The sequence below is a fragment of the Amycolatopsis sp. NPDC114503 genome (genome assembly GCF_055633655.1).
In genome coordinates this window covers 785,477-841,605 of sequence record NZ_JBVKDT010000003.1, presented here as the reverse complement: position 1 = coordinate 841,605, position 56,129 = coordinate 785,477, and the positions used below count along the sequence as shown (strand labels likewise).

The following is a 56,129-nucleotide window of genomic DNA, read 5'->3' as shown; positions in this document are numbered from 1 at the left end:
GAAATCGAACGAGCGGAAGGTGGAGGAGACGGCACCGGGTCTGCTGCCCAGGCCGCCGGCTCCGGCTTTCGCCTGACCTGTGCGTCCGTCCCGGGTGCACAGGTCGTAGGACTAACCGAGTTCGTCGCGAGTTCCCGGTCGCAGAGCTGGGCGGCGAGGCGCTCGGCGGAGTCGCCCAGGGGTGCGTTGCCGGTCCGCACGATGCCTCGCCGGCGCAGCTGCTGCGGGACCGCAGCGTAACGCCCCGGCAGATCGGGAACGGATGCCGTGGCCGCGCTGGCCTCTCGGCCCTCCGATCGATCCGGGTCGACCGCGGTCGTCGAATTGCATGCCGAGAGTTCCAGCTAGGACGCCGACGAGATCGGGCGCACCGTCCGAACCGAGTCGACTGATGCGTGTTAACCCGATGAGCCCGCTGGTGGGCGAGCGTTCGGTGAGCGGTTAATTCTCCTGACAGTGCGATCACCGTGTGACACGATGCTGTGCCGGGGAAGAGGGGATGACCGGGTGGTTGACGAGGACCGCAACGATCTGCGAGACCAGAAGCCGCGGCGGCTGTTCACTGCGGCCGAGCAGTTCACCGAGCGACTGCAGACCTTGATGAGAGCGCGCGGCATAACTCAGGAAGAGCTCGCCGAACGTGCGCATCTGGATCCGGGGCTGGTCAGCAAGATCGTTCGCTGGATCGTGGCGCCGAGCCACCACGCAGCTATCGCGCTGGACGTGGCTCTCGATGCGCAGGGGGCGGTGACGGTGCTGGCGATGGCCGCCAGGGCCGAGCCGTACCTGGGCCTGCCCGCGCCGCCGAGGTTCTTCGTCGGACGCGAAGCCGATCTGGACCGGCTGGACGACGAGGGCGCGAAGCTCACGGCGGCGTCCCCGCCGACGGTGATCGTGGTCACTGGAATGGCCGGGGTCGGCAAGACGGATCTGGCCCTGAAGTGGGCGAACGACATGGCCCAACATGTCGACGTGGTGCTGTGGGCGAACCTGCGCGGATATTCGGGAAACGAAGCGGAGCGGGCCCAGACCACGGAGATTCTCGAGGACTTGCTGCGCAGTTTCGGCGTTTCGCCGAGCAGCATCCCGCCCAGCGAGAAGTTGCGGCGGGACCTGCTGCGAGGGCACCTGATGCGCCGCCGGCAGCGCACCTTGATCGTGCTCGACAACGCCGCCGACCTCGCGCAGGTGCGGCCTGTGCTGCCGCAGTCGCCGGGCACGATGGTGTTGGTGACGAGCCGTCGACGGATCGTGGGGCTGGCGTTGCAAGCACGGACGGTTCATCTGCACCTCGCTCCGATGGCGGCAGCCGAAAGCAGTGAGCTCGTCGCCGCGATTGTCGGCGAGCAACGCGCGGCCCGAGAGCCGGCGGCGATCTCCAGGCTGGTGAAGCTGTGCGGGTCGCTTCCGCTCGCACTGGCGATCGCGGCGACGCTCATCGCGCAGGACACGGGCCGCAGCATTCGGGAGCACGTCGACTCGCTGACCGAACGCGGTCGCAACAGACTGCTGGCCAGCGAGCAGGAGGAGGACACCGACGACGGCGTGGTGGGTGTGCGCGCGGCCTTCGACGCGCTGTTCGACTCGCTCGACATCGAGCACCAGCGTTTGTTCAGGCTGCTGGGCGTGTTCCCCGGCCCGAGGTTCCGGTGCGCGGCCGCGGCGGCGCTGGCCGGCGTCGCCGCCGACAAGGCCCAGCGGATCCTGGACGACCTGATCGAAGCTCACTTGGTGCAGATGCTCGATCAGCATTACTACGTCCTTCACGATCTTCCTCGTTCCTATGCGGCCGAGTTGATCGCCGACGACTCGGCCGCGGAGGAACGGGACCTCGCAATCCGGCGGCTGGTCGCCTGGTATGTGCACGCGGCCAACGCCGCGGCGTGGACGCTGATGCCGGCTCGCGACCATCACGCCCGCCTCGCATCTCCTCCTGAAGGGGTGTCCCCGCCGAGTTTCGCCACGCGCCAGAAGGCCTCTGATTGGTGCACTTCCGAATTGGCAAACGTGACACCGGTGGCGCAGCTCGCCTACGACCACGGACTGTGGTTCGAGGCGTGGCGGATGCCGACCGACTTGCTCGATCATTTCGTCACCGGGCGCGGGCTGCAGGTCTGGAAGAGTTCCATGCTGGTGGCCTATCGGGCCGCGGGGGAGGCAGGCGAGATCGGCTGGATCGCGGAGGCTGCGGACAAACTCGCCGAGGCGTGCCGACGCGAGCGCAACTACAGCGATGCCGATCGCTTCGACCGGCAGGCCGTCCAACTGCTGGAGCCGCTGCCGGTCCCGCACCACCGCCTCGGGTGGGCCCTGGTCGGATTGGGCAACACCCGTCACGCGCAAGGCGATGCGGAACAGGCGGCCGCTCTCATCGCACGCGGGGTGGCTGCCTTCGTGTCGGCGGGTTCGCGCATCGGCGAACTGACCGGCCGGATCCACTGGGGCCGCGCACTGCGCGCGCTCGGCGATCATGCCGGCGCCGTAAAACAAGGGAGGCTGGCGCTCGCGGGTTTCCGGGAGGACAACGACCTGCACGGCATCGCGTCGGCGCTCGCCCCGATGGCGCGGACCGCGGTTGTCTTCGGGGAGTTGGACGAGGCGCTGGAGGCGTGTGAGGAAGCGCGCGTGCTGTACGAGGCGGTCGGCGATCCCTGGGGCCGGGCTGACGTGGCGCACATCAAAGGCCTCGCGCTGCGCGAATTGGGCAAGCCGGACCAGGCGCGGACGTCGATGATCGCTGCGGCCGAACTGTTCGACACCGTCGACGACGTGAAGGCACAACAGGTGCGCGCCGACATCGACGCGCTCAGTGCGCCGCCGACCGACGCTGCGGTGAGCGCCGAGCGGGATCACGTGTGATCAGCGAGCCGCACTCGCGCTATCTGAGCGCCCAGGAACAGTTCGCCGTTCAGCTCAAGGCGATGCGGGGCGACCTGTCGCTGCGCGAACTCGAGGCGCGGACTGCCGCGGTCGCGCAGGCGCGCGGATCTCGATCTGGCGACGGGGATCGCGTCGAGCGCGGCGTGAGCAAAACGGGGATCGCGCGGTTGGAAGGCGGGCAGATCGCGCCAAGCGAAAGAGCCGCGTCACTGCTCGACATCGCCTTGCACGCAGGCGGCGCGCTGGAGATTCTCGGCGAGCATGCGCGGCGGCCGCCGTATGTGCACCTGCCGCTCGGCCCGCCGTTCTTCATCGGGCGTGCACGGGAAATCGAGGAGCTGACGCAGTTCGCGCGACAGCGCGAACCCGATGCGGACGCGCCTGCCGTGATGGGGTTGAGCGGCCCCGCCGGGATCGGGAAGACCGCGTTGGCGCTCTACTGGGCCAACGCTGCCACCGAGCTGTTCGACATTGCGCTTTATGCCGAGCTGAAGGGGTACAGCGGCGGGGAACCGGCATCTCACACGGTGATCGTGGCCGAGCTGCTGCACGGGCTCGGCGTGGAACACGCCCGGTTGCCGACGACGCTCGCCGAACGGGAAGAGCTGCTGCGGGAGCACCTGCGCAAACGCGGTCAGCGAGTGCTGGTGGTCTTGGACAACGCCCGCGACGCGGGCCAAGTCCTGCCGGTGCTGCCGTATCTTGCCGGTGCGACCGTACTGGTGACCAGCCGACGGCAGCTCTCGGCGCTGGTGCTGGACCACGAGGCCGCCCTCCTGCGCGTGCACACGATGCAGGACGAGGAAGCCGCCGAGCTGGCTGCCGAGATCATCGGCGACGACCGGATCGAGGCTGAACCTGAGGCACTGGCCCAGCTCGTCGACCTGTGCGGGTCGTCGCCGCTGTCGGTCATCATTACCGCAGAACGCGTCGCCGCCGATCCGGAGACCAGCCTCGCACAGCACGTCGACGCGCTTGCGGACGCCCGTCGCCGGCCCCATCTGCTGGACATCGGCGAGGCTGACGAGTTCACGGCGATCCGGAAGTCCGTCGAGGCGCTCACACTCCCGTCGGCGCGGATGTTCCGCCTGCTGAGCGTCCATCCCGGAACGTACGTCGGCAGCGGATTCGCCGCGGCGGTCGGCGGAGTCTCTCCTGCGGAGGCCCAGGTGCAGCTGGACGAGTTGGTCGATGCTCGGCTCCTGGAGCGCCACGGCGAGCGGTCGCACCGTTTCCACGATCTGCTGCGGCAATTCGCCGGGCAGGACGCTGCCGCGGAATGCAGCGAACAGGAACTGCGCGATGCGCGTCGCCGGTTGATCGGGTGCTTCCTGCACACCAGCAACGCCGCGAGTTGGGCGTTGACCCCGGCTCGGGACCACCACGTGCGCATGGCCGCCGCCGCCGACGTGCCCGCATCCGCTTTCGCGTCGATCGCTGGCGCGTTCGAATGGTTTTCCGGCGAGGTCGCGAACGTGGTGCCGGTGCTCCGGCTGGCCCTGCGCGAGGGCCTGCTGTTCGACGCGTGGCGCACCGCCGTGGAATGGTTCGACTACTTCGCCAGCACCCAGTACGTCGACACGTGGACTGCTGCATTCGAAATCGCCATCGACGCGGCGCGCGCGTCCGGGGAGATCGAACAATTGGCCGAGGCACAGGAGAAACTCGCCGAAGGCTACCGGCGGCGCGGCCAGTTGGACCTGGCCCACCGCATGGATCTGGCCGCGGCGAGATCCTGCTCGACGTGCGGCCCGAGCAGGACCTTGGGATTTGCCTTGCTGGGGTTGGGCAACAACGCGCAACTCGTCGGCGATTACACCGAAGCCCTGCACCTGACGGAATCGGCGGTCGAGACCTTCAACGCGGCCGGTACGTGGATCGGCGAGGCCACCGGCCGGGTGTCGCTGGGCAGCGTGTATCGCGACCTCGGCAACCGGGATTTCTCGATCATGCACGGAGAACTCGCCGCCACGATGTTCCGTGCCCGCGGCGACCACCACGGCTCGGCGGTGGCGCTGCTGGCGCTGGCCCGGTCCAACCGCCGGTTCGGCCAGCGCCGCCGGGCACTCGAGCACGCTGAACTGGCCGCGGCGTATTTCGCGATGTCGACCGACTCGTGGGGGCGGGCCGATGCTGCGGAGCTTCAAGGCATTGTCCTGGCCGAGCTCGGGGACCGGCAGGATGCGGCGGCGCGGTTCGACATCGCGCTCCGGCTGAGCGAAGGGCGGGACGAACGGACCGTCAACCGGCTCCTCGCCGCCCGCGCCTCGATGCAGGGCGCGGGCCGGCGCTCCTGATCGCCGAGGCGAGGGACCTCCCTGCCGGCACACGGATCGCCGGGCATGGCCGACCGGACCGACGGGTGTCCTCCGGCGGCGGTCCTCATCGTCGGTCGGGCGGGCGCAGCGGGCCGAGGGTCCAGGCCGGGTGGTCAGGCGGCAATTGCGGGCCCCCTCCGGGGAAGAGCTTTTCGCGCAGGGTGCCCTGCCGGTATTCGCGCTGCATGAGCCCGGCTTTCTGCAACAACGGCGCGACTTGCGTGCCGAACTCGGCGAAACTCGTCGGAGAGATCACGTATTCGAGGTTGATCCCGTCAACTCCGGCGGCGCGCCAGGCGCGGATGTTCTCGAGGACCTGCTCCGGTGTTCCGGCGAACCGTTTGTTCTTGGCGCGCAGAATCAGTTCCCCCAGAGTCCAGTCGTCGCGGGACGTGGTGGCGAGGAGCGTCCGCACGGCATCGGACACCTCGCGCCGGCGGAGATCCCCGACCCGGGCGTGCACGTCGTCATCGCTGTAGTCGTGGTGGTCAAACACGCTGGCGCGCGCGAGGTTGCCTTCGACCGTCTGCCGTTCCAGCAGGTCCTGATCCCGTCGGCGGGCCTCGGCCTCGGTGCTGCCCAGCAGGTAGGACTGCGGAACGAAAATCTTGACGCTGCCGGGGGCCCGACCGGCCCGGCGGGCGGCGCGGCGGACGTCGGCGACGACCGGCGCGGCCGCGGCGGGATCCTGGGCGTTGATGAACAGGCATTCGGCGTGCCGTCCGGCGAAGTCCTGCCCGGCGGGCGACATCCCGGCGTTGAACAGGACGGGGACGCGCTGCGGAGAGGGCTGGCACAGGTGCGGGCCGTCGAGCTGGTAGTAGGGCCCGTCGTGGCGGATCGCGTGCACCCGCGCCGGGTCCGCGAAGATCCGGGTCTCGCGGTCGGCGAGCACGGCCTCGTCCTCCCAGCTGTGCATCCACAGCTTGCACGCGGCCGCCGTGAAGTCCTCGGCGCGGGCGTAGCGCTCGGCATGGCCGGGCAGCCCGCCGTGGCCGAGGTTGCGTCCGGCGGACGGCAGGAACGTGGTGACGATGTTCCAGCCGACCCTGCCATCGGTCAGGTGGTCCAATGTGGACATGGTCCGGGCGAAGGTGAAGGGGTGCGCGGCCAGCACGTTCTGGGTCATGACGAACCCGAGGTGCTCGGTGTTGTGGGCCAGCAGCGGGATCAGCACGGCCGGGTCGAGCGTGGGGAACTGCATGCCCTCGGCCACGGTCGCGTCGCGGCTGCCCTGATAGGTCTCGTAGGGGCCCATCACGTCGGCGAAGAACAACGCGTCGAAGCAGGATTCCTCGAGAACCCGGGCCAAGTGCAGCCAGGTGCGCGGGTCGTTGTAAGCGAGCTGCGTGCTGTCCGGTTCGGCCCACAGGCCCTGGGCGTGGTGGGAGACCGCGAACATGGTGAACGCGTTGAACAGCATCGGAGGAGGGGCGTCAGGCATCGGCGGCCCCGTTCTCAGCGAGCGCCTGGCGGCCGATGGCGTCCTGGCAGACCTCGGCGGAGTAGGCCATCAAGCCGCCGGCCTGGGCGTCGCGGAACCACCGCTGGATTGGGGAGGTTCGCAGGTAGCCGGACGCGCCGCCGACCTTCACCCCCAACGCCGCCATGTCTCGTGCGATGTCGTTGGCGAGCAGTTTCGCTCGCATCGTCGCCGGCAGGAACTGCGGGGAATTTGTGTCGGCGAGCCAGTACATGTGCCGGGCGAACATGTCGGCGGCCTCCAGCCGCGGCACGAGTGCGCCGACGTGTTCGCCGATCCACGGCAATGTCGCGAGCGGCTCGCCGGTCGGACGGCTGCGGGAACGAACGTGGTCGAGGAGCGCGGCGAGCGCTCCGGCGGCAACGCCGAGGCTCAGCGCCGCGACTCCGGCGCCGATGTGATTCGGACGCCTCCTGCGCGGCGACGGGCAGCGGCGCTCGTGGCGCAAGAGCGTGCCGTCGAAATTGATCTGCTGGGAGCGGGAAGCGCGCAGGCCCATCGTGTCCCAGATCGGCACGAACGAGATGCTGTCGTCCTTGGTGACCCCGAAGAACGTGCTCGTCCCGTCGATGCGGGCGTTGACCAGGAAGTGCGAGGCGATCTCGCAGCCGGAGGAGAACCGTTTGACTCCCTGGAGGCGGAACCCGCCGTCGACAGGCACGGCCGTCTGCAGCGACTCGAGGAAGAGATTGCCGCCGGTGGGTTCGGACAGCGCATTGGCGAATCGCGCGCCTCGGCGCAGTTCGGCAGCGAAGTAGGAGGCTGTGTCCGGAGCCGACATCTCCACCAGACCCGCGAAGGCACCGACGTGCATCACCCATATGCATGCCGTGGACGGGCAGGCCTGCGACAGCGTCCGCACGATCGCGCCGTAAGCCCGATAACTCAGGTCCTCACCGCCGTGCTCCCGGGGCAGGAGCGCCTGGTCCAGGCCGCTGGCGTGCAGGCGCCTCAGGTTGTCCTCGGGCAGTCGGGCGGATTCGTCGCGTTCGGCGGCGGTGGCGGCGAACGCCGTCGCCAGCCCGGCTGCGGTGTCCAGCCAGTGCTGTTCGTGCTCGGGCACCCCGAGAGGGTGGGGGTCGGTCATGAGTGCTCCTCTGTCGCGGTGGTGCGGAGTCCTCGCCGGGCGCGCCCGGGCGGGTACAGGCAGAGCAGCAGTCCGGCCGCCAGGTACGGCGCGGCCTGCAGCAGTTCGACGGGCAGCCCCAGATCATGGGTCTGGGCGAGCAGGGCGAGGTTGTCGAGGACGCCGAATCCCAGCGCGGCGGCGAGCACCCCGGCCGGGGTGCGGCGGGCGACGATGACGACGGCGAGGACGAGGAATCCGCGCCCGCCCGACATCGTGGGGGAAAAGGCCCCGATGGCGGCCAGGCTGAGCGCGGCGCCGGCCAGCCCCGAGAACCCGCCGGCGACGACCGCGGCGGCAGCGCGGTAGCGGCGGACCGGAATGCCGCGGGTGGCGGCGGCGGCGGGATCGTCGCCGACTGCTCGCAGCCGGAGTCCGGCCCGGGTGCAGCGCAGCGCCCATGCGGTCGCGAGGGCCAGGGCGAGCGCCAGGTAGGTCGCGATCGAGGTCCGGGTGAACAATTCGCCGGCGAGCGGGATCCGGTCGAGGGCGGGCAGCGACACGACCGGGAGGGTGTCGGCCGACAGTTCGGCACCCGTACTGCGGGTGAGCGCGCGGGAGAGGTAGTCGCTGAGCCCTGTGCCGAGCAGCGTGAGCGTGATCCCGACGAGAACCACGTTGATCCCGGCCGCCATTCCGGCGGCGTAGAGGCCGCCGAAGGCCGCGCCCGCCAGCACGGCGGCGACCAGCCCGGCCCACGGGCCGCCGCCGCGGGATCCCAGCACGGCCGCGAGCGCCGAGACGAGCATGGTTCCTTCGATCCCGAGGTTCCACCCGGCGCCCGCGCGTTCGAGTACGACCTCGCCGATCCCGGCCAGCACCAGCGGGGTGGCGGCGGCGACGGCTCCGATCAGAACGAGCACGGCGAACTCAGCCATCTCCGGCCTCCCGCTCCGCTGACCCGGCTCCAGCGTCAGCGGCGGGCACGCCGCCGGTGCGCTGCGCCGCGCGCCGCCGCACCGCGACGATCGCGAGAGCGACCCCTCCGAGCAGGAGGGCTTGGGTGACGGTGCCGATGGCAGCGGGGATCCCGGCCTCGAGCTGCAGCCCGCCCGCGCCGGTGGTCAGCGCGGCATAGAGGATCCCGGCGAGCACGATCGCGACGGGCCGGTTGCGTCCGAGGACAGCCACCACGAGCCCGGAGAACCCGAGACCACCGGCGATCGCTGGGGTCAGGCGACCGCCGGCGCCGGCCAGCTGAATCCAACCGGCTGCGCCGGCCGCTGCGCCGGACACCAGCGTCGGCGCGATCACCGCGCGCCAGGGGCCCGCGCCGAGGCGCTCGCCCAGCCATCGGCGTTGTGCAGCGATGTCCAGCACGAGCGCGGCGCGCGTGCGGTGCCACCACCAGGCAGCCGCGGCGATGCCCAGGACGCCGATGGAGGCCACGGTGAGGCGTCCGGGCACCGGCAGCAACGGCAGCAGCGCCGCGTCGGGGAGCCGGGCGCTGCGCGGCGTCGCCGCCCCGGCCGGGTCGGCCAGCGCGGTGCGCAGCAGCCATGCCAGCAGCGGCACGGCTGCCAGGTTGGCCATCAGCGCGGCGAGGATCTCGGAGGCTCCCCTGCAGACCTGGGCCAGCGCGGGCAGCAGCGACCAGGCCGCGCCGGCGAGGGCGGAGGCGACCGCTCCCAGCGGCAGCGCCAGCAGCGCGGGCCCGGACCCTGCCGGGGTTTGCAGCACGGCGGTCGCGGCGATGGCCCCGAGAATCATCTGGCCCTCGGCCCCGACCGTGATGACTCCGGCGCGCAGCGGCACCGAAGCGCCGAGGGCGATCAGCACGAGCGGAGTCGCTGCGGCCAACGTGTGGCTGAGGTTCGCGGGCAGCCCGAACGCGCCGTGCGCCCACGCTGCCGCCGCCGCGAACGGGTCGCCGCCGGTGATCGCGATCAAAGCTGCGATCAGAGCTGCGCCCGCCGCGACGCATGCGGCGACCGGAAGCGCTCCGCGGGGCGGCTTCACAGGCCTTCCTCCGGCCCGGCGAGGTCCGTGCCCGAGAGCCGCAGGGCGAGGGCGTCGTGGAGCCGGTCTGACGGCACGTTGCCGACGATCCGGCCGCCGCGCAGCACGAGCAGCCGGTGGGCGAGCTGGCGTACCTCGTCGAGATCGGCCGATATCAGCAGAACGGCGACGCCCGCATCTGCCGCGGCGAGGATTTCGCCGCGGATCGCCGTCGCGGCGAGCAGGTCCAGTCCCTGCGTGGGGCCGTGCAGCACCGCGACGGCCGGTTTCCCGTCGAGTTCGCGGCCGACGAGCAGCTTCTGCTGGTTCCCGCCGGAGAGCGCGGCCACAGGGAGGCCGGGATCGGGCGGGCGGACGTCGTGGCGCTGCAGCAGCCCGCGCACGAAGCTGGCAATCGCGGACCGGTCGAGTCTGCCGCCGCGCCCGGCGAAGCGAGGCTCGCCGATCCGTTCGGCGACGGCGGAGAGCCGTACCGGATGGTCCAGAATCAGGCCTTGGGCGCGGTCTTCCGGGACATAGCCGATCCGGCCGCCGTGGTGTACTCGGCCGGTTGTGGGTCGGATCTGTCCGGCGGCGACATCTGCGAGCGTGCGCTGCCCGTTGCCGGCCACGCCCACGAGGGCCACGATCTCGCCGGCGTTCACATGAAGGGTCACATCGCGGATCGGGCAGATATCGCCGCTGCTGGCGCTGACCCCGGTCAAGCGCAGCATCGCCGCCGCAGCGCCGGACGAGGTCGGGGACGGCGGGAGCGGGCGATCGGCGGTGTCGGGCAGCCGCCCGACCATGACCTGGACCAGGCGGGTGTCGTCGACGTCGGACAGCGGCCCGGAGAACCTGATGCGTCCGTGGGAGAGCACGGTTGCCTGGCTGGCTACTGCGCGGACCTCGGCCGCGCGGTGGGTGACGAGGACGACCGCGCAGCCGGATGCCGCGAGCGCCTGCAACCGGGCGAAGAGCGTGTCGATGTCGGCTGCTCCGAGGGCCGAGGTGGGTTCGTCCAGCAACAGGACACGCGCGTGTTGCGCGAGCGCGAGCAGGACCTCGCCGTGCTGACGCGCCGCGGCGGAGAGCCGGCGGACGGGCACGTCGACCGGCACGTTCATCTCGGTGCAGGCCACGGCCTCGCGCAGCCTCGCGGCCAGAGCGCGCCGCCGGACTCGCCGCTGCGGCTGGGTCAAGGCGAGATTCTCGACCAGGTCCAGCTCTCCGACGAGGCCGTTGACCTGAGGCACTAGGCCGATTCCGCGGCGAATCGCGTCCTCTCGTCCGGTCAGCGAGACCGGGGAGCCGTCGATCTCGACGACGCCGGCGTCCGGGCGGTCCAATCCGGCCAGGATCCGGAGCAAGGTGGACTTGCCCGCTCCGTTCTCTCCGAGTACCGCGTGCACCTCCCCGGGGCGGACGGTCAGGTCGACCTGGTCGAGTGCGCGCACCCCGGGGTACCGGCGGGTGACCGCCCGCAGCGCCACGACGGGCGCCGCAGTCACTTGATGACGACCTGGCCGGATCGGACCTGATCGGCTAAGGAGGCAGCCCGCGCCGCCGTGTCGGCGGGCAGACCGGGCGCGGCTGGGACCTTTTGCAGGTCGGCGGCGACCAGGGACCGGTTGGCCAGCGTCGAGGTTGCGCCGCGGTGGCCGAACCCGCCGTTCTTCGCCCGCTGGGCCCAGTCGCGCACGAATCCGGTCATGTCAACCCTGACCCGGCCGATGTTGACCTGTTGTGCGGCGTCGCTGACCTGCGGGGCCATGCCGAGCGTCGCGATCCCGGCCGTGCGCGCTGCGGCCGCGACGCCGGAACTGTAGGCCTCGGAATTGCAGGCCACGAGCTTCGCGCCGGCCCGTGCTTGGTCAGCGGTGGCCTGTTCCGCTTTCTGCGGATCCTCGAAGCTGCCCGTAAAGACAGGGGCGAGCATCCGGGCTGTGGGATTGGCAGCTCGGAGGCCCTGTTCGAACGCTGCCCACTGAGCCCTGAGAAACGGCGCCTGCGGGCCGTCGACCGCGGCGACCGGAGTGAGTTTCGACAGGCCTGCGAGATACCCGCTGAGGTAGCCGAGTTGATCGGCGGCATAAGTCCACGTCTCGAGGTTCTCGCCGGTTTTGGCCAGGATGTCGTGGCCGCCGGTGGCGACGAACCGGACCTTCGGGTACTCCTTCGCGACGTCGATGACCGTGTCGGATTCGGCCAGGCCCCACCCGATCACCAGGTCGTATCCGTTCTGCGCGTAGGCCTCCAGCGCTGCCCGCGGATCCGTCTCTCCGGCGGTGGGCACGTGCACGTCGCCGGAGATCGCGCCTTCGGCAGCAAGCTGACGGACCGCATCGGCACCGAATTGGTTGAACCCGTGGTCGCGATCGCTGCCCTGCAGAACGAGCCCGACCTTCGGCACCTCCGGCGACCCGGCCGGCGACGTCGACGGGCTGCACGCGGCAAGCGGCGCGAGCATCAGGACCGCCGCAAGCGCGGTGAAGCGTTTCACTCAAGACCCTCCTCGGAACATCCCAGGGGACGACCTTGCCAGAAGAACGGCTGTCCCACTGAAAAAGTCAACTTCTCCGATCTGGCCGCTGTGCTGGGGATGTCCATCCGCTTTCCGTGTCCCGCCTAGATCGTCAACTACACCTTCTGGGCAATGCGCAGCTCGCTGGCCACACTGAGAGTGATCGGTTGGGAAATCACGATCGGCGGGCAGCGAGGGGCGCGCCCGCCGGACGACCCTGGTTCGGGGAGAAACTGATGGTTGAAGTGCTGGAGCTGGGTCCGGCTCACGAGGCTGACCGGCGACGGCGGGGTGTCACGCTGCGCTCGTTCGCCAGGTCGATCCACGGCGTACCCGGCGACGCGTCGAAGGCACGGAAGGGGGCTGCATCGCCGAGCGGCGGTTTGGCAGTGGCATGCAGTCGTGTCCTGCAGGTGGACTCGCCACTGTTCGAGCGCACCGGGATCATGCCCGTGTCTGCCGACTGGGTCCGGATCGCGCGGCCGATGCGGCCTCCGGCTGCCGCCGTCGGCATCGTCGACTGTGAGGGTCTGCTTGCCGAGTTGCCTGCTGCGGTGAACCAGCGGGCAGTCCCGATCGCCGGGCCGAACGCGACGCTGGGGTGCCACGCATGCTGAACACGAGCGACTCCGGGACTCCCGATGCGAACCAGAGGCATGGCCAGGACAAGAAGACGGAGCCGGTGCCGATCGAGGCGGAGATGAGCAGCTTCGTCGGCCGCAGCGCCACGCTTGCCGAAGCGACGGGTTTGCTGAAGTCCCATCGCCTGGTGACGCTGGCAGGCACCGGCGGCGTAGGGAAGACAGCGCTGCTCTTGCGGATCGCCCACGACCTCGACGAGGCCCGCGTGTTCGAGGACGGCGTGGTGGTCGTGCGGCTGGTGGATCTCACGGCGGCCGACGACCGGCTTGAATCCACTATCGCCGTGCGGCTGGGAATTCACGACAACTCCGTCACGCCGGGGCGTGCACGGCTGGTCGAATACTTCAGGCACAAGCGGATGCTGCTGATGCTGGACAACTGCGAACATCTGGTCGGGGAGCCCGGAACGGGACAACTGCCGAAGTTGGTGGCGACGCTGCTGAAGTCGGCCCGGGGCCTGACGGTGATGGCGACCAGCCGGGGCAGGCTCGGGGTCATGGGCGAACGGGTGCTGACCGTCCCGCCGTTGTGCACCGGCCCGGCGGAGGAGCGGCCCGCCGCAACCCGGAGGTGCGGATGCGAGGGCGCGCTGCACGAGGCGCAGCAGCTGCTGCTCGAACGCGCGGCGGCCATCGACGAGCCGATTCCCGAATCCGACTATCCGACCGCGACCCGGGTATGCCGGATGCTGGACGGGATCCCGCTGGCCATAGAACTGGCCGCGGTGCAGCTGGAGAAGATGACGCTGACCGAATTCGCCGAGCACCACGCCCCACTGCCGCTGCTGGTCGACGGGCCTTCCGACCAAGGCAACCACGCCACCATGCGATTGAACCTGGACTGGTCCTACGCGCCGCTCGCCGAGGCAGAACGGCGCGTGTGGGCACTGGCCTGGGTGTTCGAAGGCGGATTCGACCTGGAAGCCGCCGAGGCGGTCTTCGGCCGCTTTCGCGTCGAGACGTCCGAAGTCCGGGCTGTGCTCGCGCGCCTGGTGAAAGTCAAGGTGCTCGAGCGCGAACGCCGGGACGGGCGCACCCGCTGGACGATGCGGAACCTGATGCGCCAGTACGGCCAGGAGATCGCCGCGGCCGCAGGGGATTGCGCGGAGCTCAAGCGCGCGCACGCGGACTACTACCTCGGGCTTGTCGAGTCCTGTTCCTCGAGCTGGTTCGGGCCCGACGAGGTCGCATGGATGCACCGGCTCGCCGAGGAGGTGCCGAACCTGCGCGCCGCGCAGGACCACTATCTCTCGGACGCCGACCCCGCCGGCGCCGAGCGGGGAATCCTGCTGCCGGTGACGGCCGTCCCCACTCGATTTCTGATCTTCCGCGGCATGCTCAACGAGGGACGGCGCATGCTGACGGCAGGCATCGACGCCCATCGGGGCGACCCCACCTATTCGCTGCTGGCCGCGCTGTCGCTGACCTGCTGGGTCGCGTTGATCCAGGGCAAGCAGGAGCGGGCGGCACCGCTGCTGGACCGGGCGATGCAGATTGCGGAGCAGCTTGGCGTCGAGGAGTTCGCGCCGCTGCTGTTCGCTCGCGGCACGAGAATATGGCTGACCGAGCCCGACCCAGTGCGCGCCAGGGACGAGGCCTCGGATCTGCTCGGACGGGCGGCGAAAGCGTTCGCCGCCCAAGGCCAGCGCGGCAACCAGCACATGGCCGAACTCTTCGAGGCCATGACCCTGGTCTTCTACGGCAAGCCCGACCCGGCACGGGCCTTCGCCGCGGCCGATCGCCTGCTTTCCTCTGCGCGCCGGGCGAGGGCCCGGTGGTGCGAGTCCTGGGCGCTGTGGACCCGCGCGCTGGCCGAGTTGCTGTACGGCGACCCGCATGCCGCCGGGAGGATGGCGCAGGAAGCGCTGGACCTGCAGCTCCAGATCGGGGACACGTGGGGCCCTGCCTGGAGCGTGTGGCTGCTCGCGATCATCGCCGCCTGGTGCGGCGACCACGAGCGGGCCGCCCAATTAGTGGGCGGGGCCAACCTGTTGCAGCGCAACACCGACACTACCGTCCTGGGCCTTCTCGCATTCTTGCTCGTGCAGCAACAAGCCGAAGCCAAGGCGCGGGCCGCGCTGGGCGACGACGATTACGACACCGAGGTGGCCGTCGGCGAATCGGCGAAGACCGTCCAGGATGTCTACGACCTGGCACTGATCAAGTTGCCCCGCCCCGAAACCGCCGCCCGCGACCTGCCGGGCGGACTGACCGACCGGGAATACGAAGTCGCGGGGCTGCTGGCATCGGGGCTGACCCACAAAGAGATCTCGGATCAGCTGACCCTGTCGGTGCGCACGGCCGAGTCCCACTCTCAGAACATCCGCCGCAAGCTGGGGTTGGCGCGCAAGACGGATGTCGCGAACTGGTGGAACTCGCACCACCGGGTGTGACGCCGGCCCGGGATTGCCCCGGAGGAGGAGAGCTGTCCCGGACCGAGCGCCGCGCTCAACCGGACAGCCGCACCGGGAGGCTGATCACGCCGTCCATGATGGAGCTCGGCCGGTGCCGCAGTTCAGTGTCGTCGGCGGCGAGGGACGCATCTGGGAATCGCCGGGCGAGTGCGCTGACCGCGACCTCAGCCTCCATCCGGGCGAGCTGGGCGCCCAGGCAGTAGTGGATGCCGAACCCGAACGACAGGTGTCCCTGGCTCGCGTCGCGGTCGAGCAGCAGACGCGTGGCCTGAGGAAACCGCTGCTCGTCGCGGTTGGCGCTCTGCAGCCACACCAGCACGATCTCCCCGGCCGGGATGACGCTCCCGGCGATCTCCACGTCCTCGGCGGTGAACCGGTGCGTCGCCAGCCGCACCGGGGAGCGGAAACGCAGGATCTCCTCCACTGCGGCCGGGATCGCCGCCGGGTCGCGGCCGAACGCGCGCCAGCGGTCCGGCACGCCGAGCAGGTACCGGACGGTGTGGCCGAGGAGGTTCGTGATGGTCTCGTGTCCGGCCACGAACAACAGGAACAAGGTCGACATCAGCTCGGAGTCGGTGAGCCCGCCGTCCTCCCGGGGATGCCGCACGAGCGCGGAGAGCAGGTCGTCGCCCGGGGTAGCTCGCTTGGAGGCGATCAGCGCGGAAAAACACTGTTCCATCGCGGCCGAGGCCGGCAGCGACCGCTCTTGGCGGTCCTCCATCAGGTCCGCGGTCCATCCGCGCAGAGACGTCCTCACCTCCTCCGGCACGCCGAGCAGTTCGCAGATGGCGGACAGCGGAAACGGGAACGCGAACGCTTCGATCAAATCGACCGGCTCTGCGACGGGCAGCCGGTCGAGCAGGTCCTCGGCCAGCCGCTGCAGCTGCGGCCGCATGCCCGCGACGCGCTGCCGGCTGAACTCGGCCGCGACCGCGGACCGCAGCCGGGCATGGTCGGCTGCGTCGGAGAACAGCATGTTCTGACCAAACATTTCCGACAAGCCGTCCGGCTGGCCGGCCGCGGCGAGGCGGGCTCGCATGATGCCGGACAGCGCGGCGCTGTCCTTGCTCAGCCTCGGATCGGCGAGCGCGGCGCGGGCCGCGTCGTACCGGCCGACCACCCAGACCTCGACCCCGTTGGGCAGCCTCGCGCGGTGCACGGGCCCGCGTGCGCGCAGGCAATCGGCCACTTCCGGCGAACGGTCCCAGAAATCCCTGCCGAACAGCGCCTCGCTGAACGGCGCCGTGTTGCTCGGCGTCATCCGATGCCCCCTTCCCGCAGCGGGCGCCGCGTGCTCGCGGACCGGCGGCACGGACGCCCCTGGTGCCCGGCCCGGTGGTTCCGGACCCGGTACCAGGGTCGGCAATCCGCCGGACTCGCACATCAGGACAAATACGCAAACGGTGCGCATGCGACTACGGAGTCGCCCCCGGGGACTACGGAGACGGGCCCGCCCTGCTACGCAGCCGGGCGGGCCGAACATCGTGGCACCCGGATCCGAGGGGCTTCGTCCCCGGGCGCGCTGATCCTCCGGCGCTTCGCGGGGCCTGTTGCCCGGCGCGCATCGTGCTGGAGAGCTCGCCGGCGCACGGCAGTGGCCTGACGACGTCTCGTCGGCAACCGGACGACGCGCCCGCCGAGTGCGGCAAAACGGGCGCAAACGGCCGCATTCCGTAGTTCGCGACGTCGTGCTGCGTGGCGGCGTGCGGGTCCATTGCGTATTTCCCGCATGCTTCCCCGAGTGATTTCCTAAGTCAGGGCAGTGGTCGGCCTATTGTTTTCCGTATTGACATCGATGGATTCTCTCGTAGTGTCTGCTGTGTCGAAGGAATACTGCGGGACGACATCGAATGAATGTCGGAACAAATCCTCCGCGGAGATCATCCTGTCGGCAATCCCAAGTTTTACGTCCGATGCTGGAAACCGGTCGATGCAAAGGCGATAAAGGTGCAGTTTTTCCTGGTGCGCGTACTCGCGCCGAGGACGAGGCGTGGTGTTCTGTCCCGGCTGGTCCGCCGGCTTTCGACACAGGAAGGCGTCGCTGTGCACGGCAATCGCGGTGAATCCCCGGCGCTCGCGGTGCGCGGCCGCTGTCCGGCGGTTGTCCTGGGGGCCAGCGCCCTTGCCGTGGCGACAGCGGCCGGCTGCTCGATCGCTCCGAGCCACGAGCCTGCGCGCCCGACCGCGGTGGAGACTCCGGCGCCCGGCTTTGCTGGCGACACCGTGACCGTCGACGGACGCGCCCGGTGGAATGACGGCCACGTCGGCTGCGCCCAGATGCTGACCTCGACAGGACAGCGACTCCGGCTGGTCGGCCAAATCGCCACCGACCGCGAGCACGCGGCCCTGCACGGCGGCCCCATCGACGAGCAGGTGCGGGTCAGCGGGCATGTGCCTCCGGGGCCTTTGTACTCGGTGTGCAGCGGAGGTCTTCCGTTCGACGTCGCCAGCGTGCAAGCCGTTCCCCGGTGACGAAACACAAATAGCCGTCTCCCGGCACCTGGCTCTGCGAATCAGGGCCATGCCTGGTGCGCCCGAAAACGCGCCTCGCGCGCATGAAGTTGTCCGATGAGGTCAATCCGAAGGGAATACCCATGTCATTACGACCATCCCGCGCCGTCAGCGTGATCGCAGGCTGTGCGGCGCTCGCCGGCGTCGCCGCAGCCGCGCCCGCTGTGGCCGCGGGTGACGGAGGCGACACGGTCTCCGTTGCGGGCAGTACGCCGTCCTGGGCGAGGCCCGCCGCGCGGGTCGGCGGCGTCGACGGCCAGGCGCACCGGCATATCCAGATCGCGCTGGCGGGGCGTGATCCGGCGGGAGCCGAAGCCCTGGCGCGCGCGGTGAGCACACCTGGTTCCGCGCAATTCCGCAAGAAGCTCTCGAGCGAGCAATTCGCGGCGAGGTTCGGGCCGTCGCGGGAGACTGTGGACGCCGTGACCGAGTGGCTGCAGGACCAAGGCCTGCGCGTCACAGGGGTGAGCAACGGTCGCCAGCTGATCGAGGCGGACGCCCCGGTCGAGAAGCTGGAAGCCGCGTTCGGCACGACCCTGGAACAGTTCCGCACCACGGTCGACGGCGTCGCACACACGCTCGTCGCTCCCGCACACGACATCAGCCTGCCCAACCGGCTGCGCACCGCGGTGACCGCCGTGTCCGGTTTGGACGATGCGGGCAAGCTGATGCACCCCCAGCGGGCCGCGAACGCCCGGCCGGCCGCGACCTCAGGCGGCGACTCCTGCGCCCGGACGTGGGGCGAAACGGTCAACACCTCGGTGCCGCAACGGTATCCGGCCCCCAACCAATCCAACATCCTCTGCGGCTACACGACCGCACAAGTCCGTCAAATCTACGGACTCGGCGCGAGCGCGACCGGTGCAGGGGCGACCATCGGCATTGTGGGCGCCTACGGCGCGGACACGGTCGCGTCGGACACGAACCGGGCCGCGGCGAAATTCGGCGGCCCGGCCCTGCGGCCAGGCCAGTTCCGGGTCGTGGACCCGGCGGGCGGATACAACCCGGATCCCGCCTGCGAGCCGGACAGCTGGTCGACCGAGGCGGATCTCGACGCGCAGATGGCGCACAAGAACGCACCGGCCGCGAACCTGGTGTACTACGGAGCGCAAGACTGCCGGACCTTGATCCCGACACTGGCCAAAGCGGTCAGCGACAACAAGGCCGACGTGATCTCGGCGAGCTGGGGCAACAGCGGAGGCGAGACGTCGGAAGCCCCGACGACGCTGAAGCTGATGGATTCGCTGGGCATTCAGGCCGCGATCCAGGGGATTTCGCTGTTCGTGTCCTCCGGGGACACCGGCGACAGCTCGGGAGTGCCAGGCCACAACGGCCGTCGGACCGCGTCGTTCCCTGCCTCTCACCCCTGGATCACGGCGGTGGGCGGCACGAGCGTCGGCCTTGACGCACAGGGACGCCGGGTCGTCGAGACCGGCTGGGCGAACACCGCGAATGTCCTGTCCGGAAACACATGGACCCCGGCGAGCCCCGGTCCGTTCGCGGGCGGCGCGGGCGGCGGCGTCTCGACCGCCTACGCGCGTCCGGACTACCAGGCAGGTGCGGTCGGCGGAGCGAAGCGGGCGGTGCCCGACATCTCCGGCCTGGCCGATGCGAACACCGGCATCGCGGTGGGCGTGACGCTGAAGGACGTCGGCTACGTGGAGCTCAGCGGCGGCGGCACCAGCGCCTCGTCGCCAGGCGTCGCCGCCGCCGTCGCCGACGCGGTGCAGGCCGCGGGCGGACGGATCGGGTTCGCGAACCCGGCCATCTACGACCTCGCGAAGACCGACGCGATCCGCGACGTCACGCACCAGTCCGCCGGTGTGTGGACTCCGCAGGTCATCGGCTACGGCGGAGTCCAGACCCCGCCGGGCCGCGGGAACTACGAGATCGACTTCGACGCGAAACCCCAGTCCTTGCAGTCGTCCGACGGCTACGACGACGTGACCGGCGTCGGCGTCATGACCGACAAGGCAATCGCCGCACTGGCCAAATAGCAGCAGAAGAGGCGGAACAGGGAGCGCCTTGGAGCGTTCTCCTCGCACCGCTTCCCGTTCCTCCCACCGGATCCACGAAAGAAGGCTGTCTGCCATGGACGAGGACCAGACTTGCGCCCCGGAGCCGCATGCGGATGCCTGCGCAACCGATTCCGTTGCGCCCCAGCCCGTACGTCCGTTGCGGGGACGCGGGGGAGTGCTGGCCGTGGCGAGCCTGGCCGTGGTACTCGGTCTCGGCACGGTGCTGGCGTCGGCGCGGCCGGCATCGTCCGCCTCGCCCGCGCCGTCGGCGGCCGCCGAGGTTTCCGAGGACGTCGTGCCGACTGTGGCGGCTCCGACCGCGGTGCCGGAGCACGTCGCCGCTCGGCTGCCGCAAGCGACGACCGACGGAACTGTGCCCGGGGCGCCGCGCGACGGCGCGCCGGGCGCACAGACCGCAGGCCGGACGCTGCACCCGACAACGGCGGTGCCGGTGTACGCCGCGCCGGGCGGCGCGGCGATCGCGATGCTGCCGCCCAAACAGAAATTCGGCGACGCCACGACCGACACCGCGGTCCCCGTCGTCGAGGAGGTTCCCGGCTGGGTGAGAGTGCTGCTTCCCGTACGGCCCAACGGATCCACGGGCTGGGTGTACCTCGTGGACTCTGCGGTGACCACCGAGCACAGCGCTTGGCGGATCGACGTCGACCGGGCTGCGTTCACCGTGACCGTGTGGAACGGCGACGCCGAGATGGGGCGCTGGCGCGCCGGGGTCGGAAAACCGGCCTCGCCGACACCGGCCGGCAGGACGTTCCTGCTGAGCGCGTTCCGGGAGAAACACCCGACGTTCAGCCCGGTGATCCTGCCGCTCGGTTTGCACTCCGACACGTTCACCTCCTACGGGGGCGGCCCGGGAACGACCGGCATCCACGGCTGGCCCAATCCGTCGGTCTTCGGACGCCCGGCCAGCGACGGCTGCGTCCGCATCCCGGCCGACGCGCTCGACCTGATCTCCACGCGAGTGCCGATCGGCAGCATCGTGCGGATCTTCTGACCCAACCACGTTCACGCAGTTCCTGTACTCAAGGGGAAAACATGGAATCCACCAACGCTTCCGGCGCCGCTTGGACCACGCGCCGCGTGCTCGCAGCCGCGGGCCTCGGCGGGCTCGTCGCCGCGGGCGCGGCCGCGGCGATGCTGAGCGGCTCGCCGAACGAGGCCGCGGCCTCGGCGGGACCGGCGTCGTCCGCGCAAGGCGTACGCGCCTCGGGCACCGGGGTCGAGGCGCGCAGCGCCGACTCCGGATCGATCTCAGGCACCGGATGGTCGGCCGCGGGCATCTCCACCGAGACCCGCCCAGGTTACGCCCGCGCCTCGGTCGCGTCGATCACGGTGGGCGGCCAGTCGATCGGCTCGGTGACTGCCACCTGCAAAAACGGCGTCACCACCGTTGAGCATTCCGGCAAAGCCCAGGACACGCCTTACTTCCACGTCGCTTTCGGCAAGGACGGCGGCCCGTCTGCGACCGGAGCCACTGTGCGCATCACCGATCGCAGCGACCCCAATCGCAAGGCCCACACCTCATTCACGCTGACCGCCGCGTCCGTCGCGTGCGGAAAAGACACGCCGCCGCCGACGAACCCGCCCACGTCCCAGCCGCCCACCGGCACACCCGCACCGCCCACCGGGCCCCCGACCGGAAAGCCCGCCCCGCAGCCCACCCACCGGCCCGGGCACACCCCGACGCCGAAGCCCGGCCGCACCGCGCCGGGCACGCACAGCGCGCCCGATCGCGAGGCGACGCCCGCGCCGCTTCAGCACGGTCACGGTTCGGTGACCGGCTGATCCCCGTGCGGGGGCGGTGCACACCCCCCTCGGCCCGCCCCCGCACCTCTATCTCCGTCCTCATATGCGCCCCACAGTCCACCGCGGACAGACCTGTCCGGTGGGAAACCCCGCACGAAAGGGAAAAGAATGTCCAACACCAAGAAGATCATGGCCAGTGCTCTGCTCGTCGCCGCCGCGTCCGGCACGGCGGCCCTGGCGATGACGGCGACGGCGAGCGCAGCCCCGGCCGACAGCGGCCCGGCCGCCGTGCACGCCGACGGCGGGCACGAGCCCCTCACCCGCGAGGGCGTCGTGAGCCCGAACGGGACGCGGATCTGGGCGCTGCCGGACGGCACGCGCATCAACTTCTGACCGTTGCTCCCGTGCGCGCGGGCCGCGCACGGGAGCACAGCCTTCCCGACACAACTGAATAAGGACCAGCTATGAAATCGCCCACCGCTCCGGTCGTGCAGATCCTGGACCGGGATTTGTCCCTGTTCGAGCCAGGCATCCAGAATCAGCAGCTGGCCGTCGCCGTGCACTCCGGCATCGCCCGGATCGGACGCCTCGCCTCCGGGGTGGTGCGGATGCCCGGCGGGCACCAGGCCTCCGCGCACGCGCACCGGGACTCGGAGATCACCGTGTTCGTGCAACGCGGGCTCGCCGCTTCGCTGGTCGGCGAGGACATGCAGCCGGTGCTCCACGCTCCTGGCGGCGTGTGCTACATCGCTCCCGGCATTCCGCACGCAGCAGTGAATCTGCAGCCTCGGAGCATTGATCCCCGGGACGCGGACAGGAGAGCGGTCATCGCCTTCGAGGCGCGCACCGACCCGAAATTCAACGACGATGTGGTCCTGCTTCCGGAGTTGGACGGCCTGGTCGCAGAGCGGGCCGTCCGCCTGCGCCAGATGTACCGCGACGGAGAGCTCGACGCGCAAATCCTCGCACCGCACGTGCATGTGGTGACGCGATGAGCCGGACACCTCTGAGTGGCGCACATCCGCGGCATTTCGGCGACCCGCGCACGAATCGGAGCGATTCGTGCGCGGGGCAGAGGAAGCGGCAGCCGCACGACACATGGCGCGAACTGCCTGCCGCACCGCGACTGAACTTCACGAAGGGACGCCATTGTGAGCAAAACCCGAGAACCAACGCATTACCCGGATCTCGTCTTGGTGCGCGACGGGAGAACCGGGTGGGCGCAGCTCTCCTGCCGGCCCCACTGGAGCTCGCGCGTGATCTCCGTAGGTTTCCTGCACACGGCGACCATTCCGGAGTTGGCGGCCGTGATGAGGGGGCTCGGATACGTCGAACTCGCCCGCTACCGGCTGGATGCGCTGCTGACGACGTTCTGGTTCGTCAACCGCCTCGATCCGAACCCGCCGTCGGTCGACGCCGGGACCACGACCAGCCGCGAGCCCGCGGCGCTGGCCGCATGAGCGGGACGACCGGTCGCCCGCCTGTGTGGTGGGGAGCGAGGGTGGGGATCGACGGAATGACACTGCACGCCGAGGATCGGACGGCCGCCATACCCGAGCGCCTGGCGGCAGTGCTGCTCGGTGCGCAAGGCCCGGGGGTATCGGCGGAACCGGACCACGACCTGCTGCGGCTGGAAGCGTTGCTGCGGGGGTGGGTGCTGGACGCCGGGACGACAGTCCGGCGGTGTTCGCGTGCGCTGACCGCAGCCGCGCGCCGCGAGCGAGAACTGGACGGGCGCTGGTGGCACGGAGACTGGTGGCAGGCGCGCCGTGCGCGCGAGGACTGCCAGGAATTGCTGGCCGAGGCGCTTTCCTGGCACCAGTGCGGGGCGACCTACCTGACGCAGCTGCGGCACTTGGTGATCGGTCTGGCTCCGCAGGAGGGCCTGCTGGCCGAGGCCGCGGCCGGATGGAACCGTCCGTCCCGCGTTCCAGCCGGTGTATCGGTCTACGCCGACGAGGACACCTTCCTGACGGATCTCCGGCGGGGCGATCCGCGCATGCCCGCGCTGGTGATCGGCGGGACGGAACTCGGCCAGATGTGGCGACGGGACCCCGACGATCCAGTCGATCAGCCGCTGGAGCGCCCGGGATGCTGGACGGTCGGCCACATCGCGCGGACGGGCGAGATCTACGCGGTCCGCCGCAGCCACCGGGACACGCGTGCGGTGTGGCTGCTCGGCCGCGGGTTCAGCGCGTCACGGGCGCGCGCAGTGCTGGAGCCCTTGCTTGATCGCCAACCGGAACCGAATTCGCTGCTGCTGGTCGCCGACGCGGTGGCCGCGGCGCAGCGCACACGCCAGGCACCTGCCACCGCCCCTGGCGCCGAGGAATCAGCCGACGAGGCCGTCGACGACTCCATTGCCGGTCCGGGACCGTGAGCGGACGCGCTCGCGCGGACGGCTCGGGCGACGACCGTCGCCGGATGCCCGCCCGAGACCCGGCACGCGCCCGACTCCGCGCATCCGCCCAATCGGCAGGGCGTACGCGTCGTGACGGAAACACCGTGAAGCTGCGGTCAACGCAGGGCAGAACCGGTCGGTGAGGGGCTGGTTCTGCCCTGCGTTGACCGCAGCTTCGGATCCGTGCTGCCGGAACGACCGTCCGCTGCACAACCCCGAGGACGCCGAACCGGAGCCCGGGCAGCCGGACTGCTCGGCCTTCGAACCCCTCGAATCCCCAGCGGGCGCGCAGGCGGCGATCGCAGCCTGCGCTCGGTACGGGGGGCGGACGCGCCCCGCATCCCACAGCGCTCTTTCACGTCATCCGAACGTCCATTGCGGACGTACGAAGCCGAACGAGGACGACCATGCTCACGACCGGCCGCATCCGCGGCGGCGGACGCCACCGCCGCCGCCCGAAACCCCGCCGCAGCGGAACCGTGCTCGGTGCGGCGCTTGCCATCAGCGCCGCTTCGCTCCTGCTGCCCGGCGGAACTCCGACCACGGCGGCACCCGGCCCGGACCGCGCAGGCGCGGCGTGCCGCGAGGTGGTCGCGCCCGTCAGACCGGGTGCGCTCGCCGCGACCGTGCGCGCCTCGTTGTGCCTCCCGCGCGGCGTGCGCCCGGAACTGTTCCACTCCACAGGCGACGCAGACCCGGTCATCACCGGCGCGGAGGAGTCCCGCAAGGACGCCGGCTCGAGCGCCGAACTGGCGCTCGCCGCGACCGTCGGCACCGCCGCGGCCACGTCCCGAGCGATCAGCGTGCCAGTCTTGGAGGCCAACGGCGGACAGGACTCCTGGGCATGCCCCGAAGCCCTTGACTGCAGCAGCTCGGAATCCTTCCTCGCAGCCGAACAGGCCAATTTCTCCCGGCCGCTCGCCGCTTACATTCAGCCCGCCGCGGGACACGCCGTGACCCTGGCCGCCGATCGCGCGCACACCCTGGACACGATCATCGGCTGGATCGACGCCGCGCTGACACACCGCGGCCGCGCCGACGCCGCTCCCGCCGGGCACATCGCCGGCAACAGCACCGGCGCGTGACCCGCACCCGTCATTCGCCACCAACAGGGAGGAACCGGCATGGACGCCGCGCAGCGCGATACCCCCGGCAGGACCACGGAAAAACACAGCGAATCCGAAAGGGGCGACCCGACCCGTCCGCCGGTGCCACAGCCAGGCGGGGCCGGCGATGCTCGCCAGCCCCGTAGCGGCGGCGTTGCCCGGCTGGACGCCAACGAACTTCCCTTCCCGCCGCCGCCGGAGGTCGCGGCCGCGCTGTCATCCCGGCGAACGCTGCATCGCTACAGCGATCCCGAATGCACAGCGCTGGTGTCCGCCCTGGCCGAGCAGTTGCGGGTTCCCCGCGACGCCGTGGTGCTCGGACCCGGCTCGTCGGCCCTGCTGTACCGGCTGATCGCGCTCGCGTGCACCCGCCCCGGCGACGCCGTGATGTGGTCGACGCCGGGATTCTCGGCCCTCGAGGGGTTCGCCCGGCGGGCCGGAGCCCGCGCGCAGCGCATTCCGCTGACGCCGTCGGGCACCAGCGACCTGGACGCGATGGCCGCCGCGATCACGCCGGAGACCCGCGCGATCATCCTGGTCAATCCGCACAACCCTACGGGCACGATCGTGGCCGGGGACCGGCTCCGCGCCTTCCTGGCCCGCATCCGGCACGACATCACTGTCGTCGTCGACGAGGCATATCGGGAATTCTGTCGCGACCCGGCGACAGCGGACGGCATCGAACTCGCGACGCGAGGCTGGGACACGGGCCAGCGCGTCGCGGTGGTGCGCACGTTCTCGAAAGCGTACGGGCTGGCGGATCTCCGTGTCGGATACGGCATCGCCCCGCCGCCGCTCGCGCGGGCGGTCCGGGCTTCCGCCGTGCCGCGGGAAATCGGCGGACTGGCCGCCGACGCCGCTCTCGCCGCGCTCAGGGCCCAGACAGCGATGCGCGACAACGCGGCCGCGGTCGTCCGCGAGCGCGAACGGGTCGTCGCCGATCTGCGGCGGCTCGGATACGTACCCTGCGACAGCCGCGCGAACTTCGTGTTCCTCCCGCTCGGCGACGCCGCAGGGGATTTCGTCTGCCACTGCCGCGACGCCGGCGTGCTCGTCTCGGAGGTCGCCGATCACGGTGTGCGGGTGACCATTGGCTCCCTCATCGAGAACCACGCCTTCGCCCAGGCCGCGTCGTCGTGGGCTCCAATCCGGCAGCCGCCGCCGGACACGACGGCGTGAGAGGCGGAGTGTCGCTCCGGGTTCGACCGGCAACGGCGAGGCCCTCCTGCGCGGCGTCGCCGACGACCGTCGTTCACGACCGGTGGGCCGGCCGGACTGCACTCCGCGCGAAAACCAGGACGTCCTGGCACCGGCCGGTGCCGTTCAGACCGCCGCCACAGCGAATGAGGCGTACGTGCCGGCGGCGGCCAGGACGATCGCGCAGACGCTCGCCGCCATCGTGAGGAGCCGACTGCCCAAGAACTCGACGTCCCCGTGCGCGTCACCGAATCGGACGGCCGTCTCGGTCGCGCTCGATCTGCGCCAGGCTGTCGGTGTCGTCCCTCGCTTTGTCGCGGAGGAACACGGCGTGCTTGTGCGTGATCGGCGCTTCGCGGAGATCATGGGATCCGCGCAGGAAATTCTCCGTACGGTCGGCGACGACGTAGGCGAGCATTTGCTCGACCACCGCCGCGATCCGGTGGACGTCGTCGACAGCGTGGTGCAGATCCTGCAGCGCGACCGTGTGCTCGGCGGCCCGTCGTTCCAGGTCGTCCAGCCGGGCCGCCACGCTGCCCAGCAACGGGTCTCGGGACCGGAACAGTGCGGTCGCACGGGCTGTCGCCGGATCGGCCTCGAGACGCAGGTCCAGCTGCGCCGCAAGGAACGCCGTCACGAGCGTGCCCTGGCCGAGCCGGTCGCTGAACCGGCGCGCTTGCCCGTCGTCGACGCCCAGTTCACGGACGGCTGCCGCGCGCAGCTGCTCGCGCATCGCGCCGACGATCGCGTCGGGGAGCGACTTGATGTGCGGCTGGCTCGTCACCCCCCGCAGCCGGAAGCCGGACTGGGGGAGCGCGACCGTGTCGTCGGCCCCGCCGGAACCGCCCTTCATCGGAACAGCGGTGCCGTTCTGCACCGCATCCTGATGGTCGGTGAGCCGCAGCGACTGCGGCGTCGCGTCCTCAGACGCCCGGCGGGGAGCCCGAGCCGGCACGGGAACATCGTTGTCCGGCTCGCGCCGCGCGATGCCCGCCGAAGCGCCTGGCGCAGCGGAAACCGGCCGCGAGACCGCGACCGGGGAATCGCCCGTGCTCGCCGCACCGCTGTGCCTGCGCGGCGAGCCGGAGCGTTCGACGGCCGAGCGCGCGGATTCCGGGTCCGGCAACGATGCGGGATCGTGCGCAGGATCCAGGTCTTTCCCTGGCCCGGCACCAAGACGTGACGACGGCCCAGGAAGGCCGACACCGGTCCGCGAATCCTCCCGGACACTGGGCAGCGCAGCCGCGGCAGCACGCGCGGCCCCGACCGGCTGGTGCGGCGAATCGCGTTCCTTCGCCGGCGTGCGCCGTTCGCCGCTTCCACGCCGGTAGGAGTCGAGGAACGACGTGTCGACGTCCATGAGATCCTCGGTCGTCGGCACCGGATCCCACGACCCGTCGAAGCCCTGGTTCATCGGAGGTCGCCGTTCCCTTCGTCCAGCAGGTAGTTGTCGCCGCGGGTGAGAACGACGAAGGAGTCGACTGCCTGGGTGACCACGTGCTCGAGATTCGCGACATTCGTCGACAGCGCCCTCATCTCGTCGACGAGCTGGTTGAGACGGGCGATCTCCAGCGTCGGCAAGTCGTAATCGCCGTTCTCACGACGGATCTGCCCGGACACCGCCTCGGCCACGTATTCGTTGACCGAGGAAAAGCCGCGTTTCTCGGCCCAGTAACCAGCACGCTGTTTGTCTTGCGGCGACAGTCTGACGACGAGGCGTTGAGGGCCATCGCTGTTGCCGCGGTCTGCCGCGGAATCCTCGCGGCGCGGGCTGCGCGCGCCCCGCCGCGCCGACGCCTTCCCGGAATCGCCTGCGACAGTCATGTCCGGCCTTTCTCGCGTATTCCATTCCCTGCCGACGATTCTATCTATTTTCCGTTGCTTTGTCGGGCTAGTCCATGCGCCAGTCGACTACCAGCAGACGCGACAAGGGCACAGCAGCCGACATGGCCCGTCTGTTCCGCGCCGCCGACCGACTCGTTCCCTGCGAACGTGGACAGTCCGCACGCGAACAGTCCTTCAGCCGAGACGGATCGGAGCGGAGCCATACGGCACCGGCGGGATGCCCGCCCGTAACGCGCGCGGCGGCCGGTCCCGGGCCCGGCCGGGACCGCGGCGCGGCGGCCGGGCCGGCGGGCGGGGGATCAACAGAGTTGATCCGGATGGGTTCCCGGCGCGAAGACCGTCGCGGCCGCTGGACGTCCGCCAAGCCCCGGAATCGTCGGCGCGATGCCGTCGTCCCGGGGCGGCCGCGCCGGAGGCGGCAGGTGCGGCCACGCGCGAAGCGCACCGCATCGTCATCCGAACAAGGAAGGGCACCCCGCTATGACTGTTGCCGAATCCATCCCCGGTCTCCGGGGCTCCGAGCGCGAACCGCCTCCGGCCGAACTTCCCGGCCCGGCCGAACTGATCGCGATCGCCGATCGCCTCCCGGAACAAGAATGGTGCACGAAGTGCGCCCTCGACGAGACCTCCGAGCCCGGTGTTCCCCGGGACATCGTGACGCAGTCGGACGAACCGGAGTCTCGCCTGCCCTACACCCGCAACTGCGGCGGGGATGCCGGATCTCTCTACGAGGTGACGCGGTTGTCGTGTGGCCACGCGATCGTCGGGATCCCGGCGCCGCGCTGGCCCGGCCCGCTGTCCTGACCCACCGCGCGCGCACCACGACGGCATGCGACGCGGCACAGCCGCGTCCGGGAATCTCCGCGACGAGAACAGGCGAAGGCCATGGCCTGCAAAAACACGGCAGTCACAGAAATCCCGTCGTCTCGACCGGCGATCGGGTGCCAGCGGTCCGGCCAAGCAAGGGCTGAGGCGGGTCCCGACGGAGACCCCGAGCAGACCCCGGTCTCAGTCGGCCTTTCCCCGGACCATGACCAGCCTCGCCGGGGCCCGGCGGCGGACCTTCCTGGAGGCAGGTCCCGCGGACGACGCGGCGCATCGAATGCAACCGCACCACCACCTCACTCACCGAGGCAGCAGGACCGACAGAACGTCGCGGCAGCCGGTGCCGCCGAGACCACCGCCCGGAATCCAGATCGGAAGGAGCAGCCATGTCCCGACGCGCCAAGCCCGACCGTGCCGACCTCGTCACCGTCGCTGTCGGTTCTGTCGACGTCACCGGGTCGATCATCCACGACGACACGCGTCGACTCCTGATGCTGCAGACCGACGAGGGGAGCGTGCGTCTTTCGATCAACCTGACGGAGCACGGCCTGACGCCGCGGCCCGGCCACGTCTTCGTCAAGAACTGGTCCGAACATCGCGGACTCGCGGTCCGGCTGGAAGCCGCAGGTCTGGTCAAACCTGTGCGCATCTTCAGTATCGGACAGTTCGCCTCGACGGCATTTGAAGTAGAAGTGACGCTCTGATCGGCGTCCAGCGCGGGGTCCGAGAATCGGGTCCTCGTCGGCGACGCACCAGCCGAAGTGCGCGATCCGGGGGGAGCGGTCGCCGTGTCCCGCAATCCGCGCGCGTCGCCGCAGCCCCAGCGAACCCAGTGCAGACCAAAGACTTTCACCGGGAGTACGTCGATGACCTCGCACACCAGAACGGAAACGGTCACACCGGAGAACTACGGCATCCACGTTGCCTGTTCCACAGGGCGTCTGAGGAGCGTGAACGGCCAGCCCGCGGCGATCGCCTACTGGAACGGGAACTCGTGGACCGCGCGGCCGATGAGCGACTTCCGGCCCGAACAATCCGGCCCGCATGGGCGCTGGACCGTCCCCTGCCGTGAGGCCCGCGCCGACACCTACGAGGATGCCTTCACCAAGCTCGGTTTTCCCTGCGACTCCGACACGTCGCCTGACCCGCAGCGCGGACCGCAGCCGTAGGGGAGCACGCCGTTGCGCTCGGCCCCGAGTCCCGGGCCTACACCGGCGAGACACAAGCTGGCTGGCTGCGCCGTGCGCGTGTACTGCAACGCAGTTGCCCCGCAGGTGCGCAAAGACCGTGATCAGCGGAGCTGACACGGGATTCGGGGCAGAGGAACACGCGATCAGCAGAGCTGATTCGGGGCTCGACACAGAAGAACGCCGTCCGGCCAGCGAGGTCCGACTCAGGCCGGGCCTGGCGCATACCACCGCCTGCGCCACCCAACCCGCACGCGCAGAAACCCACCCTGTCGCGTGCCTTGCACACGAGGAGACTTCATCATGACGAACCCCCGCAACAACGGAACTCTCGTCGGCCGCCTGGCCGGAGACCCCATGGTCTTCAACAACTCCGACGGCTCCAGGAAAGTCCTGTTCAGCGTTTACGCGGACCGCGACTACAAAGACAGCCAGAACAACCGCCCGTCCGATTCCATCCCGGTCGAAGCCTTCGTCCGTGCGAAGACCGAGGGCCTGGGCCCCTTCGGACACATCCACAGTGGCGACCTGGTCGCCCTGAGCTTCCGCCTGCGCCTCGACCATTACAGGAAGGACGCCAAAGAGCACTACGCCCTCAAGGTCGAGGTCGAGGACCTCACCTTCCTCGAGTCCCGCGCGGTGACGCAGGCGCGGCTGGCGGGCCGAGTGAAGGCCGCCGAGACTGCGAATCAGGAGGCGCAGGCGCGGGTTCCCGCTCCCCGCGAGCCGGTCTCCGCCGTCGCCGCCGAGGCGCAGCCGTTCGGCTGACGGCCGCATCCCCGAACGAACCCGCACCATCGATCGGGGCTGTGCCGGGTACGCCCTCCGTTCCGATCCCCTGAAGCGCACGAGATCCCCGCCGGAAAGCCTTGCCAGACAGGGCCGTCCTCCGGCGGGGATCTCCTTTTCCCGGCCGTCGCGCGTGCCGACACGCGAATGACCCGGTCGCCGAACGGCATGCGAACCGCACCATCTCGACAGACACACAAGGCCGCCGACGGTCCTTGCACTCCGGAAGGGAGACACGCAGTGCTTGATCCCAACGCGATTCTCGACGAGATGCGCACCCTGCGAGCGCAAAGCACGGCGGTCGCAGCGAAGGCGGCGGAACTGGACACCGGTGAACGCGCGTCCGACCTTCGCGAAGAGGCCGAGAATCTTCTCGTCACAGTGGCGGGGAAATTCGCCGAGCTGGACAGCTGGCTCTCCCACGGCGGCTGCCTGCCCGACGAGTGGTCGGCCCCGAAGGATGCAGCATGACGGACCCCGCGGCCGCTGCACGACGCACGGGCAGCAAGCCGCGCTCCGTGCTGTCGTGGACGCCGCTGCGACACCGTCTGCTCTCCGAGATCGCAGACTCCGCGGTGCGGTACCAGGCCTTCCTCGACAAGCCGGACGGCAACCCCGTCGGGTGGCGGATCGACGACGCGAAGGTGCACGGCTCGGTCACCCAGGCGCTGAACCACCTGCGGAGGACCGGGCTGATCGTCGAATCCGCACCGAAACCGTTTCGGTACCTCCAACCTCGCGACGTGTCGCTCACCGACCAGGGACGCGCCGTCCTCGACCAGTGGGCGCGCGAGGGCCGGCGACCCGCCCGCGCAGTGCGGCCGCAGTGACGCGACTGCTCGTCGTGCCGTGCGGCCGGACTAAGCTCGACCGCCCGGCGACAGCACGGTTGCTCTACACCGGCGGGCATTTCCGGTTCGTCCTGGCCGCTGTCGAAAGAGCCGCCGCCGGCGCTCCGGTGCGGGTCTTGTCGGCGTTGCACGGCCTCGTCCGCCCGGACACGGTGTTGACGCCCTACGACGTCACCATGGACAGCCCGGCCAGCGTGGACGCCGAGCGGCTCGCAGGACAGTTGGCCGCCGAGCGCGCGAGCGACGTGGTGGCCTACCTGCCGCGTGCCTACTTCGCACGCCTGGCCGCGGCCGCCGCGCTGACCGCCGGGTGCGTAGTGCGCAATGCGTACGCCGGATGCCGCGGCATCGGCGACCAGCGTGCTGTGATCGCCCGCCTCGACTCGCCGGAAAAGCCGTGACGGCACAAGCAAAGCGCGTGCCGCCGAATCGTGTTCGCGCCGCACCTCGCACAGGCGCAGGTACCGAGTGCGTCGCCGCACGGACCCGCGCCTGCGCGCGCGTGGAGCCCGGAGCCTCCGCCGGCCTGCGCGCCGTTGAACGGGAAGAGGAGCCGGGCCCCGATCCCCGTGGAAAGGAGTTTTCTGTGCCCGGAGCAGATCAGCACAGCTGATCCGAGTCGTGAGCGGACAGAACATCCGCACGGCAGGGAAAGCAGGTCGGTCATGCACAGCCGAGAAAGCTGGGACGAACTGGACAAGGATCCCGTTCAGGCATTCGTCGTCCAGAACAACGCTGACTGCGTCGGGAAGCCCATGCACCACGTCTGGCACCGGCGGGACATCGACGCCGCGCACTGGGAGCGACTGCTCGAGATCGCCGAGAAGGACGGACCTTTGGGATCCAGCACCGTGCTCGCCTGGCAAGACGAGCACGACACCTGGCATCCGCTGACCGACATCGAACCCTGCGCGCTCGCCAGGTTCGTTCGGGCGAGCTGATCGCATTCACTGCCGTGAGGAGGCCCGTGCTGTGACGAACAGTCCGAAATTGCAAACCCCTGCCGGCGTCGGCCGCGGCGGCACAATGTCCAGTGCGGACGACGCAGGTCGGGTGGCCGCGGCGTACCGGCTCGCCTGCGCCGCTCAGACACATCCGCGGCTTCGCCGCGCCGAGGCGGCCGCGCGCGTCGAGCTGGCCGCCGCGATCGTCGCGATGGACGCCGCCGAAGACCGGATCGACGCCGGAGAACACATCCACAGCGCAAACGAGCAGGCCTCGGTCGTGCAGGCGGGCGAGTACTACGTGCGCCGGCTGGCCGATCTCCTCCGCGGGACGGCCGGAAGCTGCGTCGGAGACGAAAGACGTCCGTCCGGCCATCCGGACAGCCCGCCGAGGCGGCCTGCGGAGGACGCGCCCGCGCATCGCGACACGAAAGGCACAGCGCCATGACCGACATCGACCGCAGCGTGCCCGCGGACATGGCGGAACTCGCACGACTCGCCCTGGTCACTGGCCTCGACGAGGTTTACCTGGGGCACGAAGGGCTCGGCTTCGAGTTCCCGGCGCCGATCGGGTGGTACCTGGGCATGACCCGTGTCGAGCCTTTCCACTTGTTTTGGCTGGAGAAGCACGGTCGCGGCACGGAAACCGACGCTCTGCGCCCGGAGCCCGAGCATCTGCGCGTGACCGCTCACATCGGAAGCCGGGCGAGTGCGTACCGCGGCAAGACAGCGAGTGCGCTCTACTGGCATTTGGACGAAATCGCAGCCTGGATCCAGGCGCCACGCCCCGGCCTTTCCCCGTTGACCGACCCGGAACTGGCCGCGCTCGGACAGGACGCCGACCACATGATCGCGGCGTGGTCAGCCGGATGGTCTGCCCAACGCAGTCTCGGCCGCAGCAACAAAGCCGTGGCCGACCGTCTCCGGCCGGACGAGACCGGCCCGCTCGGGGCCAGCTTCCAGTACTCGGCGCTGAACAACTTCTACAATGTCGACGGGCATCCGGCCCACCGGAGCACCGGCACCGACCTCTCGGTCGATATCTTTCTGAGCCGCCATGACCTGAGCGGAGACGACTGGATCTATTCAGCCGTCGGCCGTGAACGTGTACCTGTCCAGGACGCGCTTGCTCGCGTGGCACGGCGGGCGCCGTGGCACGCGGACGTCGCCTATTTCGACGACGACACCGAGGAATGGGTGCGGTGAGCCTACGGCGGCGACCACGTGCCCACCGAGCCGGTGCGGAACGAAAGCACCCCGGTTTCGCGCCGGTTCCGTCGCGTCGCTGAGCCGAAGGTGCGGACACAACCAGGCACATGCCGCCGGGACAGCCGGCAGCCGCGGGAGTCGGCGATGGTGCGGCAGGACATTGACCACGCAAGGACGAAATACATGCAGAAAATCGATCCGGCGCCGAATCCGACGTACCCATTCCGCGGCCAGTGCCGGTACTGCCGGGAGGTTCTCCGGCAGGACGACGGAAACGCCGCGTGGGCTGACCCGCACGGAGAGGCCGAATGCGCTTCCGCACCTGCGATCCCCGCGCTCCGAGAACGCGACGAGCCTGACCCCGGGCACCACGAACCGTTGCACGTCCTGAGCGCGGAATACCCCGTTCCTCCCGGTGTGCCCGACAGGTTTCTTCCCGATGACGCGCGAGTCCGGACGCGCAACACCGGCCGCGCGTGAACCTTTGGTCTCGAACCCCGGCACCAGAATTAGCACGCGGCCGGCTTTCTCAGCACCGGCCGCGCTCCCGCTGGCCCGGCCCGGCGCCGCATCGACAGCTGAGCCCCTGTCCCGTTCGCATGCAACCACCCAGCGGAGAGCACTGATGAACAGCAACGACACCCAGACCATCGCAGTTCGGGATCCCGGAACCCCGATCTACGACCAGCTCGTTGACGGCACGCCGGACGAACCCGAACCGCACGCCGCCGCGCGCGCCGCAGTCCTGCAGCTGTTCGTGCGGATCAAGCGCATCGACGGTGGCTCCGACCGGCCGGGCGGCGACACCGGCGAGGTCCTCGACGAATGGTTCCTCGAGTACGGCATCGACCCGACCGACGGGGTCGCCGCCGCTGCGAGTGCGCTGCGCTTGCCTGTGCCGCCGGACACGACCGCCCTGACGGCCGCAGAGACCGAGAGTGGCTCCCAGCAGCAGGCGCACGTCGGTTGAGCGGAAAAGCCGCGTGCTGATCGGCCGCGTCCACCGTCCGGACGCCGCTCTGCAGCAAGAACCATCACCGTCGGATCGAGGGGCCGGCTGGCCCGGCGACGTTCCTCCGACCCGGCACGAGCCGCACGAAGCACAGCGGGCGAGAAACGGCAGCGGCGACTCCGCCGCGCCGTGAGCGCCGCCCGCGGCTGGTGACAGAGCTGCCGCCACTGGGCCTGCCCCCGCGCCATCCGGTCGGGCGCCACCGCGTTCGCGAATCGCGTTGTCCGTCAAGCGGTCCCGGATGAAACGGCGGCAGGCTTTCGGACCTCCGGCGGAGACACGGTTGCTCCGGCTGCTCGACAGTGCACCACCCGAGTTGGAGAGGTCGTGCACAGGAGCTTTCATCGCCTGGCCTGACGGAGAAGTCGTCGCCCGCCCCGCAGCACTGTCACCTCGCAGGCAAGGGCCGGCATCGACACGGCCGACATCGCCCGCGTGCGCCGCCGCGGTCCGCGAGCTCCCGCCGCCATCGCCGGAAAGCACCAGGAAAAGGCGGGCAGCCACCGGCAGAGTGATCCTCCGCCGCACCCCGCCCGCATGGCCGCGCATCCTTCACCTGCCACGCCGGACAGGCCTGCACCGTTCCCTCGCGCGAGGCATGCGGGCGTGCCCGGCGTGCACTGCCGAGACGGGGAAGACGTTGTCGCGCAATGCAGAACCCGCAACTGCCGTGCACTCGTCGCACGTCCTTCGCACGGACTACACCAACAAATCCGCTCAGGTCCTCGATCCTGCGGGGAACTGCGTCGCGATCTACAGCGGTATAGGCGGTCGCGCCGACGCCGTGCGGCGCGTTGCCGCGGACGGCTGGTTCTTGTCGCCTGGTTGCGAGTGGACCTACACCAGTCCGCCCGACGGGCGCCAGCACCCCGTTGAGCCCGCAGCAACGCGGTGCCCAGCCGCGTCGACCAGGACCGCTACTGAGGCCCGATCACCTGGTGTGAGCGCAAAAAGCGAACCTGACCCGCCGCCCTGAGCCGCAGGCTGAGGGGACGACATGCCGATCGCGCGGGAGATCAGCACAGCTGATCCGGATCGGCTGCGAAAGAACATCCGCAACGACCTGTCGGCGTCTTTCTCGACGCCGTCGCGAAGGAGCGCCGACGGACATGTCGTTTCTCGAAGACATCGGGTTCATCGAAACCGAACAGCAGGAACGGGCGCGGCTGGCGCAAGCCCCCGAGGGATCGCTCCTTCATTACCTGTCGACGCTGCCGATCACGATGCAGGGGTGGCCGAAGGACCGGCTCGTGCGGCTCCCTCGGAACAGCGGGAACGCGGCGTCGTCCCGCACCGTCGTGGTGGTGCCCATCGACTACAGCCCGGCCAGGAGCCCCGAGGAGGAGGAGCCCCTGCCGCGCGAGCGCAACTCCGGATGGTGGGGCTGTGCGGTGGTCCACTCCGACGACCCGCACTATCCCGCAGCCACCTGCCGTCTCAGCATCCACGCCGCCGAGATCGCCCGGGGCACCGAGGTATGCCTGGCGGATGTTCTGGGACAGGACCGGTGACGCCTGTGCTCTGCCGAGCACGACCGCAGCGAACTCGTTTCCGGTTGGCGGCCACGCCCTGGGCTCGTGGCCGACGACCCGGACCGCGCCGCCGGCGCCCGTCGCACGGTCGTCGCGACGGCTGACGCCGCGACTGGACAGCTGTTTCGATCACGACTGTGCGCACCGCCGGAAGCCGACTGCCTGTTTCGGGCCGAACGGAGACGCCGCTGTCGCACCTGATGCGTCCGGCCACGGCCCTGCGGGAACGGACCGGAATCACTTACCAGGCACTAAAACAGGAGATCCGCCAGCAGATCCCGGAGGCTCGCCATGACTGTCGTCGTTCAGCTTTGCCTCAACGATCGCATCGACCAGACGGTGGGATCGGACCACCGCATCCCGATGGCGGCGTCCGCGGCCACCCCTGACACCGACCTCGCGCGCTATCGCCCTTACGGCCGGCCGGACACCACGCTGTCGGGCGTGGTCTGCGGCCACTGCACGGACGCCGGAGCCGTCGTGCGTCACGCCAGCGCGGGCCATGTCCGCGCCTGCTTCGAGGCCGAGCAAGCCGAACTCGATGCGGCGGAGAGCGAGCTGGCTGCCGAACGAGCCGCCGAACGTGCGCTCGAGGACGCTGGCTATCGGGAAGCGCGTGCTCAGGAGGACTACGAACTGTCCCATGGCATCCCGCCTTGCTGACTGGCCCGAGCGAGGGCAGGTCCGGACAACCAGGGCAGCGGCCTTGACCGTCCCGGGAAAGCCAATGGGTCCGTCGACGCACGCGCCGCGATCCCGGCACCGCGCAGCCGGACGACCACCCCGGTCACGTCTCGGGCGAGATCGCGCGCCGACGACCGCTCTCGACAGGCATCGCCGTATCCGCATCTGCCTCAGACGCACCTTTTCGAGCCACCACAGGGATCCGGACAGGAGAATTCATGAACTATCAGGCCGAGGTCGAAGCCGACGGCGCAGAGATCGACCGGCTCATCCGCCTGCACAACGGATGCGGCGCCAACGTCGCATTGCCGCCAGACGAGCGTGGTGTCCGCGACGTACTCAGCGGGCGCATCGCCGCGCTGATCGCCCGCCGGGATGCCATGCTTGCCAGCATTCCCGCGCTGGAGGAACTGGACAGCAGCATCGCGGCGGCGGCCGAACGCCGCACAGCGACGGCGAAATCCCTGCGCGGCTGTGCGGCGGAGGTTGCGCGGGACGAATGGCCTGCGGTCGTGCTCACCGGCGCGGCGGTCACAGGCCTCGTGTGCGACATGCCGATATTCCCCGAGTCCGCATGGGGATTCGCAGCGCTGCTCGGCACTGAGTGGGTCGTCATCGGCTTCGCGATTCGGGTCGGGGAGATCTTCGGGTTCGTTCGCGCGGCGCTGCGCGCACGCCGCGAACACACTGCGCTGCGCGCCCGGCGCCGTCGCACGATGGACGGCATCGAGGCCGGACACGCCGCGGACGCAGAAGGCCGGTGACCATCGCGGCACGACGACGGCAACGCGGACCACGAAGAACGCTGCGTGCGCGGCTGTCGTGCGACAGCACCGAACTCCTTACCTGGGACGACAACTACGCACGGTGCCGCGGTAAAAGCACTGATCCGTGTCCGGCAGTTCACCTCGGCCGACGAGGCTATCGCCGACCGGGTCCCCGGTGAGATCGGCAGTGCCGCCGGATCCGACGACGAGCAGGCGGCGGTCACCGGGTCGCGGCAGCCAACACCCCGCGCAGCGTGCCCAACACGGCCGCGTAGAAGGGCATTCCGCCGAGAGCCGCCCTGCGGCAAGCACTTCCGCCGATAGCGATGAAGATCGGCCTCGAACCAGGAGGGGAACCCGTTGTGGAAAGCGAAACCGGAGCCGACAGAAAGCTCACTCGAACCGAAACGACCCTGATCAAGGCCGCCCTGGTGACGGTGATCGTTATCGACGTGGTCGTCTTGCTGCCCGGCGCGATCTTCGCCATTCTCGTCGGCAGTTATACCGGCATGATCATCGCAATCCTGGGCAGCTTCGGCGTCTGGGCGGCAGGCGAGATGGTCGTCAAGGGACGCTGTGCACACCTCGAGGCGGCGTTCGCCGAGAAAGACGAACGTGACGGCGACTGACGAGTTCCGGCCGCGGGAAGGCAGCTCGACGTAGTGCCAGCAGCAGATCAGCATCGCTGATCCGGGAGAGCCTCTGACCCGACCGGGACCGCAGCGCCTGTCGAACGGCGGTGACAAAGGCCGTCGACAGATGCGGAGCTGAACGCAATCAACGGCCGTGGGCGATCTGCTGTCGCCCGGGGATCGCCGCCACCGGAGTTTCTCCGTGCCAGCGGCTCGGGCCCCTGGCACAACAACGGAAACGTGACGAGTGGAGTCCATTGTGGAAGAAACGACGGGAGCAGGCGCGCGGCGTACGCGTCGGGGAGACCGCAAACTCAGTTTCACCCTGCAACCGTGCGGACGAGACGGGCAGCCGATCAACGGCGGCCGGCATTACGCAGACGCGGACACGATAGAAGACGCGCGCACGTGGGCCCGCCAGGTGCTGGCGCAGCCCGGCGGCCGACACCTGGGCCGCGCGGTGCGGTCGGTGGTCATCTCCGGATGCGTTCACGAGTTCCGGGGACACGGATGGATTCCGCTCGCCGGCCCGGAAACGCACCACCACCACGAGGTGGTCGAATCCGGGCAGCCTGACCCCGATGACCGCAACTGACCGCGGCTGTCCTGACGCATACGCGGGAGAGACCTTGTCCGAGCCGCGAGCACACGGAGCGAGGGCAGCGGCGGAGCCCGGGCACGAACCCGGGGACACGAGCGCCCCGCACTTTCGCGCGGCACCATGCAGCCTCCTCGGTCGTCGAATCCGGTGCCGGCGGACTGCGTGGGCCCGGCCACGCAGCGGCAGGACGGCCCGGAATCCGCGCCCCATCGTGGCGCTGGGACCCGTGACAGCCGAGACGTCCACTGCGAGAGCTTCCCTGATGCCGGATCGGTCTGGGGTCCGCCCCGAGGTCGATCGGCACAGCCGAACCTGCGGCTTCTTCCCAACTGTCCGTTCCGCGTGCAGAAAGAAGGAAACTCCATGCCTGTCGTCACCGCGTGGTCCGAACTGGACGTCAGCCAGCTGCGGGCATTCGTTCTCAAGTTGCGCCCGGCGTTCGCCGACGTACCCGGGTACATACTCTGGCGACGCGAGTTCGTGAGCGAAGCAAGTTGGCTGTGGCTGGTGTCCGTCGCCGAGCACGACAGTGCGGCGGGCACCAGCACGGTGCTGGCCTGGCAGGACGTTGAGGGACGATGGCGCGCGTTGACCGACATCGAGCCGCACGCGCTGTCCGAGATGCTGGCTGCCGTGCACCGGTCGTGCGTCGCTGTGACCGCGCACCACGGCGCCGGCGCGCCTGCGCAGCCATGACCCGGACGACAGCGATGCCCACCGTCACCAGGCAGCCGAAACGTCACCCGAATCCCTTCACCTGAGACGATGCGCGCACGGGTGTTGTCCCGTGCGTTCTTCGGAATGTGCAGCGAGAGCCCGGAAAAGTCCGTCAGCCAGCGGGGTCGATGGCTTGTTCTCATCGTGCGCCCTGCCGCCGACATGCCAGAAAGGACATCGATCAGAGATGACCGACCGTGCCCCTCGCACCGCATATGCGATCCGCGGTTTCCTGATGCTCGAGCCCGGCGACGTGTCCGAGGACGAAGCGGCGGTTTCCGGAACCGTCCCGATCGACGCGGTCGCCGAACGGGTCTACGGCAGGCCCTATGACGCGAGGCGCGGCTGCCGACGCGACTATCCGCAACTGACGATCGCCGACGAACACGCGGTGCTGTATACGTTCGCCGACGACCGCGACTACCGGTTGGCGCTCGAGCACTGGGACAGAACGCCGTTCTCCCTCGGCTACGACGCCGTGCACGAGGTCATGGTGGTCAAGGACGGCATCAGCAAACTGGACTACTGGAAGAGCCTGCGCGTGGCGGAGAGTCCAGAAGAGATCACCGCGCCCGCAGGCGAGATCCCTGTCGGCACCGACCTGGAAGGCATGGTCTTCGACACCTGGGTCGACCTGGAGGTCGCCTACACTCCGTCGCTGGACGGGATCCTGGCCGATCTGATTCGTCTCGGCGAACTGCCCCGGGGCGATTACCTGTTCCCGCTGTGACCCTGGCCCGAACCGGGCGCCGCACACACCGGAGACGACACGTGTTCGACGGCATTCCTCGGTGTCGTGCGACGCCGGTGCCGCCATGCGCAGGCTCGCCGGTCTCCCGGTCGGCGTCACGGTCGCGGAAACTGCTCCCGTGTCCGGAAGCAATGCGTGCTACCTGCGCCACGTTGCTCGGCGGCCTGCCCTCGGACGACACGACGGTCGCATTCGGTCGAGCTCGGAGATCGCCCGCCGCGGCGGCACGCAGTCGTACAACCGGGGCGTCGAACTGACGGGAGTCCAGGTCGCGTCATCCCCGACGACGGGCTGCGCGACGACGAGCCGATCGAATGCTTCGCACGCCGCAGCGGCTGCGGCTACCGGGGCTGGCACAGGAATTCCGTTCCGTCGGCGGGTTCGTCGACGGCGTGCGTGGGCACCGGTTCGGCATCCCGAAGGCCGACGGCTGCCCCATTCGCGCAGGGCGACCGCGCATTTCGGGATCGGCTCGGCGGAGTGGCGGAGAGTCCGCCGCGCATTGCGCGAGCTGGGCTGGCTGCGCACAGGCCCTGACGTCCTGCTCACCAGTCGACCGCGGCCTGCGGCCGGGAACGGGCGGGCGAACACCCCCGCCGCCCTACGCCATGCAGGACGGTGACCCGACCCCAGCGTGCGGACGGCGGCCGAAGCCGGCGGGGCACGGCCGCGGCGAAGGCCGCATACCGCATTCGACAGCGGGCCGGATCGGCCCGCAGGACGGGGTTCGGCATCCGTTGCAGCCGCGCTCGCCTGGCTTCCCGTCGCTGCCACAACAACATGTCCGACACCATCGAACGAAGGGCTCTTCCGTGCTGACCCCGATTGCGACCCGTTGCCGGGATCGCCGCACGCACGCCTTTGTCACCCCGGACACCGTCGACCGTCTCGGCGCGAAGATGGTCGGGATCATCGGCACCCGGCGGATGACGAAGATGCGCCGGATTCTCGGCGACCGAGACGACGCACCGCGGCTCTACGCAGGGTTGTGGGCACCAGGCGGTGCCGATGCAGCGAAGACGGTCCGGTCCCGGTGCTCCGCGTCCGTTGCTCTCGTCAGCAGATCGCACACATACGAGGGCATCGGATTCGGCATCTCCCGTGACGAGCACACCGAGAACGAGGTCTCGGCGCGCTACCACCATCCGGAGCGGGAGTGGTTCGGCAAGCGCCGCGACATCACACTGGTCGAACTGACCGGGCGCCCGGGGTCGGCGGGGTCAGACGACCGCATCCGCGTCGAACACTGGAACAGCAACGGTGTCGGACGCGAGACGATCATCGTCTTCGACGACGTGGATCCGGTCCAGGAGATCGCGTGGATCGCCAAGGGCGACAACACACGCGTCGTCGAGTTCGACGACGGGTTCTGCACCCTGCACGGGCGTCACGTCGAACATCCCGAGCACAACGAGCGCGGCGTCAACTGCGTCCGACGCCCGGCGACGCTCGCCGAAAACCTCGCAGTACTGGCACACCTCGCCGGCGACCGGGCAGCGACGAGGTCGGCGCCGCGCCAACGGCCCGCGTACTGAGCCCAACGCAGCCGCCCCGTCGCCACCGGTCAGCGCACGACCGGATGGGGCGGTCGTGCGCGCTTCGCGAGGGCCGCGCGACCGCGTCGACTGAGCCGCGTCAGCGGTGCGCCGGTGATCAGCGAAGCTGATCCGGGACCGGCACTGGACACATCGCGTGCTCCGCGGTCGTCGCGGCAACCGCCACGGCCGGGGAAGCAATCAGCCAGGAAGGCCACTCCCCATGAACTTCAGCGTGCGCAGCAGCGACCTCGCCGCGCTCAACTCGATGACCAAGTACCCCTCGATCCCGACCTACCACGCGCTCAATCCGGAGAACGGGTGCCTCACCGAGGACGCCCTCGCGTTCGAGGGACCGGTGATCGGCACCGAGAAGATCGACGGCGCGAACGCCCGGATTATCCGGCTGCCCGACGGCAACTACCTGCTCGGCAGCCGCGAGAACCTGCTCTACGGCAAGGGCGATCTGATCGGCGACCCGATCGAGGGGATCGTGACCGCGCTCAAGCCGATCGCGGAGCGCGTGGAACCGGCCCGGCCCGGCGCGATCGAAACGCTCTATCTGGAAGTGTACGGCGGCAAAACGGGCGGCAAGGTCGCACGCAACTACAGCGGGCACCAGGCCGTCGGCGTGAAACTGTTCGACTGCACGGTCATCGAGGACTACGACGACGTGCTGGGCTGGGAACGAGCGCGGATCGCCAGTTGGCGGGAGTCGGGCGGGCAGCCGTTCGTCGACGAGGACCGTCTCCGCGCGATCGCCGCGGCATACGGCCTGGGGCTGGTGCCGCGCCTGTTCACCGTCGACGCGGCGGACCTGCCCACCGGAATCGACACGATGCACGAGTTTATCCTCGACCGGCTGCCGCGCACTCTGGTCGGACTCGACGACGACGCCGTCGGCGCGCCGGAAGGCATCGTCCTGCGTTCTCCGGACCGGGCCACGATCGCCAAGGCTCGGTTCTACAGCTACGAGCGGACCATCCGGCGGCGCGCGGCCGGTTCCCGGCCGCGGTGACCCTGCGCTCTGCCGGAGCGTTCCGCCTACCGCTTCCGATCGCGCCGGCGGCAACCGGCCGGACCTCCCTGCTGCGCAGGCTCTCATCGGCCTGACCGGTGCGCACCCCGGACGGGGACGACACGGCAGACAGGCACGCGCGCCCCACCGTCGCAGGGAACCGTGCCGCGGGGACAGCCGCGCAACGACAACCGCATCCGAGCCCCGAAGGAGCCAGAGCTGTGACGAGGAACTACAAGGTCCTGCCCTTGGTCGAACGCGAGCAGGACGACATCGTCCGAGACCTGCGGCTGCACCTGGCAGGCAACGTCAACGTCGGCATCATCGACAACGACCTGGAGAGGGCCGCGGTGTTTCAGGAGTACCTGGACGTCCTCGATCGCCTTGTCGAACAGTCCCGTTCCGGCGCTGACGGGCAAGGCAGGTCCTGACCGGACGCTGGGGAAGCCCATCAGCCCGAAGGCCCTGTCGCGCGGGAGCCGACCCAGGCGTGCGGGCGGCGGACGCGAATCCAGCCGCGTCGCCTTTCACCGAACGTTCGTGTCCAGCAGGCTCGCGCCGCGTTCGCTGCCGCCGTTCCATTCCCGCGTCAGCCGAGCTGACGTCACGATGCCGGTCGGCGGACCGGCCGATCCCCGGCAGGGATCCGTCCCTGCCGGGGTTTTCCTTTCGCTGCACCTGCCTCTCGGCACAGTCGAGATCAGCACAGCTGATCCGGCGTCAACACGGAAGAACAGCCCAAACCAGCCGGGCCGCACGCCTGGCCGGTTGCCCTCGCGAAGGAGCACCGGACGTCATGACGTTCCGCACCCGCATGGAGACCGAAGAGCAAGAGCGCGCCCGCCTGGCCGCAGCCCCCGAAGGCTCGGCCAGGAATTACCTGTCGACCCTGCCGGTCAGGATCGCGGCACGGCCCCAGGACATGCTGGTGCGGCTGCCCTGGGATCCGCCGTACACCGAGCACGCGTACACCGTCGTCGTGGTGCCGTTGACGCACTACCCGGACTCGCACCCGCAGGGCGCCGAGGCAGAACCGTTGCCGCACAAGCGCAACTCCGGGACGTGGGATTGTGTCGTCGTCGCGTCGGACCACCCGAGCTACCCGGTCGGCGGCTACCACCTCAGCATCAGCGGTGCCGAACTCGCTCGCGGCACCGTGATGGGAATCGAGGGGACCTCGTGCGCCTGAACCGACCTGATCCCTACCAATCTACAGGGAGCGCGCGATGGCCAACACCCATTTCCTGGAGGGCATCCGCTGCCCGGAATGCTTCAGCGAGACCGCCTTCGTGATCCAGATGAGCATGAACGTCGTCATGCAGGACGACGGGATCGATTTCATGGGCTGTTCGCAGCCCCGGAACGACCATTTCCCCGGCCGAGTCATTCCCGACGACGACGGATTCCGCGACGACGATCCGATCCAGTGCTTCGAACGCCGTGACGGCTGCGGCTATCGCGCGACGGTGCGGGAATTCCGTTCCGGCTGACGACCGATCGCCGTGCCAGGGCGAAGGCCGCGCATCGAAAGGCAACGCGAGCCTCGCCCTGGCACCGGGCCGGGTCGCCCTATCACGCTTCTCGGCGATCACCTGACCGGAACTGTCCGTGTCGCACGACAAGCCCGAATCCGCCGACCCGACGGGGATCCAGCGGGGCATGCCGCACCAGCAGATCCGTCGGCAACCCCGGCGGCACACCTGTGCAGGCGCGACGGCTGACGAGTGCGCATCGGCTGATACCGCAGCACGAGAAAGGGACACCGAGATGGCCACCCGCACCGACTTCTACCTCGGCACCGGAACCACTGCGGAGTGGGCCGGGTCGCTGCAGTTCGCCTGCCACCCCGACAACTTGCTGAAACACTCCCGCGGCCGCGCCGCGCTGACCGCGCGGGCCGTGCTCGACTACAGGACAGCAATGCGGGACCTGCTGCTGATGTGGGCCGTCGACGGGCTCGGCGCCGCGCACGAGCCGCGCAACGGGTGGCCGTGGGACGGGGAGACCAGCCACGGCAACGACTGGATCATCACCTGGTCCGACGGCGCGGCGCACATGACGGCGGGCGGCGGCGACCGCTGGCATCGCCTCGACCCCGACGACCCGCGCCCGCCGTTGCGCTGCGGGCCGCCGAATTTCGCGCGGTGGCTCCGCGATCCCGGCGCGGCACCAGCGGTCCCGCTGCCCGTGTTCCCCTGGCCCGACACGCCGCCCGGCGACGTGCTCCTGCGCCAACCGTGACCGACCACGAACAATGCCGACAGGAGACTGCGACGATGCCCGAGTACACGCCCGTTCCCCGCGAGCTCTACCGCCAGGCAGAACCCGAGGCAGGCGAGATCCTTCCCGCCCTGACCGGACGTCTGAAGTCCCGCCGCCCGGTCGAGGTGTTCGACCCCGACTGGGACTACGTTCTCGCCGGTCGCGCGTCGACCGTCGCCGTGGTGTCCGCCCTGTGCTGCGGAGAGCTCGAGGTGCCCGAGCACGCGTGGCCCGCTGTGATGCGGTTGTACTGCCCGCGCGCCTGGCGGATGCTCACCGGGGCAGGGATCTCGTTCGAGCAATGGAACACCGGCCGCTGCGAGGCTGTGCTGTCCAGCCGGATCGGGACGACCGCCAATACCGAACTCGGCGGCTACAACGTGTTCGCGGTCATGGACGTGCCTGCCGCCACGGCCGCCGTCGTCGGCACTCTCGGCGACGTTCCCGCCTTCGGCGACCAGTCGTCGCCGCACCGCGCCGAGAACGCCAAACCGTCCACATGAGCGACCGTCGATCTCTGCAGAACCATTCCTCGCGCGCGTCGGCTGCGCTCCGGACGGAACGATCAGCACAGCTGATCCGGGCCAGCCGCGACAACAACTTGCTGCAGTACCTCGGCCCAACGCCGGGCGACGCCGTCTTTCCCGGCACCACCAGCATCGACAGCACACAGAAAGACGACAAACGCCATGCATGGCGACGACGAGACAACGTCCACAGCGGCACCTCGGCATTCGGGTGTTCTGCGGTCCGCGGCCGTGCGACTCGAAGGAAGCCGCGTCCTGCTCGCCGACGGAACCGACGTGAGCGCCGGCGCACTGCGCGGCTGGCTGGCAGTCAATGCGGCACGCGCCGACATCGACGAGTCCCGACAGACCCGAGAACACGAGCACGACTCGAGCCCAGCCGGTCATGACAGCGGGCATCGACCGGCGCTCGCATGCGACCCTCAGGCCGTGGATTTCGCCCGTGCCGTAGCCGCGAGCGTCGCCCGGCCTGCCGATGCCGCATGAGAGCCCCACCGGCGCAACCCGGTCGGCCCTCGCCGCCAGGCACGCGTCGCAGACATCGCCCGGACCGCAAGGCCGGCGGAGGAATCATGAACGACAACGAGATCAACCTGGCCCGCTACACCGAAGCACAAGACCGGCGAAGTGTGCAGTACCGCTATCCGATCATCAGGACCATGTATCCACGGTGGCCTTTCGTGACGGCCGTCGTGATCGGGAAGCTGTGGAGCTCCGCCACGCCGACCGACGACGAACTGCGGACCGTCGCGAGCTTTCACGACGAGTACATCCACCGCACCTACGGCGACCCGACGCAGGGGCGGATCGCGCAACAACGGCAGAAGCATCCGTTCGACATCGACGACGGGGCGAACGGCCGCTACCTGATCAAGTACGACCACGGCGGGTGGGGCGTGAAGTACCGGACGCAGTGGGACGGCGCCCACCCCTCGTATGGGGACGCGCCGATGGACCTGGTCGCCGTGCTCGACGCGCATCACAGCCTCGGCACAACGACACCGTGCGAACAGTGGGTCCGGTGGAAGGCCGGTCACCCCGAGATATTTGCCCCGCAATCGGCATACTGAACGAGCCGCGATCGGTCGAAGCAGGGCAAACAGTATCTGGCTCGGTCTTCGCCCGGGGGTACGTATGTTCACGAGCGTTGCCGCGGTTCGCAGTCGCCACGGCTCGGTCGGTCGTACCCGCGGTCCAGGTTCGACGCGTGTAGTCCGGCACAATCCGGAAGCCGCCCTCGCCGAGAGCCCTCCGTGAGCGGAGGGAAGACTCGGACCCGCCCTGACGATGTCGCCGACCCAGAGAGCCGAGCATGAGCGACAGCACGATTCCTGTCGATATACAAGACCTTCACAAAGCCAGGAGCAGCCGTGGTCCACGCTATTTCGTGTCGTACCGCGTAGGTCACGGCCGATACTGCTACGCCTACTGCGACACGGCCGAACAGGCCGACGAGACAGCTGAACGACGCCGTGAGGACCACGGCCAGATCATGATCACACTGCCCGTCGACCTCATGCCGCTGGCCGAGCAGACGCGGACGCTCGGGAACTATCGCCGCGCGAGAATCGCGGCGGAGCGCGAAACCACTGACAAACTGAAAGCAGCGGTCCTACGGCTGCTCGCCCTGAAGGTGAGCGAAGAGCAAGCGGCTGACCTCGCGGGCGTGGACCCCGCGACTGTCCACAGTTGGAGCAGCGCCCGACCCTCCACAGCCTGAGCAGCGGGCCCGGGCCCAGTCCGGCGCAGCATGGATCCCCGAGAACAGCATACGGCGAGTTCTCCGACGCGTTGCCTATTGCGCGCACGGAAGGATCAGCAGCGCTGATCCGGAGGAGGCCCTGTACCGGATTTCAGGTTTCACGACCGCCGAGGTGATCACTGTGTTGCACCAGGAGCCGATGTTCCGCGGACAGCTGGCCTTTCTGTCCAATTACGACAGGACGCCGTTCTTCATGCCGTTGTTCGGCAAAGAGGTCGCGAGCGGCGAACATGGATTCAACGCCCTGAAAACACTCGACCCAGACGAGCAGCGAGCCGTACTCGACGCCGCGACACCTGGGCAGAGCAAGAGCATCGGCCGACGGGTCACGCTGCGTCCAGACTGGGACACCGGTGCCCGGGTCTGGGCGATGCGGCACGTGCTGGCAGCGAAATTCGCCCTTTACGACCTGGCCGCAAGGCTGAACGACACCGGGCACGTCACGCTCGTCGAGACCAACCACTGGCACGACCAGTTTTGTGCACGTTCGGTCAGTGACCACGTAGGTACAGGAGGGCACCTGTGAAGTTCGAATTGGACGAGCCGCGGGTATTGGTCTGTGGAAGTCGCCGGTGGCCGTGGCCGAGAACGGTGGAGACTGTCTTGGATCGGCTTGCGACCCGCCACGGTGACCGTCTGGTGGTGACCGAGGGCGCCGCGACGGGCGCGGATGAGGCAGCTCACCAGTGGTGCGAGCGGCACGACCTGCCAGACGCCCGGCACAGGTGCCATCCGGTCGACTGGCGTGCCGAACGCCGAGCCCGACCGAAGGACTGGCGGATGGCCGGACCAGAACGCAACACGCGAATGCTGTTGCAGGAGCGGCCACGACTCATCGTCGCCTTCCACGATCACTTCGACCCAGCCTCGGGCGGCACCTCGGACATGGCGCTGCGCGGTTTGCTGCGCGATGTTCCGGTCTGGCTGGTGCCGGGCGACGACCCGCTCTTGGGGCGGTGGCTCACACTCGATCTCTTTCCACAGCAGCGAAGTAGCCGGGTCCGTCGGGAACTCGACGCCATCGGCGACGCCTGAGTTGTACTCACCTGGTCACTGACCGTTAGAGCCCGTGTAACGTGCCCGAGTGCGTTGTGGATCAAGGTGGCAGGTGTTCTACACGGCTCGGGATCTCCCGTCCGTCGACGAGCCGATGCCGTTTCTGGCCAGCAGGTCTAGCGACTCGGCCGCTACCTCCAGGGCCGCACGAAACTGACGGTCGAATCCGGCCCGCTCTTCCTCCAGCACAGCATCCCGAATTGCCCGCAGCAGCAGGCCCGACAACGCGAAAGGCGGCTCGACCGCATCTTCGGTCACGGCCAAGCAGCTTAGCTGAGTCCACCGACACCCAGCCCAGACATCAACTTGGCTGAGTGGACACCTGCTGGGCCGAAAGATGCGGGCTCACAAGTGGTCAATGGTCACGCTGAAACCCTATCTACAACCAGTTCTGGGGCTCGTGCTATTGCCCTCGTCACGACCAGACCCCCGGCCTGAACATGCTGGGTGAACTGCTCATGGAGCGGCGAACCGTGCTGCGCCAGAATGGCATCGCCAGGAAACCATGAGCACACGCCGTGTTCTGGAGGGCCGGAGCCGTCAGCAGAAGAGACCTCCCCGGCGCGCTGCTGCGCCGGGGAGGTCTCTTCTGCCTAGGCCGCGCGTGTCTGCGGCGTCTCCGGCGGTGTCGCCGCCCGACTGGCGGTGTCCGCACGATGTGCCTGCCGCATCCGCTCGACCGTCCGCACGGTGACCCCGGCGCGCCGGGCCAGTTCCGGTCCCGCCACCCGGTATCCGGTCTCCTCGAACACGGCGAACCACTCGGCCCGCGTCGGCTTCGAGTCAGGCGGTGCGTATCCGCCCCGCACAATGTTCTCGACCACGGACTTGTCCACTTCGCTGCGTCGCTCGCGCAGCGTCTTGCCAGCGGATCGTGCTGTCATCTCCTACCGTTCCTCGTCTGTGGTACGGGAATTCCGGGAACGTCCGCAGGGACTGAGCGGCGCTCCAACCGCAGCCGGCGGCAGGGGAGCTGTGGCCGGAGGCGGTCCGGAGCGCCGCGATCACACTGCGACCGGCCGTTTCCCGGCTTTCTCCGACTCGCCCTGTACCTCTTCCGTGTACCGCGCTGCCAGGTACAGCCCTTCGCGATTCAGGTGCCGCGAGTAGCTCGCGTCGAGGTACAGCACCGGGATGTCCCCGGCGGCCTTGAGCAACGCGGGATGCAGGATCTCCTTGATCGGGCCCGAGCCGCCGCCGTAGACGTACACCGCCTCCGTCGTCGCCCCGGCCTGGGCGAGAACGTCGCCGAACGCGGAGACGATCGCGTCCACGAGATAGCCGGCTTCGTCGTCGACGTAGCCCCGGGCCTTGCCGTGCCTGCCCCGCAGCATCGGAGAGGGAGCGCTCAGCAGGAAGTCGGCCAGTTGCTTGCGGCTGGAAAACTGCAGATTCCGGTCCGATTCGGCCATCCGTTCCATCGCGTTCATCAGAGCCGTGCCGTAGCCCTCGTCGAGCGTCGCCGCGGCTTCCGCATTGAATCGTCCGTCGGTGAACACCGGGAAGTTCACGGTGCCCTCGCCGACGTCGACGCCGACGGTGTTCCGCGCGGCAACCAGGTCGGATGCGGTGACGTTCGCGAGAGCTCCCGGTTCGCGCCCGCGCAGATCGGCGAGCAGGAGCTCCGCCAGCCGCTCTCCCTTGTCCGCGATGGCGAATTGCGCGGACGCGCCTTCGGCGATGACCTGGACGTCGGTGAACGTGAGGCGCACCGACACCGGGGTCGAAAAATTCTTGATCGTCACCAAGTGCACCTCTGTTGCACCGGAAGAACCGGTGAACTCCGCGGCGTACGCGTGCCGTCGCGCGACGAACTCGCGGATCGGGAGGGCCAGACCCGCGCGGATCGTCACGCTCAGCTCCTCGGTCGGCAGCGCGCCGTGCGCGGCGACATGGTCGCGCAGGGCCTTCGCGGCGAAGACGCCCAGAACGAGCACTTTGGCCAGTTCCTGATCGACTTTGGAGTGCTGGCCCAGCACTTCGAACTCGGTGAACCTCGAGCCGCGCACCGACAGGGCCGCGCGGCCGAAGATCCGGCGATCGCTGACGGCGACCAACGGGCTGGTCAGCGAGCAGTCGAGTTGGTTGTAGAAATCGTCCGTCCCGCCGGCTTTGCCGACGACCGCGGCCGCCTCGCTGTCCGGGACTGGGACCTTCGGGCTGCTGCGCGAGATCGACACCACCGCGCTGGGCAGGTCGATCTCGTCGAACACGTCAGTGTCCGCGTTGCGGACGACGCCCTTGACATAGCCGTTGCCGACGTCGATGCCGCCGACGAGGCGAATGGTCTGGGTGCTCATCGTTGTGAATGACCCCTTGGTCTCGTAAGCATGTGCGTTGTCGTTCTCGTCGTGCTGTGCGTCCGGGTCAGCGCTGGTTCAGCATCGCTTGGATACCGGCCCTGACAGCCGGATTCCCCGCGGGCGGCGCGGTCTTTCGGTCTGTCACCGTCCCGGACACAGGCTCAGCAGTGGTGTCCGGTGCGGCGTCGGCGGGGAGCTCCGGCATCGGATCGCCCTGTCGGCGCGTCGTGGCATGGACAGCCTTCCGGCCGGTGCCCGGCGCATGGACGCCGGCGTCCGGCGGACGCACGTCACGGGAATCGCCGGTCCGGGCTGCCGTGTCCTCCCCGGACGCCGCCTGCGTCGCGCGGGCGCAGGTCCGGGGGAGCGGTTCGACAGGCCGGTTGACGACGTCGATGTATCCGTCCTGCCGGATGGAGTCGCGAATGAGCATTTGCAGCGAGCGCGAGATGTTCTCTTGTAGGTTAAGCCATTCGTTCGTCGAGACGTCTGCTCTCGGGACGCTCCAGCGCAGCCGGCGCGGCTCATCGGATCCCGTTGTCGGGCTCTCGTCCCCGGACGGCTGTGCGGATGATCGTTTCCCGGCCATGGCGACCGACCCCTCTCCCCGTCCGCTCTTGTCCTTTATGCTCGACGGGCTTGTTCCGGTCTTCTCGTGGTCTTGTCGTGTCTTTATCGTATTGCTTATCAATGGTGCATTCAAGGTGATTGCATGGTTCGTCGGCGGGCATGCGAAAGCCTTGGATGGACCCGAACCCGAGGTGCGCGGTCTGCGACCGTTCGCCGCCGGGGGAGCTCGGGCGGCAGCGGGCGCTCGCACCTCCGGCGCAGATGGCAGCACCGGGCTCACACGGGGCTGTCGGGGGTCTCGCCATCGGCCAGCCGGAGACCGCGCTGCGTCCCGGAGCTCCCCTCGGACCGTCAGTCGCTGACAAGGACACCCGGACACGACACGGAGGAGACCTCAACCGGGCCACTGGCAACGCCGGTCTTGTCTCGGACGCGCCAAAGGAGCGAAAGATCACCTGGCAGAACGACGCCTGGCCCGCGGCCGTACCGCCGAGAACCGGCCCGGACTCGCGCGGGTTCTGCCGCTTCCGCAGAAACGGAACCCGGCGCGACCGGCAGGCGGCGCTGTCTGCGCGTGCGGGCGAAACGAGCCGATTGTGTCCTGCGGACGGAAGCGAAGCCCCGTACCCCTCCGCCTTCGTCGTGCCGTCGCCCCGGAAAGGGCCGGACGTACGGCGTTGCCGCGAAGGCCGCGAGAACCCGACCCGCGACAGACCCGCCGACCAGGGGGAACAACCCGGCCCGTACACCCCATCCGCACGAGCTCAGAGGGGTACGGGCGGGGGTGGTACACCCGATTTCGGCTGGTATCCGGGCCTTTCGCCGACCTTCCGGCCCTAGAAGGAAGCAATCGCGACACGAGGCCGACAAGGGCATAAGGAAACCTGGCAACAACGGTCACACGGGTGATCGTTCGCCTGCAAGACAAGGGGATCGAGGCACGGGTCGACAGGCATCCGACGTCGCCTCCCGGAGAACGCGCAGCGACGACGCGCGTCCCGCCATCTGCCGGCCGGCCAGGCGTCCCGGAGCCAGCGGAGCTGGCACGGGAGCGTCTGAAGCGATCGCATGACCGCGAGGTTCCCGCCAGCTTCTCGACGATTCCATTTCCGGGAAGCCGTCGATCGTCGTCGAGCCGATCCCGAAAGGCGTGCGCATGAACGAATCCGCCGGTGCACCTGACCGGCTGGCCGCGGCGATCGCGGAGCTGTGCACACAATTCGCCAGAACCGACCGCGACGCCTGGGGCTTGGGCATTCCAGTTCCCCGACGAATCCGACGGGGACTCTCCCGACTGCGACGTCATGAGCCGGCGCTTCCTCCGCCTCGCCCAAGCGGCTGGCTGGGCCGGCTTCCTCGTCCGGGCCGAGTACGACGACGGGCACTGGTTCGCTGTCGTGACGGAGTCGGGGGGACGCAGCTTCCGGTCTCGCGGTCGACTGGACCGCGCCGCAGTTCTACAACGCTGGCCGAGCTGCCGTATCCGCGGACGCCGGGCTCATCGCATGCCCGCTGCTGTTCGAATGGCCCGGGCAATATCCGCTCGGCAACGTCTCGTTCGAGTCCATCACCCCAGTCGCGTAGTCGTTCGCTGCCGCGAGGCCGCGGATTGATCGGGGAATCTGCCCGTTGTTCAGAAAGGACGAGCTCTCATGCACGTGTATCCGGCTCCGCTGCCAGTGCCCGACGATGCGGGCGATGTCGAGATCCGCCGGATGATCGACGAACATTTCGGATCGGGCGAGGCGATCCTTGGCGTGAGTGCAGCAGGCGCACACTCGGCGATCCATCTGGCAGGCGCAACACTCTCTTCCCCCAGATGTCGGCAGAAGCGCCGCCGCGGTAGGCGGTACATCCATGAAAGCGCCCGTATCGACAAGGTCGTCGCGGTGGCGCCCCGGCTTGTCGACGCATTGGACGGGGCCGCGATGGTCGCACTGTTGACGCAGGCAGGATTCGCGCCGTGCCGGATGTGCCGCAAATGCTGGCACGGCTCGACCGTGATTCCTGCTCACTGCAGGGACTGCTGCCGAGGGCCGGACCAACGGACATGGCCAGGGGACGCAGTGACAGCGCATCCGAGCGTGGTGTCGGTGTCGGCAGACGGCATGGTCACAGTACGGGTCAACGCACAGCATCGGGCAGAGCTCGCGTGGGACGTCGTGACGAACGTGACCGTGCCGGCAGAGGACGCCTCCGGCATCTTGCGCGATCCGGACTCTCTGCTGAGCTGGATGAAGGAGAATCGTCCCACCTGGGACAAGGCCAGGTGGGAAGACTCGGTGGTGCTGAACCTGACGGTCGACGACGCGGTCCTGGTCTCCGCTGCCACTCCGGTGCACTCCTCGCATCCGGAAAGCCCGCTCAGCGCAGAAGCACCCGAGACGATGCCGGCAGATCCGACCGACGCCGAGGCAACGAGCCTGCGGGACACGGAATAGCAAGCACCCGAGCCCGAAATCGCCACATCCGCCAGAGTATTGAGATATTGGAGATCACGTCAGATGAACATCACGACTCAGTCCCGGGCCGAAGTGGCGCCGCTAGAGGAGATGCTGCGCGCCGAGGGCACCCGCTATCTCAAGATCGACCTCGACACCCCCGACGGATCCGTCGGTCGCATTGCCGCCGTCGACGAGTCATGGAACGAAACGGCCGCCTACGACGCCGCGGAACTGTCCGACGACGTGCTCCTGGAAGCTCAGAACATGTCAGGTGAAGGCGGTGTGTGCTTCTACACCCCGCCCGGGAAGGAGTTGACGCCGCTGGACACAATGCTGCATGCGGACGGTGCCCACCATCTCGAGATCAGCTACGACATCTTCGACGGATCTGTCAGTGGCATCGCGGCCGTAGACGGGGCGTGGGACGAAATGGCTGCATACGGCGCTGCGGAACTGTCCGACGACGTACTCCGGCAAGCTCAGAGCATCTCCAGGGAAGGCGGCGTGTGCTTCTACAGCACTCACGACTGAGCAATGTCGACGCTGCTCAGCTCCGTGTCACGTGGTTGCCGACCCGCAGCGGAAGAGACACCGTCCCGATCCTCGCCGCCAGGCGAACCCCTCGAATGAGGAGCCGCGGCGTTCGCATTCCTGCGGACCCGCCTGTAGCTGCGATCCTGACACTCGCGCGCAGACAAGTGCCGGTGCGCATCCTCGTCGCGCCATTGATGCACGGAATGCGCGCCAGCAGCCTTGTCGAGGCTTGCTCCGGTACCGGGCCCCGGATCCAGGTCTCGTCCAGGCGCGTGAAGGTTGCGTGGCGAGCAGTACGGGGCGCAGGCCATGTTGAACACGAGCCGGAGGCGGCGGCAGTCAGCGATGGGCCGGCCGGCCACCGCCGCCTCGGGACGCAGGCGCAGCACCGTTCGAAAAGATTCCGATGACGACTGCCATCCACATAGTGAACACGCGAAACTCGCCCTGCGACCTGTTCATTGGCAGGGGATCGATCTGGGGAAATCCGTTCCGGCTGACCCGCGATCACACCCCGCAGACCGGGCGCGGGTCATCGAACAGAGGAGTATTTGCTCGCCAGTCCCGAACTGATGGCCCGCCTGCCCGAGCTGCGTGGGAAACGTCTTGGCTGCTTCAGTGCTCCCAAGCCGTGCCACGGCGATCTCCTCAAACGATACGCAGAGATGCCGGAGCCGGTCCCGACCGCGTATTCCCATGCGGTCCTGGTCACCGGATCGCGGACCTGGGACGACGAAACGGCCATGCGTCGAGCGTTCAATCACCTGTGGCGGATGTGGAGGCCTGGCCGCGTTAGCCGTCCGGTGCTGTTCCACGGGAAGCGCCGGCAGGGAGCGGATGCGATGACCGCCCGGATCTGGGACGCGGCCGGCTTCGGGTCGATCCCGTTCCCGGCCGGCTGGAAGACCTACGGCAACGCCGCCGTCACTCGCGCAATCAGACGATGGCCGCCGTCGCTGCCGGTCTCGGTGCTGCAGGCGCTTAGATGGTGTGCACGGGTTTGCTCGACCTGTGCCGACGGCCCGGTTGCCCATGGCGGCACCGCGAACAGTTGATGGCGCGTTTCCGGGGGCACTACTCGCACGGCACGGCCGACTGCCGGCGGCGCGCCGCAGAGGCCGGGCAAGATGCACGACGTTCTGCGCCCGTCGATGTCATCGCCGTACGGCGATGACGAGGCGTGCGGCCCGAACGCATCCCGCGCTCCCCGGAGAGCTGTCAAACGGCATGCGAACCCGTCCGGATCCGGGAGCCTACGTGTGCAGGTCAATACCGTGCGCTTCGTTGTAGGCGCGGACGATGTCCTTGCGGAGTTTCCCGGAAGCCGCGACCCGGAAGCCGTTCTCCTTCGCCCAGCGCCGGATTTCCTCGGCCCTTCGCTCGAGGTCGCGTGCTTCGTTGTAGGCTTCCGCGACGTGGTTCGGGATCTTGCCCTTGGGTGAGACGTCCGT

60 protein-coding genes and 1 pseudogene are annotated in these 56,129 nt (G+C 69.3%); 47 read left to right on the top strand and 14 right to left on the bottom strand.

Going from position 1 to position 56,129, the window contains the following annotated elements:
- Window positions 1-507: 507 nt before the first annotated feature.
- Together ACZ7OI_RS16470 and ACZ7OI_RS16465 are read left to right on the top strand one after the other, a co-directional pair.
- Complete coding sequence (locus ACZ7OI_RS16470; protein ID WP_470265033.1) at window positions 508-2,859, top strand: NB-ARC domain-containing protein; 2,352 nt, start codon at window positions 508-510, stop codon at window positions 2,857-2,859.
- A complete protein-coding gene (locus tag ACZ7OI_RS16465) occupies window positions 2,856-5,177 on the top strand; it encodes an NB-ARC domain-containing protein (protein ID WP_470265032.1) in 2,322 nt (773 codons plus the stop codon). The genes ACZ7OI_RS16470 and ACZ7OI_RS16465 overlap by 4 nt, the downstream gene beginning before the upstream one ends.
- Window positions 5,178-5,262: 85 nt before the next feature.
- Here ACZ7OI_RS16465 and ACZ7OI_RS16460 read toward each other — a convergent pair whose 3' ends face one another.
- Genes ACZ7OI_RS16460 through ACZ7OI_RS16435 form a run of 6 tightly spaced genes read right to left on the bottom strand, consistent with a single transcriptional unit; the run spans window position 5,263 to window position 12,248 of the window.
- Window positions 5,263-6,642 carry an NtaA/DmoA family FMN-dependent monooxygenase gene (locus tag ACZ7OI_RS16460; protein ID WP_470265031.1) on the bottom strand — a complete coding sequence of 460 codons (1,380 nt, stop codon included), beginning with the start codon at window positions 6,640-6,642 and terminating at the stop codon, window positions 5,263-5,265.
- Window positions 6,635-7,768, bottom strand: a complete 1,134-nt coding sequence (locus ACZ7OI_RS16455; protein ID WP_470265030.1) for an acyl-CoA dehydrogenase family protein — start codon at window positions 7,766-7,768, stop codon at window positions 6,635-6,637. Before ACZ7OI_RS16455 ends, ACZ7OI_RS16460 begins: the two co-directional genes overlap by 8 nt.
- Window positions 7,765-8,685 carry an ABC transporter permease gene (locus ACZ7OI_RS16450; protein WP_470265029.1) on the bottom strand — a complete coding sequence of 307 codons (921 nt, stop codon included), beginning with the start codon at window positions 8,683-8,685 and terminating at the stop codon, window positions 7,765-7,767. Before ACZ7OI_RS16450 ends, ACZ7OI_RS16455 begins: the two co-directional genes overlap by 4 nt.
- A complete protein-coding gene (locus tag ACZ7OI_RS16445; protein WP_470265028.1) occupies window positions 8,678-9,766 on the bottom strand; it encodes an ABC transporter permease subunit in 1,089 nt (362 codons plus the stop codon). The genes ACZ7OI_RS16450 and ACZ7OI_RS16445 overlap by 8 nt, the downstream gene beginning before the upstream one ends.
- Window positions 9,763-11,256: an ATP-binding cassette domain-containing protein gene (locus tag ACZ7OI_RS16440; protein ID WP_470265027.1), complete on the bottom strand. Its 1,494-nt coding sequence runs from the start codon at window positions 11,254-11,256 to the stop codon at window positions 9,763-9,765. The genes ACZ7OI_RS16445 and ACZ7OI_RS16440 overlap by 4 nt, the downstream gene beginning before the upstream one ends.
- The gene (locus ACZ7OI_RS16435) at window positions 11,253-12,248 is read right to left on the bottom strand and encodes a BMP family ABC transporter substrate-binding protein (RefSeq protein WP_470265026.1); all 996 of its coding nucleotides are present in this window, start codon (window positions 12,246-12,248) and stop codon (window positions 11,253-11,255) included. Before ACZ7OI_RS16435 ends, ACZ7OI_RS16440 begins: the two co-directional genes overlap by 4 nt.
- 257 nt (window positions 12,249-12,505) lie before the next feature.
- Here ACZ7OI_RS16435 and ACZ7OI_RS16430 point away from each other — a divergent pair, with 257 nt between their 5' ends.
- The gene (locus tag ACZ7OI_RS16430; protein ID WP_470265025.1) at window positions 12,506-12,886 is read left to right on the top strand and encodes a hypothetical protein; all 381 of its coding nucleotides are present in this window, start codon (window positions 12,506-12,508) and stop codon (window positions 12,884-12,886) included.
- Window positions 12,880-15,303, top strand: a complete 2,424-nt coding sequence (locus ACZ7OI_RS16425) for an ATP-binding protein (protein WP_470265024.1) — start codon at window positions 12,880-12,882, stop codon at window positions 15,301-15,303. Before ACZ7OI_RS16430 ends, ACZ7OI_RS16425 begins: the two co-directional genes overlap by 7 nt.
- Window positions 15,304-15,358: 55 nt before the next feature.
- Here ACZ7OI_RS16425 and ACZ7OI_RS16420 read toward each other — a convergent pair whose 3' ends face one another.
- Window positions 15,359-16,585, bottom strand: coding sequence for a cytochrome P450 family protein (locus ACZ7OI_RS16420; RefSeq protein WP_470265023.1), 1,227 nt, complete (start codon window positions 16,583-16,585; stop codon window positions 15,359-15,361).
- 593 nt (window positions 16,586-17,178) lie between these two features.
- On the opposite strand from ACZ7OI_RS16420, the gene ACZ7OI_RS16415 reads away from it, so the two are divergent.
- From ACZ7OI_RS16415 to ACZ7OI_RS16370, 10 genes are all read left to right on the top strand, one after another.
- Complete coding sequence (locus ACZ7OI_RS16415; protein ID WP_470265022.1) at window positions 17,179-17,796, top strand: hypothetical protein; 618 nt, start codon at window positions 17,179-17,181, stop codon at window positions 17,794-17,796.
- A gap of 122 nt (window positions 17,797-17,918) precedes the next feature.
- Window positions 17,919-19,832, top strand: a complete 1,914-nt coding sequence (locus ACZ7OI_RS16410) for a S53 family peptidase (RefSeq protein ID WP_470265021.1) — start codon at window positions 17,919-17,921, stop codon at window positions 19,830-19,832.
- 205 nt (window positions 19,833-20,037) lie between these two features.
- Window positions 20,038-20,865, top strand: a complete 828-nt coding sequence (locus ACZ7OI_RS16405) for a L,D-transpeptidase (RefSeq protein ID WP_470265020.1) — start codon at window positions 20,038-20,040, stop codon at window positions 20,863-20,865.
- Window positions 20,866-20,906: 41 nt separating this feature from the next.
- A complete protein-coding gene (locus ACZ7OI_RS16400; RefSeq protein WP_470265019.1) occupies window positions 20,907-21,656 on the top strand; it encodes a hypothetical protein in 750 nt (249 codons plus the stop codon).
- Between the two features lie 129 nt (window positions 21,657-21,785).
- On the top strand, window positions 21,786-22,010 hold the full coding sequence (locus ACZ7OI_RS16395) for a hypothetical protein (protein WP_470265018.1): 225 nt from the start codon (window positions 21,786-21,788) through the stop codon (window positions 22,008-22,010).
- Window positions 22,011-22,081: 71 nt separating this feature from the next.
- On the top strand, window positions 22,082-22,612 hold the full coding sequence (locus ACZ7OI_RS16390; protein ID WP_470265017.1) for a hypothetical protein: 531 nt from the start codon (window positions 22,082-22,084) through the stop codon (window positions 22,610-22,612).
- A 261-nt stretch (window positions 22,613-22,873) separates the two neighbouring features.
- Window positions 22,874-23,077, top strand: a complete 204-nt coding sequence (locus tag ACZ7OI_RS16385; protein WP_470265016.1) for a hypothetical protein — start codon at window positions 22,874-22,876, stop codon at window positions 23,075-23,077.
- A 41-nt stretch (window positions 23,078-23,118) separates the two neighbouring features.
- The gene (locus tag ACZ7OI_RS16380) at window positions 23,119-23,997 is read left to right on the top strand and encodes a hypothetical protein (protein WP_470265015.1); all 879 of its coding nucleotides are present in this window, start codon (window positions 23,119-23,121) and stop codon (window positions 23,995-23,997) included.
- 428 nt (window positions 23,998-24,425) lie between these two features.
- The gene (locus ACZ7OI_RS16375; RefSeq protein WP_470265014.1) at window positions 24,426-25,103 is read left to right on the top strand and encodes a hypothetical protein; all 678 of its coding nucleotides are present in this window, start codon (window positions 24,426-24,428) and stop codon (window positions 25,101-25,103) included.
- 39 nt (window positions 25,104-25,142) lie between these two features.
- Window positions 25,143-26,303, top strand: coding sequence for an aminotransferase class I/II-fold pyridoxal phosphate-dependent enzyme (locus ACZ7OI_RS16370; protein ID WP_470265013.1), 1,161 nt, complete (start codon window positions 25,143-25,145; stop codon window positions 26,301-26,303).
- A 262-nt stretch (window positions 26,304-26,565) separates the two neighbouring features.
- Here the strand turns inward: ACZ7OI_RS16370 and ACZ7OI_RS16365 are convergent, their stop codons facing one another.
- Window positions 26,566-27,735, bottom strand: a complete 1,170-nt coding sequence (locus tag ACZ7OI_RS16365; RefSeq protein WP_470265012.1) for a hypothetical protein — start codon at window positions 27,733-27,735, stop codon at window positions 26,566-26,568.
- Entirely contained in the window at window positions 27,732-28,145 is a 414-nt protein-coding gene (locus ACZ7OI_RS16360) for a hypothetical protein (protein ID WP_470265011.1), read from the bottom strand. Before ACZ7OI_RS16360 ends, ACZ7OI_RS16365 begins: the two co-directional genes overlap by 4 nt.
- 501 nt (window positions 28,146-28,646) lie before the next feature.
- Here ACZ7OI_RS16360 and ACZ7OI_RS16355 point away from each other — a divergent pair.
- The 30 genes and pseudogenes from ACZ7OI_RS16355 (at window position 28,647) to ACZ7OI_RS16210 (ending at window position 48,806) form a co-directional block, all read left to right on the top strand.
- Complete coding sequence (locus ACZ7OI_RS16355; protein WP_470265010.1) at window positions 28,647-28,970, top strand: hypothetical protein; 324 nt, start codon at window positions 28,647-28,649, stop codon at window positions 28,968-28,970.
- Window positions 28,971-29,377: 407 nt separating this feature from the next.
- Window positions 29,378-29,695 (top strand): hypothetical protein, encoded by a 318-nt coding sequence (locus ACZ7OI_RS16350; protein ID WP_470265009.1) that lies wholly within the window; start codon window positions 29,378-29,380, stop codon window positions 29,693-29,695.
- A 162-nt stretch (window positions 29,696-29,857) separates the two neighbouring features.
- Entirely contained in the window at window positions 29,858-30,160 is a 303-nt protein-coding gene (locus tag ACZ7OI_RS16345) for a hypothetical protein (protein WP_470265008.1), read from the top strand.
- 321 nt (window positions 30,161-30,481) lie between these two features.
- A complete protein-coding gene (locus ACZ7OI_RS16340; RefSeq protein ID WP_470265007.1) occupies window positions 30,482-30,946 on the top strand; it encodes a single-stranded DNA-binding protein in 465 nt (154 codons plus the stop codon).
- 261 nt (window positions 30,947-31,207) lie between these two features.
- Window positions 31,208-31,438, top strand: a complete 231-nt coding sequence (locus tag ACZ7OI_RS16335; RefSeq protein ID WP_470265006.1) for a hypothetical protein — start codon at window positions 31,208-31,210, stop codon at window positions 31,436-31,438.
- Window positions 31,435-31,797 carry a hypothetical protein gene (locus ACZ7OI_RS16330; protein ID WP_470265005.1) on the top strand — a complete coding sequence of 121 codons (363 nt, stop codon included), beginning with the start codon at window positions 31,435-31,437 and terminating at the stop codon, window positions 31,795-31,797. The genes ACZ7OI_RS16335 and ACZ7OI_RS16330 overlap by 4 nt, the downstream gene beginning before the upstream one ends.
- The gene (locus tag ACZ7OI_RS16325; RefSeq protein ID WP_470265004.1) at window positions 31,794-32,219 is read left to right on the top strand and encodes a DUF6884 domain-containing protein; all 426 of its coding nucleotides are present in this window, start codon (window positions 31,794-31,796) and stop codon (window positions 32,217-32,219) included. Before ACZ7OI_RS16330 ends, ACZ7OI_RS16325 begins: the two co-directional genes overlap by 4 nt.
- Before the next feature lie 264 nt (window positions 32,220-32,483).
- A complete protein-coding gene (locus ACZ7OI_RS16320) occupies window positions 32,484-32,759 on the top strand; it encodes a hypothetical protein (RefSeq protein WP_470265003.1) in 276 nt (91 codons plus the stop codon).
- Window positions 32,760-32,790: 31 nt separating this feature from the next.
- The gene (locus ACZ7OI_RS16315) at window positions 32,791-33,210 is read left to right on the top strand and encodes a hypothetical protein (protein ID WP_470265002.1); all 420 of its coding nucleotides are present in this window, start codon (window positions 32,791-32,793) and stop codon (window positions 33,208-33,210) included.
- The gene (locus ACZ7OI_RS16310; protein WP_470265001.1) at window positions 33,207-33,968 is read left to right on the top strand and encodes a hypothetical protein; all 762 of its coding nucleotides are present in this window, start codon (window positions 33,207-33,209) and stop codon (window positions 33,966-33,968) included. The genes ACZ7OI_RS16315 and ACZ7OI_RS16310 overlap by 4 nt, the downstream gene beginning before the upstream one ends.
- 628 nt (window positions 33,969-34,596) lie before the next feature.
- Window positions 34,597-34,941 carry a hypothetical protein gene (locus ACZ7OI_RS16305; RefSeq protein WP_470265000.1) on the top strand — a complete coding sequence of 115 codons (345 nt, stop codon included), beginning with the start codon at window positions 34,597-34,599 and terminating at the stop codon, window positions 34,939-34,941.
- Window positions 34,942-36,092: 1,151 nt separating this feature from the next.
- The gene (locus ACZ7OI_RS16300) at window positions 36,093-36,494 is read left to right on the top strand and encodes a hypothetical protein (RefSeq protein ID WP_470264999.1); all 402 of its coding nucleotides are present in this window, start codon (window positions 36,093-36,095) and stop codon (window positions 36,492-36,494) included.
- 312 nt (window positions 36,495-36,806) lie between these two features.
- Window positions 36,807-37,178 (top strand): hypothetical protein, encoded by a 372-nt coding sequence (locus ACZ7OI_RS16295; RefSeq protein WP_470264998.1) that lies wholly within the window; start codon window positions 36,807-36,809, stop codon window positions 37,176-37,178.
- Between the two features lie 239 nt (window positions 37,179-37,417).
- On the top strand, window positions 37,418-37,963 hold the full coding sequence (locus ACZ7OI_RS16290; RefSeq protein ID WP_470264997.1) for a hypothetical protein: 546 nt from the start codon (window positions 37,418-37,420) through the stop codon (window positions 37,961-37,963).
- 365 nt (window positions 37,964-38,328) lie between these two features.
- On the top strand, window positions 38,329-38,595 hold the full coding sequence (locus tag ACZ7OI_RS16285; protein WP_470264996.1) for a hypothetical protein: 267 nt from the start codon (window positions 38,329-38,331) through the stop codon (window positions 38,593-38,595).
- 262 nt (window positions 38,596-38,857) lie between these two features.
- Window positions 38,858-39,193 (top strand): hypothetical protein, encoded by a 336-nt coding sequence (locus ACZ7OI_RS16280; protein WP_470264995.1) that lies wholly within the window; start codon window positions 38,858-38,860, stop codon window positions 39,191-39,193.
- 369 nt (window positions 39,194-39,562) lie between these two features.
- Window positions 39,563-39,895, top strand: a complete 333-nt coding sequence (locus ACZ7OI_RS16275) for a hypothetical protein (protein WP_470264994.1) — start codon at window positions 39,563-39,565, stop codon at window positions 39,893-39,895.
- 208 nt (window positions 39,896-40,103) lie between these two features.
- Window positions 40,104-40,646, top strand: a complete 543-nt coding sequence (locus ACZ7OI_RS16270; protein ID WP_470264993.1) for a hypothetical protein — start codon at window positions 40,104-40,106, stop codon at window positions 40,644-40,646.
- Between the two features lie 833 nt (window positions 40,647-41,479).
- Entirely contained in the window at window positions 41,480-42,202 is a 723-nt protein-coding gene (locus tag ACZ7OI_RS16265) for a hypothetical protein (protein ID WP_470264992.1), read from the top strand.
- A 223-nt stretch (window positions 42,203-42,425) separates the two neighbouring features.
- Window positions 42,426-43,220 (top strand): RNA ligase family protein, encoded by a 795-nt coding sequence (locus ACZ7OI_RS16260; RefSeq protein ID WP_470264991.1) that lies wholly within the window; start codon window positions 42,426-42,428, stop codon window positions 43,218-43,220.
- A 221-nt stretch (window positions 43,221-43,441) separates the two neighbouring features.
- Window positions 43,442-43,651, top strand: a complete 210-nt coding sequence (locus ACZ7OI_RS16255; protein WP_470264990.1) for a hypothetical protein — start codon at window positions 43,442-43,444, stop codon at window positions 43,649-43,651.
- Window positions 43,652-44,016: 365 nt separating this feature from the next.
- A complete protein-coding gene (locus tag ACZ7OI_RS16250) occupies window positions 44,017-44,409 on the top strand; it encodes a hypothetical protein (protein ID WP_470264989.1) in 393 nt (130 codons plus the stop codon).
- 37 nt (window positions 44,410-44,446) lie between these two features.
- Window positions 44,447-44,710, top strand: a complete 264-nt coding sequence (locus ACZ7OI_RS16245; protein ID WP_470264988.1) for a hypothetical protein — start codon at window positions 44,447-44,449, stop codon at window positions 44,708-44,710.
- Between the two features lie 277 nt (window positions 44,711-44,987).
- Window positions 44,988-45,461: a hypothetical protein gene (locus ACZ7OI_RS16240; RefSeq protein ID WP_470264987.1), complete on the top strand. Its 474-nt coding sequence runs from the start codon at window positions 44,988-44,990 to the stop codon at window positions 45,459-45,461.
- Between the two features lie 35 nt (window positions 45,462-45,496).
- Complete coding sequence (locus tag ACZ7OI_RS16235) at window positions 45,497-45,985, top strand: hypothetical protein (RefSeq protein WP_470264986.1); 489 nt, start codon at window positions 45,497-45,499, stop codon at window positions 45,983-45,985.
- A gap of 596 nt (window positions 45,986-46,581) precedes the next feature.
- Entirely contained in the window at window positions 46,582-47,079 is a 498-nt protein-coding gene (locus ACZ7OI_RS16230; RefSeq protein WP_470264985.1) for a hypothetical protein, read from the top strand.
- Window positions 47,080-47,321: 242 nt separating this feature from the next.
- A complete protein-coding gene (locus ACZ7OI_RS16225; RefSeq protein WP_470264984.1) occupies window positions 47,322-47,729 on the top strand; it encodes a hypothetical protein in 408 nt (135 codons plus the stop codon).
- A 154-nt stretch (window positions 47,730-47,883) separates the two neighbouring features.
- Window positions 47,884-48,297 carry an NADAR family protein gene (locus tag ACZ7OI_RS16220; protein ID WP_470264983.1) on the top strand — a complete coding sequence of 138 codons (414 nt, stop codon included), beginning with the start codon at window positions 47,884-47,886 and terminating at the stop codon, window positions 48,295-48,297.
- A pseudogene (locus ACZ7OI_RS16215) lies at window positions 48,294-48,485 on the top strand (SLOG family protein); the annotation flags it as partial. The gene ACZ7OI_RS16220 and the pseudogene ACZ7OI_RS16215, both read left to right, overlap by 4 nt.
- Before the next feature lie 66 nt (window positions 48,486-48,551).
- A complete protein-coding gene (locus ACZ7OI_RS16210) occupies window positions 48,552-48,806 on the top strand; it encodes a hypothetical protein (protein WP_470265182.1) in 255 nt (84 codons plus the stop codon).
- Between the two features lie 78 nt (window positions 48,807-48,884).
- Here the strand turns inward: ACZ7OI_RS16210 and ACZ7OI_RS16205 are convergent, their stop codons facing one another.
- From ACZ7OI_RS16205 to ACZ7OI_RS16190, 4 genes are all read right to left on the bottom strand, one after another.
- Window positions 48,885-49,085: a DUF6247 family protein gene (locus tag ACZ7OI_RS16205; protein ID WP_470264982.1), complete on the bottom strand. Its 201-nt coding sequence runs from the start codon at window positions 49,083-49,085 to the stop codon at window positions 48,885-48,887.
- A 335-nt stretch (window positions 49,086-49,420) separates the two neighbouring features.
- Window positions 49,421-49,711 carry a hypothetical protein gene (locus ACZ7OI_RS16200; protein WP_470264981.1) on the bottom strand — a complete coding sequence of 97 codons (291 nt, stop codon included), beginning with the start codon at window positions 49,709-49,711 and terminating at the stop codon, window positions 49,421-49,423.
- Between the two features lie 120 nt (window positions 49,712-49,831).
- Window positions 49,832-51,127, bottom strand: coding sequence for a hypothetical protein (locus ACZ7OI_RS16195; RefSeq protein WP_470264980.1), 1,296 nt, complete (start codon window positions 51,125-51,127; stop codon window positions 49,832-49,834).
- Window positions 51,128-51,194: 67 nt separating this feature from the next.
- A complete protein-coding gene (locus tag ACZ7OI_RS16190) occupies window positions 51,195-51,719 on the bottom strand; it encodes a hypothetical protein (RefSeq protein ID WP_470264979.1) in 525 nt (174 codons plus the stop codon).
- A gap of 1,633 nt (window positions 51,720-53,352) precedes the next feature.
- Here ACZ7OI_RS16190 and ACZ7OI_RS16185 point away from each other — a divergent pair.
- The 3 genes from ACZ7OI_RS16185 to ACZ7OI_RS16175 all read left to right on the top strand — a co-directional run bounded on the left by ACZ7OI_RS16185 (window position 53,353) and on the right by ACZ7OI_RS16175 (window position 55,733).
- Window positions 53,353-54,141 (top strand): hypothetical protein, encoded by a 789-nt coding sequence (locus ACZ7OI_RS16185; protein ID WP_470264978.1) that lies wholly within the window; start codon window positions 53,353-53,355, stop codon window positions 54,139-54,141.
- A 63-nt stretch (window positions 54,142-54,204) separates the two neighbouring features.
- Window positions 54,205-54,675 (top strand): hypothetical protein, encoded by a 471-nt coding sequence (locus tag ACZ7OI_RS16180; RefSeq protein ID WP_470264977.1) that lies wholly within the window; start codon window positions 54,205-54,207, stop codon window positions 54,673-54,675.
- A gap of 554 nt (window positions 54,676-55,229) precedes the next feature.
- Window positions 55,230-55,733 (top strand): DUF4326 domain-containing protein, encoded by a 504-nt coding sequence (locus ACZ7OI_RS16175; protein ID WP_470264976.1) that lies wholly within the window; start codon window positions 55,230-55,232, stop codon window positions 55,731-55,733.
- Between the two features lie 198 nt (window positions 55,734-55,931).
- Here the strand turns inward: ACZ7OI_RS16175 and ACZ7OI_RS16170 are convergent.
- A partial coding sequence (locus tag ACZ7OI_RS16170) for an Lsr2 family DNA-binding protein (RefSeq protein ID WP_470264975.1) occupies window positions 55,932-56,129 on the bottom strand: 198 nt, incomplete at its 5' end.

Bases quoted from the DNA above. Each gene is read 5' to 3' on its own strand.
- ACZ7OI_RS16460 (WP_470265031.1), bottom strand. From the start codon at position 6,642: ATGCCTGACGCCCCTCCTCCGATGCTGTTCAACGCGTTCACCATGTTC.
- ACZ7OI_RS16455 (WP_470265030.1), bottom strand. From the start codon at position 7,768: ATGACCGACCCCCACCCTCTCGGGGTGCCCGAGCACGAACAGCACTGG.
- ACZ7OI_RS16450 (WP_470265029.1), bottom strand. From the start codon at position 8,685: ATGGCTGAGTTCGCCGTGCTCGTTCTGATCGGAGCCGTCGCCGCCGCC.
- ACZ7OI_RS16430 (WP_470265025.1), top strand. From the start codon at position 12,506: ATGGTTGAAGTGCTGGAGCTGGGTCCGGCTCACGAGGCTGACCGGCGA.
- ACZ7OI_RS16425 (WP_470265024.1), top strand. From the start codon at position 12,880: ATGCTGAACACGAGCGACTCCGGGACTCCCGATGCGAACCAGAGGCAT.
- ACZ7OI_RS16420 (WP_470265023.1), bottom strand. From the start codon at position 16,585: ATGACGCCGAGCAACACGGCGCCGTTCAGCGAGGCGCTGTTCGGCAGG.
- ACZ7OI_RS16415 (WP_470265022.1), top strand. From the start codon at position 17,179: ATGTCGGAACAAATCCTCCGCGGAGATCATCCTGTCGGCAATCCCAAG.
- ACZ7OI_RS16410 (WP_470265021.1), top strand. From the start codon at position 17,919: ATGTCATTACGACCATCCCGCGCCGTCAGCGTGATCGCAGGCTGTGCG.
- ACZ7OI_RS16400 (WP_470265019.1), top strand. From the start codon at position 20,907: ATGGAATCCACCAACGCTTCCGGCGCCGCTTGGACCACGCGCCGCGTG.
- ACZ7OI_RS16395 (WP_470265018.1), top strand. From the start codon at position 21,786: ATGTCCAACACCAAGAAGATCATGGCCAGTGCTCTGCTCGTCGCCGCC.
- ACZ7OI_RS16390 (WP_470265017.1), top strand. From the start codon at position 22,082: ATGAAATCGCCCACCGCTCCGGTCGTGCAGATCCTGGACCGGGATTTG.
- ACZ7OI_RS16375 (WP_470265014.1), top strand. From the start codon at position 24,426: ATGCTCACGACCGGCCGCATCCGCGGCGGCGGACGCCACCGCCGCCGC.
- ACZ7OI_RS16370 (WP_470265013.1), top strand. From the start codon at position 25,143: ATGGACGCCGCGCAGCGCGATACCCCCGGCAGGACCACGGAAAAACAC.
- ACZ7OI_RS16365 (WP_470265012.1), bottom strand. From the start codon at position 27,735: ATGAACCAGGGCTTCGACGGGTCGTGGGATCCGGTGCCGACGACCGAG.
- ACZ7OI_RS16360 (WP_470265011.1), bottom strand. From the start codon at position 28,145: ATGACTGTCGCAGGCGATTCCGGGAAGGCGTCGGCGCGGCGGGGCGCG.
- ACZ7OI_RS16355 (WP_470265010.1), top strand. From the start codon at position 28,647: ATGACTGTTGCCGAATCCATCCCCGGTCTCCGGGGCTCCGAGCGCGAA.
- ACZ7OI_RS16350 (WP_470265009.1), top strand. From the start codon at position 29,378: ATGTCCCGACGCGCCAAGCCCGACCGTGCCGACCTCGTCACCGTCGCT.
- ACZ7OI_RS16345 (WP_470265008.1), top strand. From the start codon at position 29,858: ATGACCTCGCACACCAGAACGGAAACGGTCACACCGGAGAACTACGGC.
- ACZ7OI_RS16340 (WP_470265007.1), top strand. From the start codon at position 30,482: ATGACGAACCCCCGCAACAACGGAACTCTCGTCGGCCGCCTGGCCGGA.
- ACZ7OI_RS16330 (WP_470265005.1), top strand. From the start codon at position 31,435: ATGACGGACCCCGCGGCCGCTGCACGACGCACGGGCAGCAAGCCGCGC.
- ACZ7OI_RS16320 (WP_470265003.1), top strand. From the start codon at position 32,484: ATGCACAGCCGAGAAAGCTGGGACGAACTGGACAAGGATCCCGTTCAG.
- ACZ7OI_RS16310 (WP_470265001.1), top strand. From the start codon at position 33,207: ATGACCGACATCGACCGCAGCGTGCCCGCGGACATGGCGGAACTCGCA.
- ACZ7OI_RS16305 (WP_470265000.1), top strand. From the start codon at position 34,597: ATGAACAGCAACGACACCCAGACCATCGCAGTTCGGGATCCCGGAACC.
- ACZ7OI_RS16300 (WP_470264999.1), top strand. From the start codon at position 36,093: ATGTCGTTTCTCGAAGACATCGGGTTCATCGAAACCGAACAGCAGGAA.
- ACZ7OI_RS16295 (WP_470264998.1), top strand. From the start codon at position 36,807: ATGACTGTCGTCGTTCAGCTTTGCCTCAACGATCGCATCGACCAGACG.
- ACZ7OI_RS16290 (WP_470264997.1), top strand. From the start codon at position 37,418: ATGAACTATCAGGCCGAGGTCGAAGCCGACGGCGCAGAGATCGACCGG.
- ACZ7OI_RS16275 (WP_470264994.1), top strand. From the start codon at position 39,563: ATGCCTGTCGTCACCGCGTGGTCCGAACTGGACGTCAGCCAGCTGCGG.
- ACZ7OI_RS16270 (WP_470264993.1), top strand. From the start codon at position 40,104: ATGACCGACCGTGCCCCTCGCACCGCATATGCGATCCGCGGTTTCCTG.
- ACZ7OI_RS16260 (WP_470264991.1), top strand. From the start codon at position 42,426: ATGAACTTCAGCGTGCGCAGCAGCGACCTCGCCGCGCTCAACTCGATG.
- ACZ7OI_RS16250 (WP_470264989.1), top strand. From the start codon at position 44,017: ATGACGTTCCGCACCCGCATGGAGACCGAAGAGCAAGAGCGCGCCCGC.
- ACZ7OI_RS16245 (WP_470264988.1), top strand. From the start codon at position 44,447: ATGGCCAACACCCATTTCCTGGAGGGCATCCGCTGCCCGGAATGCTTC.
- ACZ7OI_RS16240 (WP_470264987.1), top strand. From the start codon at position 44,988: ATGGCCACCCGCACCGACTTCTACCTCGGCACCGGAACCACTGCGGAG.
- ACZ7OI_RS16235 (WP_470264986.1), top strand. From the start codon at position 45,497: ATGCCCGAGTACACGCCCGTTCCCCGCGAGCTCTACCGCCAGGCAGAA.
- ACZ7OI_RS16230 (WP_470264985.1), top strand. From the start codon at position 46,582: ATGAACGACAACGAGATCAACCTGGCCCGCTACACCGAAGCACAAGAC.
- ACZ7OI_RS16225 (WP_470264984.1), top strand. From the start codon at position 47,322: ATGAGCGACAGCACGATTCCTGTCGATATACAAGACCTTCACAAAGCC.
- ACZ7OI_RS16210 (WP_470265182.1), top strand. From the start codon at position 48,552: ATGGCCGGACCAGAACGCAACACGCGAATGCTGTTGCAGGAGCGGCCA.
- ACZ7OI_RS16200 (WP_470264981.1), bottom strand. From the start codon at position 49,711: ATGACAGCACGATCCGCTGGCAAGACGCTGCGCGAGCGACGCAGCGAA.
- ACZ7OI_RS16195 (WP_470264980.1), bottom strand. From the start codon at position 51,127: ATGAGCACCCAGACCATTCGCCTCGTCGGCGGCATCGACGTCGGCAAC.
- ACZ7OI_RS16190 (WP_470264979.1), bottom strand. From the start codon at position 51,719: ATGGCCGGGAAACGATCATCCGCACAGCCGTCCGGGGACGAGAGCCCG.
- ACZ7OI_RS16185 (WP_470264978.1), top strand. From the start codon at position 53,353: ATGCACGTGTATCCGGCTCCGCTGCCAGTGCCCGACGATGCGGGCGAT.
- ACZ7OI_RS16180 (WP_470264977.1), top strand. From the start codon at position 54,205: ATGAACATCACGACTCAGTCCCGGGCCGAAGTGGCGCCGCTAGAGGAG.